Genomic DNA, 41,500 nt, shown 5'->3' with positions numbered 1-41,500 from the left:
CAGACGGTCGTTCCCAAGTTTCGGAGCCCCTCTCCTCCTCCCTGGGGCAACGATGCAGCGGCGGTCTCTCTCCTCCTCCCTGAGACCGCCGCACCTGACATAGGGCCTCCCTCGGGCCTGACCGGATCGGAAGCCCTTCTTCTCCTCCTCCTCGGGCTTTCGTGACACGGAACGGCGGTGCCTCTCCTCCTCCCTGGCACCGCCGTTTTTTGTTTTCCGGCTCCTGAGACGCCGCGCTTTAAACGAAGTGAAACGTCGCGCTACAAGTTCAACTTCAATCGCAGGGTTAAACGGGGCGCGGACATTGGAGAGACATATCGTCATCGCTGGGCAGAGCCGCTCGGGCAGCACGCTGTTCTACAACATGCTGCGCAACACCCTGCAGGGCTTTGGCATGTTTGATACCGAACGTCCCGCGGCGGGCGTCCTGCATCTGCCGGGCAACCAATGCACCAAGCGCCCCTTCGACGTCTTCGACCTCCCGAGGATCATGCAGGCGAACCAGGGCCGGAAACGGATCGACCTCATCTGCATGTTGCGCGATCCCAGAGACATTCTGACCAGCCGCCACAAGGCTGTCCCCGACGACTATTTCGTTGGCGCCGACAAGTGCTACTTCGTGCCCGAGGGACGCACCCCGACATTCACCGCCCCCGGTTTGCTGCCGGTACATGAGGCCAGCATGCGGATCAGCGGTTCCGGTCTCTTTCCGCAGGGCGTTTTCTTTCTGAAATACGAGGATCTCGTGACCGAGCCCGAGGCGGTGCAGCAGATGCTTTCCGAGGGGCTGGGACTGACCTTCAACGGTCGCTTCAGCGATTTTCACAAGGCCAGCATTCCGACCGGCCTGCAGGGCCCGCTCAACGGCATTCGCGCGATCGACGTCTCGCGGCAGCGCAAATGGCAGGCCCCCGAGCACCGGGCCCGCATCATCGAGCAGTTCTCCCGCTTTCCGGTGCTTCACGACATCCTCTACCAGCTCGGCTATGAGGAAGACCGGACCTGGTTCGACGCCCTTCTCCGGTTGGAAACCGAGGCGGCCGACCGGACCGCCGCAGGCTGAAACGGTTCCGCGCCGCGATGCGCCAGCCCTGGGCCCGCGCCTCCATGTTGCCCTACGCGCAAGCGGCGCTTTCCCTTTGCCGAGCCTTTCGGTAGGAGGGTCCGGACAACAGCACAAGCAGGCATGGGAACGCAGCCATGGCGATGGAAAAGACCTTCAACGCGGCCGAGGCCGAGGCGCGCATCTACAAGGCGTGGGAAGACAGCGGAGCCTTCAAGGCCGGGGCCAACGCCTCGCGCGACGAAAGCTTCTGCATCATGATCCCGCCGCCCAACGTGACCGGCTCGCTGCACATGGGCCACGCGTTCAACAACACGCTGCAGGACATCCTCGTGCGCTGGCACCGGATGCGCGGCTTCGACACGCTCTGGCAGCCCGGTCAGGACCACGCGGGCATCGCCACGCAGATGGTCGTCGAGCGCGAGCTGGCCAAGGACAAGAACAACGCCACCCGGCGCGAGATGGGCCGCGAGGCCTTCCTCGAGAAGGTCTGGGAGTGGAAGCAGCAATCCGGCGGCACGATCATCAACCAATTGAAGCGCCTCGGCGCCTCCTGCGACTGGTCGCGCAACGCCTTCACCATGTCGGGGGCCGAGGGCGCGCCGGCGGGCGAGGAAGGCAACTTCCACGACGCGGTGATCAAGGTCTTCGTCGACATGTACGAGAAGGGCCTGATCTACCGCGGCAAGCGGCTGGTGAACTGGGACCCGCATTTCGAGACCGCGATCTCCGACCTCGAGGTCGAGAACATCGAGGTGCCGGGCCACATGTGGCACTTCAAGTACCCGCTCGCGGGCGGCGAGACCTACACCTACGTCGAGAAGGACGAGGACGGCAACGTGCTCTTCTCCGAGGAGCGGGACTACATCTCCATCGCCACCACCCGCCCCGAGACCATGCTCGGCGACGGCGCGGTCGCGGTGCACCCTTCCGATGAGCGTTACGCGCCGATCGTCGGCAAGCTCTGCGAAATCCCCGTGGGCCCGAAAGAGCACCGCCGCCTGATCCCGATCATCACCGACGAATACCCCGATGCAAGCTTCGGCTCGGGCGCGGTGAAGATCACCGGCGCGCATGACTTCAACGACTACGGCGTCGCCAAGCGCGGCGGCATCCCCTGCTACCGCCTGATGGACACCCGCGCGACCATGCGCGAGGACGGCCACCCCTACGCCGAGGCCGCCGAGATCGCCCAGCAGGTTGCCCGCGGCGAGCTGACGCTGGACGAGCACGAGGCAGACAAGCTCAACCTCGTCCCGGATCACCTGCGCGGCCTCGACCGTTTCGCGGCGCGTGAGGCGGTGATCGCCGAGATCACCGCCGAGGGGCTCGCCGTGATGACCGAGCCGACCGATCCGCGTCTCGGCAAGGCCGCGGGCAAGGCCCCGGTCGCGCCCGAGGAAGGCGGCGAGGCGCTGGACGAGCCGGCACAATGGGTGCCGCTGGTCGAGGCCAAGCCGATCATGCAGCCCTTCGGCGACCGCTCGAAGGTGGTGATCGAGCCGATGCTCACCGACCAGTGGTTCGTCGACACCGCGCAGATCGTCGGCCCGGCACTCGATGCCGTGCGCGAGGGGCGCGTGCGGATCATGCCCGAGAGCGGCGAGAAGACCTATTACCACTGGCTCGAGAACATCGAGCCCTGGTGCATCTCGCGCCAGCTCTGGTGGGGCCACCAGATCCCGGTCTGGCACACGCCGGGCATGGGGGACGAGTGGCGCTCGTTCTGTGCCGCCTCGGAAGATGAGGCGATCGAGCAGATGAAGGCGGTCTTCGGCGAGGACGCCGAGTTCCTGATCGTCGAGGATGCCGCCGCCGCCGAGGACCACCTCGCCGCGCTGCTGCAGCAGGGCACCGATTTCACCGGCGTCGACCAGCGCCGCCGCCCGCAGGCGATCCCGGTGTTCCGCGATCCCGACGTGCTCGACACATGGTTCTCGTCCGGCCTCTGGCCGATCGGCACGCTGGGCTGGCCCGAGCAGACGCCGGAGCTGTCAAAGTACTTCCCGACCGACGTGCTGGTCACCGGGCAGGACATCCTGTTCTTCTGGGTCGCCCGGATGATGATGATGCAGCTCGCCGTCGTGGACGAGATCCCATTCAAGGACGTCTACCTCCACGGCCTCGTGCGCGACGCCAAGGGCAAGAAAATGTCGAAGTCGCTCGGCAATGTCGTCGACCCGCTGGAGATCATCGACGAGTACGGCGCCGACGCGCTGCGCTTCACCAATGCCGCCATGGCCTCGCTCGGCGGCGTGCTGAAACTCGACATGCAGCGCATCGCCGGCTACCGCAACTTCGGCACCAAGCTGTGGAACGCCGCCTCCTATGCGCAGATGAACGGCGTGTTCGAGCTGGCGCATGAGGGTAACGTGCCCGAGACCACCCTGCCCCTCAACCGCTGGATCAAGGGCGAGGTCGCCAAGACCCGCGAGGCGGTGGACGCGGCGCTGGCCGACTACCGCTTCAACGACGCGGCGCAGGCGCTCTATGCCTTCGTCTGGGGCACCTTCTGCGACTGGTACCTCGAGTTCACCAAGCCGGTATTCCACGGCGAGGACGAAGCCGCCAAGGCCGAGACCCGCGCCACCTACGCCTGGGCCTTCGACCAGTGCCTGATCCTGCTGCACCCGATCATGCCCTTCGTCACCGAGGAGCTCTGGGCGCAGCGCGCACGGCCGAAGATGCTGATCCACGGCGACTGGCCGGAGTACAGCGCGGCGGAAATGGTCGACGCGCAGGCCGACGCCGAGCTGAACTGGGTGATCCGCATGATCGAGGCGATCCGCTCGGCCCGTGCGCAGATGCACGTGCCCGCCGGCGCCTACGTGCCCTGCGTGGTCAAGGGTCTCAGCCCCGAGGCGCGCGCCGCCTATGCCACCAACGAGGCCTTCGTGAAGCGTTACGCGCGGATCGAGGACCTGACCGAGGTCGAGGAGATGCCGAAGGGCACCGCGGCGCTGGCGCTGAGCGGCGGCACCTTCGGCCTGCCACTGGCCGGGATCATCGACGTCGAGGAAGAAAAGGCCCGCCTCGAGAAGGCGCTGCAGAAACTTGGCAAGGAGCTTGGCGGTCTGCGCGGTCGCCTGAAGAACCCCAAGTTCGCCGAGAGCGCACCGGAAGAGGTCGTTCAGGAAACCAAGGACAACCTCGCCGCGCGTGAGGAAGAAGAGGCGAAGCTGAAAGAGGCGCTCGCACGGCTCGCAGAGCTGGGCTGACACCTCAAGTCACAGCGAGAGAAAGGCCCGCCGGTACGCTCCCGGCGGGCCTTTTTCATGCGCATCGCCATATCCCGACGCGCCGCATCTGGCGGCTGGCAGGATATGCGTATTTGGAAAGAGAAGAAGCGCGCAGAGAAGGCCAGAGCGGGCGCGCCGCGCCTGCCCCTTCTTCTCTTATCAAATACGCGAAATCCCGAGGGCGACGCCCGCGCCTCAGCCGACCAGGAGCGCCCGCGCCGCCGCCCGCGCCTCCGGGGTGACCGTGTCGCCGGCCAGCATGCGCGCGATCTCGTCCTCGCGCTCGCCGTCTCCCAGCGGGGTCACCGACGAGAGGGTGATGTCATTCTCTACCCGTTTGGCCACGCGCCAGTGGTGCGCGCCGAGCGCCGCCACCTGCGGCGAGTGGGTGACAACCAGCACCTGCCCGCCCTCGGCCAGCGCCGCGAGGCGGCGGCCCACCGCGGCAGCGGTCGCCCCGCCAACCCCGCGGTCGATCTCGTCGAAGATCATCGTCACCTCACCGCCCTGCTCTTCCGACAGGCACACCTTGAGGGCCAGCAGGAAACGCGAGAGCTCGCCGCCCGAGGCGATCTTGTTCAGCGGTCCGGAGGGCGCACCGGGGTTTGTGGCGACGGTGAAGGCCACCGCATCGCGCCCTTCGGGGCCCTCGGGGGCCTCGGTGATCTCGGTGCGGAAGACCGCGCGCTCCATCTTCAGCGGTGCCAGCTCACCCGCCACGGCGGCATCGAGCCTGGCGGCGGAGACCCGGCGTGCCTCGGTGAGCGCGGTGGCGGCGGCGTCATAGGCCTTTTCCGTCCGGCGCAGCTCGGCGTTCAGCGCGTCCAGCTCCTCGGCCGAATGATCCAGCGCAGAAAGTCGGGCCGAGAGCGTCTCGCGCAGCTCGGCCAGTTCGTCCGGCAGGACGTTATGCTTGCGCGCGAGGCCGCGGATGGCAAAGAGCCGTTCCTCTGTGTCCTCCAGCGCGCGCGGGTCGAAATCGAGCAGCTCCAGCGTGTCGTCGACCTCGCGCGCGGCCTCGTCGAGCTCGGCCATGGCGCGGGTGAGCGCGGCGATCGCTGCGTCGAGCCGGCCCTCGGCCCCCTCTGCGGCGCCCTCGAGCCAGCGCAGCGCATCCGCCATGGCGCCCTCGGCGCCGTCGTTGCCGAGCGAATGCCCGGCGCGCGCGATGTCGGCGCGGATGCGCTCTGCCGCCTGCATCATGCGGCGCTTCTGATCGAGCTCGGTTTCCTCGCCCGGTTCCGGCGCGAGCTTGTCCAGCTCGGCCACGGCGTGGCGCAGGAAGTCCTCTTCGGCGCGGACCTCCTCGAGCGCGGCCTCGGCTTCGGCCAGGCGCTTGCGCGCACTGCGCTGCTCGGCCCAGGCGCCGCGCGCCGCGGCCAGCTCGGCGGTGAGCGCGGCATAGGCGTCGAGGATGTCGCGATGCCCCGAGGGATTGAGCAGCCCGCGGTCGTCGTGCTGACCGTGCAGCTCGACCAGCGTCTCCGACAGGCGCCGCAGCACCTCGCCGCTGGCGCGGCGGTCGTTGATCCAGGCGGTCTTGCGCCCGTCGGCACTGTTCACCCGACGCAGGATCAGCTCGTCCGAGACCGGCAGGCCGACCTCGTCCAGAACCGCGCGCGCGGCGTGCCCGGGCGACAGCTCGAAGACCGCCGTGACCTCGCCCTGTGCGGCACCGGCCCGCACCAGCTCGGCGCGGCCGCGCCAGCCGAGCACGAAGCCGAGGCTGTCGAGAAGGATGGACTTGCCCGCCCCGGTCTCGCCGGTGAGGACGTTGAGGCCCGGCTGGAAGTTCAGGTCCAGCCGGTCGATGATGAGGAGATCGCGGATTTCAAGCGCTCGGAGCATCCATTCAGACGGTCCAGCCGTCCTCCCTAATGGCCACTGGCCTCAGATCCACTGGCCCTTGACCATCTGCCGGTAGACCTGGGCCAGCCAACTGTCGCCTGCCGCCTCCAGTTCCAGCCCGCGACCGGTGAGCAGCTTGTAGCTGTCCTCGTACCACTGGGTGCCCCGGTAGTTGTAGCCAAGGATCGCGCCGGCGCTCTGCGCCTCCTGCGTCAGCCCCAGAGAAAGATAGGCCTCGACCAGCCGGTGCAGCGCCTCGGCGGTATGCGTGGTGGTCTGGAAATCCTCGACCACGACGCGGAAGCGGCTGATCGCGGCGCCGTAATTCTCGCGCTTGAGATAGTAACGCCCGATCTCCATTTCCTTCGCCGCGAGGTGGTCGAAGGCGAGGTCGAACTTCAGGATCGAGCTGCGCGCGTATTCGCTGTCGGGATACCGCTCGATGACCGTGCGCAGCGCCTGAAGCGCCTGGAAGGTCAGCCCCTGGTCGCGGCCCACTTCCTCGATCTGGTCATAGTACGACAGTGCCAGGAGATACTGCGCGTAAGCGGCATCATCATCGCTGGGATAGAAATCGATATAACGCTGCGCAGACGAACGGGAATTCTCGTAATCCTTCGCCCGGTGGTAGCTGTAAGCCTGCATGATCAGCGCACGCTTGGCCCAGTCCGAGTAGGGATAGAGCCGCTCGACCTCACCGAAGTAATAGGCAGCGCGCTCGGCGTCGCTGCGCTCCATCTCGAATTCACCGCGCTCGAAGATCTGCTCGGCGGAAAAGTTCTCGATCGGAACCCCGCCGGGGCCTGTCCCGGGCTGCTCCTGCGCGGAACACCCCGCCAGGAGAATCGCGGAGAAAGCCGCCCCGATCACTGCATTTCGCGATCTGCCGCCTGCCATGCCCGACTTACCTCACATTCCTTGCCAAGCCCCCTGCGGGGCCTTGGCTCGGTCCTAGCACAGAAATTTCCGGGGCAAAACGTCTTAACGGCGAATTGAGCACCGCATCGCTGTCACGCAACCGCAGGGATCTCATCCCGCTCGACACCGGCGCCCGGCAGCCGTGCGGCCATCTGCGCATCGCAGACCGTGAGGCGATAGGCCCCCTCGGTGGAGAACAGCGCGTGCAGCAGCTTGTTGGTGATCGCATGCCCGGCCTTGAAGCCGGTGTAATGACCGAGAATCGGGGCACCCGCGGTGTAGAGGTCACCCAAGGCATCGAGCATCTTGTGACGCACGGCCTCGTCGGTGTGGCGCAGGCCACCGGGCGAAAGCACCTTCTCGCCATCGACGACGACGGCATTCTCGTAGGTGCCGCCAAGCGCCAGGCCGTTGGCCTGCATCGCGTCAACGTCGGCCTGGCGGCAGAAGGTACGGCTGTCGCAGAGCTCGCGCACGAAGCTGCCGTTGGCGAGATTGATCGCCTTGTCCTGGGTGCCGATGGCGGCGTCGGCGAAATCGATGTGGAACTCCATCGTGGTGCCCTGCCCCGGCGAAAGACGGGCCCAGCCTCCGGCGGTTTCCACCTCGACGGTTTTCAGAACCTCGATGGCGCGGACCGGGGCGCGCAGCTCGCGCACGCCGCGGGCCAGGATCGCGCGAACGAAGGGCGCGGCGGAGCCATCGACGATCGGAACCTCGGGGCCGTCGATCTCGATCAGAGCATTGTGGATGCCGCAGCCCGCAAGCGCGGCCATGACGTGCTCGATGGTCGAGACGGAGACGCCTGCGCGGTTCTTGATGAGAGTGCAGAGCGGCGAGATCTCGACCGCGTCGAAGCGGGCAGGCACGAGGGCGTCGCCGATTTCGATGTCCGTGCGCTTGAACCAGATGCCGTGCTCGGCTGCGGCCGGGCGAATGGTCATCCGGACAGGCGCGCCGGAATGAAGGCCCACGCCCTGGAAGCTCACTGCACTGCGGATCGTCGTTTGCACTTTGGTCACCTTTGTCTGGAACGCCCCTCCCCAACGGCGCGCGCCTCTGCTGCAAAGGGAGATACCCACAGGGAGGCAAGTTCTCAAATCAAGTATTGCAACGAAATGAAACATGCAGGTTTCCTAATGGGCGGATGCATGCCTGAGCCGCGCCAAAACCAGTCAACTCTATGCTTTACAAGAAAAAACACCCTCTCTTGCGAGAGGGTGTTGCGGCGCGCGGAGCGCAGATTGTGCACCCGCGCGAGGCGGCGCGGGTGATATGTGTCAGTTGGCCTGGCGGCGCAGGAAGGCCGGGATCTCGATCCGGTCCTGCTCGGGGGCCTCTTCGGGTGCCGGTGCCGGAGCCGGACGCTGGGCCTGCATCGGCGGCTGGCGACGCGCCTGCGGCTGCGGCGCTGCCGGAGCGGCGGGCTGCGCCTGCTGCTCATGGCCGTGATGGCCGGTCATGCGGTTGATCAGCGAGTTGATCCCGAAGCGCGGTTTCTCGGCTTCCGGCGCGCGCTGCGGCTCGGCCTGCTGCGGGCGGGCGGCTGCGGGCTGGCCCGGGCGGTTGTTGCGCGCGGCCGCGGCGTGCAGGCGCTTCATGGTGTCCGAAGACGGCTGACCCGGCGCCCGCGGTGCGACGAAGGTATCGGGCGCGGCGTCCAGCGGTGCCGGCTCCGCATGGCGCTGGACCGGCTGCGGGCGGTAGGCGGGCGGCGGCAGACCGTCATCCGTCTCGGCAACCTCTTCCTCGTACCCCTGCTGACCACCGGGCATTTCGCCGAAGAGCGACGGCTCGTCATCTTCGTACTGCGGCTGAGCAGCCACCGGTGCCTGCTGCGGCGCGGTCTGCGCGGCCACGGGCTGAGGTGCAACCGGCTGCTGCGGGGCGGCCGGCTCGGCGGCGGCCTGTTCGGCCGGCTGGGCCATCGGCTGCGCCAGCGGGCGGCGCGGCACGGGGATCTCTGCATGCGAGGCCGAAGCGTCGATGCCGGTCGCCACGACCGAAACCCGCATCCGGCCTTCCATCGTGTCATCGAGCGTGCTGCCCACGATGATGTTGGCGTCGGCGTCCACTTCCTCGCGGATGCGGTTGGCCGCCTCGTCGAGTTCGAACAGCGTGAGGTCGTGACCGCCGGTGATGTTGATCAGGACACCCTTGGCGCCCTTGAGGCTGATCTCGTCGAGCAGCGGGTTGGCGATCGCCTTCTCCGCAGCCTGGATGGCGCGGTCTTCGCCGTCGGCCTCGCCGGTGCCCATCATTGCCTTGCCCATCTCGTCCATCACGGCGCGGACGTCGGCAAAGTCGAGGTTGATCAGGCCCGGGCGGACCATCAGATCGGTCACACCCTTGACGCCCTGGTAGAGCACGTCGTCAGCAAGGCTGAAGGCCTCGGTGAAGGTGGTCTTCTCGTTGGCCAGACGGAACAGGTTCTGGTTCGGGATGATGATCAGCGTGTCGACCACCTTCTGCAGGTACTCGACGCCCTCTTCGGCCTGGCGCATGCGCTTGGCGCCTTCGAACTGGAAGGGCTTGGTCACCACGCCGACGGTCAGCACGCCCAGCTCACGCGCGGCCTGCGCGATGATCGGGGCTGCGCCGGTGCCGGTGCCGCCGCCCATGCCGGCGGTGATGAAGCACATGTGCGCCCCCGCCAGGTGGTCGACGATCTGTTCGATGCTCTCTTCGGCGGCAGCCGATCCGACCGACGGGCGGGCGCCTGCGCCCAGACCCTCGGTCACCTTCACGCCAAGCTGGACCTTGGCGGTCGACAGGCTCTGCTGCAGAGCCTGCGCGTCGGTGTTGGCAACCACGAAGTCCACGCCTTCGAGTTGCTTGGTGATCATGTTGTTGACTGCGTTGCCACCGGCTCCGCCGACGCCGAATACGGTGATCCGGGGCTTCAGCTCTTCCTGGCCGGGCATCGAGAGATTGAGTGCCATGTGATGTTCCGCCTGTCGTTTATGACTTGTTCCGCGCCTGTCCTGCGCCTTGGGTCAATTATTACCGGGATCCTAGGGCTGGGTCACGCAAAAAACACAGATCCACCACGAAATATGGCTTTCGGATTGACTATCCGCGCGAGATTTCGCCCGTTTCCACCAAGTCTTGCGTATGCCGCCAGCAACAGCACAACAAGACCCGGGAACGGCCTCTCTCACAGCGGCCGCGTCCGAATCTCTTTACCCATGTCTGGAGATGCCTGCTCGCCTCTCCGTCTCCGTCTCCGCGTCTGACGCGCGGTCTTTGGCGTTCCTTAGCAAATCCGGCGCCGTACGTCACCCCGAACTCTTCGTGAACAGGGCGCAAAACGCGCCGATCGCCAGCGTCTTGCCTGGCACCCCGAGGCGCGGCCATCCGCGCCGCGAGCCACCGCGCCTTCCGACATTCAGCATATCTTAACCCAAGGGCAGCCTGGCTAGAGAGAGCCGTGCTGCGCAGGCCGCGAAGCACACTGTCCGCCGCAGCAGCTTGCCGGACGCGCCTGCCAGAAGGTCAGCTTCAGCCGCGATCAGGTGACCTTCGCGCGCAGCTGCGGCGCGCCGATCACCTACCCCATCCGGCAGGTCAATTCACCAGTTGTCGCGGAACCACTTCATCGCCTTCATGATCGAGCGCGGCGCATAGCGCTCCGCCGGGATCTCGAAGTCCCACCATTCGTCCTGCGGGTGCGCCGCGAAGAGGCACATGCCCACTGCCGAGGCAAAGCCCGGCCCGGTCACCGCCTGCGGCAGCCCGTGCACGCGCATCGGTCGGCCCAGGCGCACCTGGCTGCCGAGGATGCGGCTCGCCAGCCCATCGAGGCCGGGGATCTGGCTTGCTGCGCCGGTCAGCACGATCTGCTGGCTCGGCAGATGCTCGAAGCCCGCGGCATCAAGACAGGCGCGCACTTCTTCGAGGATTTCCTCGACCCGCGGACGCATGATGCCGATCAGCTCGGCGCGGCTCACCTGCCGCCGGTCGTGGTGCCAGTCGCCGGTGTCGCCGGAGATCTCGATCATCTCGCGGTCGTCCATGCCCGTGGCATGCACGCCGCCGTAGAAGGTCTTGATGCGCTCGGCCATCGCCATCGGGATCTGAAGCCCCATGGAGATGTCGCCGGTGACATGATCGCCGCCCATGGGCACCGTGTCGCCATAGATCATGTGCTTCTTCATGAAGATCGAGACGCCCGTGGCGCCGCCGCCCATGTCGATGCAGGCCGCGCCCAGCTCCTGCTCGTCCTCGACCAGCGCCGCCACGCCCGACACATAGGCCGAGCTGGCGATGCCCGCGAGTTCGAGATCGCAGCGCTTGACGCAATGGGCGAGGTTCTGGATCGCCTGGGCGTTCACCGTCAGCATGTGCATGTCGCAGGTGAGCTCGCGGCCGATCTGGCCGCGCGGATCGCTGAGCCCGGACCGGTGATCCAGCGCGAAGTTCACCGGCTGCGCGTGCAGCACCTCGCGGCCATGGCCCACATCCGGAACATCGCAGGCAGAGAGCACCCGCGCCACGTCCTGTTCGGTCACCATGGCGCCATCGATGGACACCTTGCCGTCGAGCCCGTAGCTGCGTGGCTCGGCCCCCGAGAAGCAGGCGATCACGTGATCGACCCGGATGCCGGCCATCTTCTGCGCCGCCTGCACCGCGGTGCGGATCGCGCGCTCGGTCTCACTCATCGCGGCGATCTCGCCGAAGCGCACCCCGCGCGAGCGGGTGGTGGCCGCGCCGATCACCCGGAAGCCCGCCTGCCCCGCCAGCGAACCGACGCCGCTGTCGGCGCCGCGCTCGGTGCCATCGAAGCGCAGCACCAGGCAGGCGATCTTCGAGCTGCCCACATCCAGCACCGCAACGACACCGCGCTGCATCGCCGCCTTGCGCATGTTGCGCATCGCGCGCTGGGACTCGTAAAGCTCGAACATTATCGTTTTTCCCCGGTCTCGAAGGACTTGATCCGCCAGTATTCCTGTGCCGCGTCGTGGTTCAGCCGCAGCGTCGGGCGCTGCGCCAGCCGCAGGTCCACCGCCGCGATGTCGCGTGAAAGCATGTCAACGGCGCCATCCATCGCCATGGCCCGCTCGAGCGCCTGCACGGCGCCCTTCTCGGGAAGCAGGATGCGCTGCCCGCCGTCGAGAACCACGTCCCAGCGGCGGGCGCCGATGCGCTCCAGCCCGCGCAGCTTGCCTTCCAGCGGCGCAGCCGCGGCGAAAAGCTCCAATGCCTCGGGGATCGCGGTCTCGGCTCCGGTTCCGGCGACGATCGGCAGATCCGCATGCTCCGCCCGCTTGCCCGCGGGACCGACAAGAACGCCGGTCTCGTCCAGAAGTTCGAGCCCGCGCACACCGCGCCAGAGCACCACCGGCACCCGCTCGACGATGGACACCTCGAGCACCCCGCCCTGCTTGATCCGCAGGCTCGCCGACTTCACCGCATCGAGGCCGGTCACAATGCCGCGCATCTCGTCGAGGTCGAGATCGAAAGAGCTGAGCGGGAAATCCAGTGAGAGAATCTCGCGCACGTCCGCCGCGACGCCCTCGCTGGCGCCGTCGATCGCCATCAGATCGACGCGGAACTCCGGGCGGCTCTCGATCTGGTCGCGCACCGACATGACCGCGCCGACAAAGGCCTCGCGGTTGCTGTCGACCGAGAAATACCAGCTCGCCCCACCGACACCGATCAGGAAAGGCAGGCCGAAGCGCAGCGTGAAACGGAAGAGCGGCGTCAGCATGAGCCGCTCGAGACGGTACTTCATCCGCGACGGCGCAGGATCCGACCGATAGGCCTGAACGCGGGCGGCCCGACCTGCGGGCGCGCGGTTCGGTGCGGCTCCTACCGATCGCATGTGGCATCCTCCACCATCCAGCGACACAGGGCGCCGAAGCTCATCCCGCAGGCGTGCGCCTGTTCGGGGGCCAGCGAGGTCGGTGTCATGCCAGGCTGGGTATTCGTCTCCAGCAGCACCAGCCCGTCGATCCCGCGGCTTTCGTCCCAGCGGAAGTCAGTGCGGCTGAGACCACGGCAGCCGAGCGCCTTGTGGGCGCGCAGGGCGTAGTCGAGGCAGGCATCGAAGACCTCCTGCGGGATCTCCGCGGGGATCACGTGGCGCGAGCCACCGGTCTTGTACTTGGCGTCGTAGTCGTACCAGCCGTCGGTGAGGATGTCGGTCACCGTCAGCGCGCGGTCGCCGAGCACCGTGGTGGTCAACTCACGGCCCGGCGCATAGGTCTCGACCATCACCGTCTCGGGCATGTCCTCGGAAAGCTGCGGCGGCTGGTTGGCCCCGTCCATCACCAAGTAGACGCCGACCGAGCTGCCCTCGTTGTAGGGCTTCACCACGTAGGGCGGCGGCAGCAGGTGGCTGGCGGCAACCTCTGCCTTGGACGCCAGCACGCTGCCCACAACCGGCAGACCCGCGTCGCGGTAGACCTGCTTGGAGCGATCCTTGTCCATGGCCAGCGCCGAGGACAGCACACCGGAATGGGTGTAGGGGATGCGGGACCATTCGAGCAGCCCCTGCACGCAGCCATCCTCGCCCCAGCGGCCGTGAAGTGCGTTGAAAACCACGTCGGGAGAAAGGTCCGCAAGCCGCGCAGCCAGATCGGGCCCCGCGTCCAGTTCGATCACCTCAAATCCCTCTTCCCGCAAAGCGGCGGCACATTCCCGACCGGAACTCAGCGAGACCTCGCGCTCAGCCGAAGGTCCGCCCATCAATACCGCCACTTTGGGAGCTGCCCTGCTCGACATCCCCAAAACCGCCTCGTTGTGCGGGGCTTCGCCCCGTCATGTGTGCCGCCGGGGTTTACCCCGGTCAGCTGCCCGCGTGCCGCTCAATTCGGCGCGCAAAGCTGATTCACCACGGCGTGCGACCCGGAGTTGTGTCAGGGAAGACTGCCGCCTCGTTCATCGCACCCTGCCTGTAGGTGCGCATTTTATAGTTGGGGCGCGTAACGCCCTCAGTTTTCAAGCGGATCGCCGACCCGCATGATTTCCCACTGTAGCTGCAAACCACTGTGTTGGAAAACCCTTTTTCGGACTTCCTCGCCAAGACCTTCCAGATCGGCGGCACTTGCCTCTCCGGTGTTCACCAGGAAGTTGGAATGCATCGGGCTCATCTGCGCACCACCCCGAGTCGCGCCGCGCATCCCGGCCTCGTCGATCACCTTCCAGGCCTTCAACTCATGCGTGTCATCGTCGCGACCGGTCGAGCTGAACCCCGCCGGGTTGCGGAAGGTGGAGCCCGCGGTGCGATCCTTGGTGGGCTGGGTCTCGTCGCGCTTCTTCAGCTGCGCTTCCATGCGCGCCTCCAGCTCTGCCGGATCGCCCTGCGGCCCCTCGAAGACCGCCTCGACGACCACCGCGCCTTCGGGCAGCTCGGACTGGCGGTATTGCAGGTTCAACTCTGCGGCGGGAATCGTCACCAGCACGCCCTGACGGGTCACCGCGCGAATCTCCACGAGGTGGTCGGCGACATAGGTGCCGTAGCAACCCGCGTTCATCCGCACCGCCCCGCCGATCGAGCCGGGAATGGTGCGCAGGAAGGTGAGATCCACCCCGGCCTGCGCCGCGCGTTTCGCCACATGCGCATCAAGCGCCGCCGCGCCCGCGGTGACGCGGGTGCCCTCGGCCGCGATGCCGTTGAAGCCGCGCCCCATGCGGATCACCACGCCGCGCATGCCGCCGTCGCGCACGATGAGGTTGGACCCGACGCCCATCGGGAAGACCGGCACCTCGGCGGGCAGCGCCGCGAGGAAATCCTGCAGGTCCTGCATGTCGGCGGGCTGGAACAACACCTCGGCGGGTCCGCCGACGCGCAGCCAGGTGAGTTCGGAGAGCGGTCGGCCCTCGGTGAGACGGCCACGGACGGGAGGAAGCTGATCAATCATGCGCAGCGTTCTGCCGCGTTCCGCGGCGCGGGTAAAGGCCCCGCGACCGGCTCAGGAGACGCGGGCCCGCAGCCATCGATATAGGTAGAGCACCGGCCAGCGCAGCACGCTGGCCCCCGCGAGCAGCACCAGCAGCGCCACCCATGGCCCGTTCTGCCACCAGACCCATCCAATCAGCGGCAGCCCGAGCGCGATAAGCGCGTAGGCGCGTGTCCAGTGGTTGTCGCGCGAAGGCAGCATGGCCAGCACATTGGCGAGCACCAGCCAGGCGCAGGCGAGAAAGAGCGAAAGGGTCATGCGGCATCTCCGGCGGCTCGTGCCAGAGTGGCGCAGGTTTGGGCTGGTCGCAAGCCGCCCGTCAGACGCAGCAGCGCCACGCTACGGACCAGCACTCGCCCGGTCCCCGGAGCACTCGCTTCAAACCAGCATCCCGGTCAGGAAGCGCCGCACCGGCCAGGCCATCAGCAGCCCTCCGCCGGTGCTGGCGATGAGCGCCGCGCTGCCCGAGGGATCGTGGTGGACCTGCAGCGCCAGCCCCGCGAAGAAGGCCAGCGCGAAGAAGAAGACGAGGCGGCGCAGGATCCCCAGCACCGCCACCGCCGACAGAAGGACGATCACGCCCGCGATGGCCCAGAGCACGCTCATGGCCGGCCCCGGCTCACTTCTCCAGCCGCGCGGGCAGGTTGTTGGCCCAGGCCGAGATCGTACCGGCGCCGAGGCAGACCACCATGTCGCCCGGACGCGCCTGCTCGCGCACCAGCCGTTCGAGGTCGTCCTCCGAGAGGATCGCGCGGGCGTGGCGATGGCCGTGGCGGATCAGCCCGGCGACCAGATCGTCGCGGCTCGCGCCCTCGATCGGATCTTCGCCGGCGGCGTAGACCTCGGCGATGGCGACCACGTCGGCCTCGTTGAAGCAGGTGCAGAAATCGTCGAACAGCGTATGCAGCCGCGAGTAGCGGTGCGGCTGGTGCACGGCGATGACGCGACCTTCCGACGCCTGCCGCGCCGCCTTCAGCACCGCGGCGATCTCCACCGGGTGGTGGCCGTAGTCGTCGATGATGGTGACGCCGTTCACCTCGCCGACGCGGGTGAAGCGGCGGTTGACGCCACCGAAGCCCGCAAGCGCCGCGCGGATCTCATCTGCGGTCATGCCGAGGTGATGCGCGATGGCGATGGCCGAGAGCGCGTTCGACACGTTGTGATCGCCGGGCATCGGCAGGGTGCAGCCCTCGATCACCGTGCCCTCGGCCTGCAGCGCCACGTCGAAATGCGCCACGCCCTTTTCATAGCGCAGGTTGATCGCGCGGACGTCGGCCTGGGCGTTGAACCCGTAGGTGATCACCCGGCGGTCGGTCACCCGGCCCACCAGCGCCTGCACCTCGGGGTGGTCGGTGCAGCAGACGGCGACGCCGTAGAAGGGGATGTTCGAGACGAACTGGTAGAAGCCGTCGCGCAGCTTCTCGATCGACCCCCAGTGCTCCATGTGCTCGGGGTCGATGTTGGTGACGATGGCGATGGTCGCGGGCAGGCGGTTGAAGGTGCCGTCGCTCTCGTCAGCCTCGACCACCATCCATTCACCGAGACCGACGCGGGCGTTCGAGCCGTAGGCGTGGATGATGCCGCCATTGATCACGGTGGGGTCCAGATCGCCCGCATCGAGCAGCGTCGCCACCATGGTGGTGGTCGTGGTCTTGCCGTGGGTGCCCGCCACCGCGATGTTCGACTTGAGCCGCATCAGCTCGGCCAGCATCTCGGCCCGGCGCACCACCGGCAGGCCGCGCCGCCGCGCCTCGTCGAGCTCGGGGTTGCCCGGCTTGATCGCCGAGGAGATCACCACCACCTGCGCGTTCTCGAGGTTCTCGGCGCGCTGGCCCTCGAAGACCACCGCACCCAGCGAGACCAGCCGCTCGGTGATCTTGGAGCACTTGAGGTCGGAGCCCTGCACCGCATAGCCATGGTTGAGCAGCACTTCGGCGATGCCCGACATGCCGATGCCACCGATGCCGACGAAGTGGATCGGGCCGACATCGCCCGGAAGCTTGGTTGCCGGGCTCATGCGCGCGCCTTCCTCGGTGAATTTCTCATCTTTCATCTCTGCCCCGTCTCCTGCTCATACGCCTGATCTTCTTCGCCGGAATAATAGGCGTCCGGCTCTTCTTCGTATGTATCGTCGGAACCGAACCCTGCCAGTTCCTCGACCATCTGCGCCAGCCCGAGCGCTGCGTCAGGATGCGAGATCGACAGCGCGGCGCGCGACATCTGCGCGGCGCCCTCCGGATTGCAGAGCACGGCCATCATCGCCTCGGTCATCGCCTCGACCGAGAGCTTGCTTTCGGGAATGCGGATCGCCGCCCCGGCGTCCACCAGCCCCTGCGCGTTGACTGTCTGGTGATCCGCCAGCGCCGCGGCGTAGGGGATCAGGATCGACGGACGCCCGATGACCGAGATATCGGCCACAGACGAAGCCCCAGAGCGCGAGATGACCAGTTGCGCCTCGGACATGCGCGCGGGCACGTCGTTGAAGAAGGGCTGCACCTCGGCGTCGATGCCGTGCTCGTAGTAGAACTTCGCCACCCGCTCGCCATCCTCGTCGCGGGCCTGATGGCTGATGCGCAGGTGGCGCAGCAGTTCCATCGGCAGGCGCTCGATCGCCGGCGGCACCACGTCCGACAGGATCCGTGCCCCCTGCGAGCCGCCGATCACCAGCAGCGACATCGGATAATCGCCCGGCGCGATGTAGCCCGCCCCTGCCCGCTCGCGCACCGCGCTGCGCACCGGGTTGCCGACCGGGATACCCTCGACCCCCTCGGGCAGCTTGGTGGGCCAAGTGCCGCAGGCCACGGCGTCGACCTTGCGGGCGAACTTTTCGTTCACCTTGCCCAGCACGCCGTTCTGCTCGTGGATCATCGAGGGCAGCTTCAGCAGCCGCGCCGCGCCGAGCGCCGGGATCGACGGGTAGCCGCCGAAGCCGACCACCACATTCGGCCGATCGCGGCGGAAGCGCCGCGCCATCGACAGCACGCCCTTCGCGACACGCAGCGGCACCATCGCCTTGGCCACCAACCCGCCCCGCGAGAACGTGGCCGAGGAGACTTCCTCGATCTCTGTGGAATGGGGAAAGCCGCCGGTGTAACGCGCGCCGCGCGCGTCGGTCGAGAGCTTCACCCGCCAGCCGCGCCGCAGCATGATCTCGGCCAGCGCCTGCGCCGGGAACATGTGCCCGCCGGTGCCGCCGGCCGCGATGACCAGAAGGGGCTGCCTGCCTTGGTCCGGCCCGCCGTGTTGCGCCATGTGCTCGACCTCGTTCCTGCGCAGGGTCTTGTGCCCCGCTGCCTCAATTCATCACCGCACCGACTCGTCTCGTGACCCGGGCGCGCTGACACGGTTTCGCGCCCGTCTATCGCAGCGGGGCACGGCGCGAAAGCGCCGCATCCCCCACCCCGGATCAGCGCATCCTTGCGCGCAGGATCTCGCCGATCTCGCCCTGCGGGCGGGTTCGGGTGAAGGCCAGCAACATGCCCACGGCGATGCCGCCCGCGATCAGCGAAGAGCCGCCGTAGCTGACGAAGGGCAGCGTCATGCCCTTGGCAGGCAGCAGGCGCACAGCGACCCCCATGTTGATCATTGCCTGAACTCCGAACATGGCGGCAAGGCCGGTCCCGGCGAGCCGGATGAAGGGATCCCGCTCGCGCATCAGCCGCAGCACCGAGCGCACCACCACGGTGGCGTAGAGCGCGATGATCACCATGACCAGAACCAGCCCGTATTCCTCGGCGGCGACGGCGATGATGAAATCGGTATGCGCGTCGGGCAGAGACCATTTCACTTGCCCCTCGCCCACGCCGACCCCGAAGAAGCCGCCCTCGCGGATGGCGTTGGTGGCGTAGCCTAGCTGGGTGGTGGGATCGACATCGGGCGTCAGGAAGCCGTCGATGCGGCGGGCGAAGTGCTCGGAGTTGTTGTAGGCGAAAGTGCCACCCAGCACCACGAGTCCGGCAAGGCCGAGCAACAGGAACATCGGCGCGCCGCCGACGAACCACATGACGCCCCAGCCGAAGAGGACAAGGCAGGCCTGGCCGAAGTCGGGCTGCAGCGCCAGCGTGATCACGATCGCGCAGGTCAGGCCGAAGGACCAGCTCTTGCCCGGCGGGCCGCCGATCTCCTGGCTGGCGGCCATCAGCCAGGCCGCGACCACGGCGAAGACCGGCTTGAGGAACTCCGAGGGCTGCACCGAGGCAAAGCCCAGCGAGTACCAGCGCACCGCGCCCTTGCCGAAGTCGGTGCCCAGCACCGGCAGCGCCAGCAGCGAGGCGAAAGCGAAGGCAAAGCCGATTACCGCCGCGCGGCGCACCATCACCGGGGTCATCATCGAGGTCAGGAACATCGCGGTCAGCGCCAGACCGCCGAAGAAGGCCTGCCGTTGCACGTAATGGAACGGCGCGAAGCCGTTGCGCTCGGCCAGCGGCGGCGAGGCCGCGAGCCCCAGCAGGATGCCGACCCCGAAGAGCATCAGCACGCAGGACAGCGACCACCTGTCCACCGTCCGCCACCACTTGGGCAGGACAGGTTCGCCATCGCGCACGGAGACCGCGCCGTAGACCATTTCCGTCATGGGAATACCGCTCAATTTGCCTGATCGCCCGGGTTTTCCCGGATCTTGCGGCAGAGGCTAGCACCTGCGCTGCCCTTTGGGAAGAGCGCGGGTCCCCGCCACCCCTGCCCCGTGCCACTCTCGCCCACCCTTGCGGCGCGGCGCGATCCGGTGTTTCAGGGCGACATGCAGATCAACACGCTCATCCTCGGTGCCGGCGCGGCCGGCCTCATGTGTGCGGCCCACGCGGGGCCCGGCACGCTGGTCATCGACCACGCCCGCGCCCCGGGCGAGAAGATCCGCATCTCGGGCGGTGGACGCTGCAACTTCACCAACCTCGGCACCGAGCCGTCGCGTTTCCTGTCGCAGAACCCGCATTTCTGCAAATCGGCACTGGCCCGCTACACACAATGGGACTTCATCGAGCTGGTCTCGCGCCACGGCATCGCCTGGCACGAAAAGACCCTCGGCCAGCTCTTCTGCGACGGCAAGGCGACGCAGATCGTCGCCATGCTGCTGCGCGAACTGGAGGCCGCGGGAGCCGAGCTCTGGCTGCAAACCTCGCTGAGCGAGCTGACCCATGCCGACGGCGTCTACACCGCCCGCGTGGAGCGCGACGGGCGCGAGACGGTGATCCGCGCTAAGAACCTCGTGATGGCCACCGGTGGACGCTCGATCCCAAAGATGGGGGCCACGGGCCTCGCCTATGACATCGCCAAGCAGTTCGGTCACGCGCTGGTAACGCCCCGCCCCGGCCTCGTGCCGCTGACCTTCCCCGAGGGGCGCTTCGCCGATCTCGCCGGCGTCTCCCTGCCTGCGCGGGTGACCGCAAATGGCACCAGTTTCGACGAGGCGCTGCTCTTCACCCACCGCGGGCTTTCCGGACCGTCGATCCTGCAGGCCTCGAGCTACTGGCACGAGGGCGAGGAGATTTCCGTCAACCTTTCCCCTGGGCTCGATCCCGCCGACCACCTGCGCGCCGCGCGCAAGGGGGCCGGCAAACGGTCGCTGACCACCGAGTTGCGGCAAATCCTGCCCGAGCGGTTGGTGGGCCACCTTGCCGATCAGCTCGATCTGTCGGGCAACCTCGCCGATCTTTCCGACAAGCGTGCCGAGACGCTGTCGGAGGCCCTGCGCAACTGGGTGCTGCGCCCTTCCGGTTCCGAAGGCTGGCGCACCGCCGAGGTGACGCTCGGCGGGGTCGACACCGACGGGCTGAACAGCAAGACCATGGCCTCCAAGACCGTGCCAGGTCTGCATTTCATCGGCGAGGCAGTGGACGTGACCGGCTGGCTCGGCGGCTACAACTTCCAGTGGGCCTGGGCCTCGGGCGCCGCAGCCGGGCGAAGCCTTGCCGCAGGGTGATCCGCACCTCTTGAATTTGTCACCCGGTCGTTACATTTTGTCATGCGATTGTCACGCGGACTTCCCATGGCCTTTACCGACCACCCGACCCTCTATCCCAGCAACTGGATCCGGGACCTGCACGCGCAGGTGCCGCGCAAGGTCGTGCGCGACCTGTGGAACCGGCTGCGCTACGGGCCGGGCGCGCCGCTCTCGGACGAGCTGATCCGGGTGGATGCGCGCGACGTCAACCACACCTACGCGGGCAAGCCGGCCCTGCGCCGCCAGCAGAGCGGGATGGTGCTGGGCGGCGATTGGGACCTGCCGCGCCGCTCGGTCGAGGAAGGCCGCAAGCTGCTGAGCTGCCGCCTGCATTTCGAGGGCGGCACACCCTGGCGCGACACGCCGCTGTTCCAGAAGCTGCTGACCGAGATCGCCGAGGGCAAGACCCCGGACGACTGCGCCACCGAGGAAGAGCTGGTGACCCGTTACCAGCGGCTCGACGCGGTCTTCGAGGAGACCCGGCGCCGCGGCAGGCTGCTCTCGCGCGCCGAACTGCCCGAGTATTTTCGCCGCGAGCACGGCGGCATCCTGCTGCACGTGGGGCGGGACGGAACGCTGCTGCGCGCCGGCGGCGGCGCGCACCGCTTCGCCATCGCGCGCATCCTCAACCTGCCGAAGATCCCCGCGCAGCTCGGCGTGGTGCATCCGCAGGCCTTCTACGGCGGTCTGCTGAACCGGCTGCGCGAGGCCTGAGGCCCCGCGCCGGGCGGCGCGCTCAGAGCCCCGCCCGCACCTTCTCGGCGAAATCCTCGCCGCGTTTCTCGAAACTGTCGTATTGGTCGAAGCTGGCCGCCGCGGGCGCGAGCAGCACCACGTCCCCCGGCTGCGCCTCTGCGCGCGCCTTGGCGACAGCCGTGGCCATGTCGGTGCAGATCTCGGCCTCGACCCCCGGCAGACCCAGCGCGAATGTCGCCGCCTCGCGGCCGATCACATAGGCCTTGGTGACATTGGGCAGCCCCGGGGCCAGCCCGGAAAGCCCGCCCTCCTTCATCAGCCCGCCGCAGATCCAGCGAATATTCTTGAAGGCCTGCAGCGCCTTCACCGCCGCGTCCACATTGGTCGCCTTGCTGTCGTTCACGAAGGTCACGCCGTCCGCCTCGGCGACGATCTGGCTGCGGTGCGGCAGCCCCTCGAAGCTGAGGAAAGCCGCCTCGATCTGCCGCGGCGCCACGCCGAGCGCCCGGCAGGCGGCATAGGCGGCGCAGGCGTTCTGGTGGTTGTGCGCCCCCGGCAGCCCCTTGATGCTGCGCAGGTCGATGGAGGCCACCTGCCGTCCCTTGCGCCACTCCGTGAGGAACCCCTTGCGCGCATAGACCAGCCAGCCCGGCCCGCCGAGCTTGGTCCCCGAAGAAACGCGGATCACCCGGTCGTCGGTCGCCGCTTCGGAGAGCTGGTTGGCGAGGTAGAGCCCCTCGTCCTCGTCCACGCCGATCACGCAGCGGTCCGGCCCACCCTCGGCAAACAGCCGGCGCTTGGCGGCGAAATAGCCACCCATGCCGCCGTGCCGGTCGAGATGGTCAGGCGAGAGATTGGTGAACACCGCCACGTCGGGGGTCAGCGCCCGCGCAAGGTCGGTCTGGTAGCTCGACAGCTCCAGCACGACGATGCCGCCGTCACCCGGCGGGTCGATGTCGAGCACGCCGCGGCCGATGTTGCCCGCCAATTGGCTGTCGCGACCGGTGCTGTGCAGGATGTGATGGATCAGCGCCGAGGTGGTGGACTTGCCGTTGGAGCCGGTCACCGCGACCACCCTCGGAGGGCTGTCGTACATGTCCCAGTCCGAGCCCGCGCTGGCCAGCGAGCGGAAGAACAGGCCGATGTCGTTGTCCACCGGCACGCCCGCCACCCAAGCGGCGGCGATCACCGGATTCGGCGCGGGATAGAGATGCGGGATGCCCGGCGAGACCACCAGCCAGTCGACCCCCTCGAAGCCGCCCGCCCTGGCCAGCTCGCGACACTCGAAGCCCTCGGCCTCGGCGGTCTCGCGGGCGCCGGCATTGTCATCCCAGACAAGTACCGAGGCCCCGCCCTCGCGCAGCGCGCGCGCCGCCGAAAGGCCCGAGCGGCCAAGTCCCAGCACCGCGACGGTGCGCTCTTCAAAGCCGGAAACCGGAATCATGGCAAAGCCCCCATGCCTGCAAATCGCCTCGCCCCACGGCTAGCGCATCGGCGCGGCGCGCACCAGAGGACGCGGTCGGCGGGCGTCTCCGCCCTTCCATATGTCTCAAATATCCCGGGGGTGCGGGGGCGGCGCCCCCGCTTCGCCCACCGCCTCAGCGCAGCTTCAGCGTGGCGAGCCCGATCAGCGCGAGGATCAGCGAGATGATCCAGAAGCGGATGACGATCTGCGGCTCGGCCCAGCCCTTCTTCTCGTAGTGGTGGTGGATCGGCGCCATCAGGAACACCCGCTTGCCGGTGCGCTTGAAGTAGAGCACCTGGATGATCACCGACAGCGCCTCGACCACAAAGAGACCGCCGACGATGGCCAGCACGATCTCGTGCTTGGTGGCCACGGCGATGGCGCCGAGCGCGCCGCCAAGCGCCAGCGAGCCGGTGTCCCCCATGAAGACCGCCGCAGGCGGCGCGTTGTACCACAGGAAGCCGAGCCCGCCGCCGATCAGCGCGGCGGTGAAGATCAGGATCTCGCCGGTGCCGGGCACATAGTGCACGTCGAGATATTCGGTGAAGTCGGTGCGGCCCACCGCGTAGGCGATGATCCCCAGCGTGCCGCCGGCGATCATCACCGGCATGATGGCGAGCCCGTCGAGCCCGTCGGTCAGGTTCACCGCATTGGCCGCGCCGACGATGACGATCATCGCGAAGGGCACGAAGAACCAACCGAGATCGAGCAGCGCGTTCTTGAACACCGGGAAGGCCAGCTCGCCGGTCAGCTCTGCCGGGTGCAGCCAGGCCGCCCAGGCCGCGGCAATCGCGGCGATGCCAAAGCCGATCAGCAGCCGGACCTTGCCCGAGACGCCGTCGGTGTTCTGCTTCTTGACCTTGGCGTAGTCGTCGGCAAAGCCGATCGCCGCGTAGCCCATGGTGACGAAGAGCACCATCCACACAAAGCCGTTGTCGAGCCGCGCCCAGAGCAGCGTCGCGGTCAGCAGTGCGCCGACGATGAGCAGCCCGCCCATGGTCGGGGTGCCGGCCTTGACGAAATGCCCCTCGGGACCGTCGCTGCGGATCGGCTGGCCCTTGCCTTGCCGCTTGCGCAGCACGTCGATCAGCGGGCGCCCGAAGAGGAAGCCGAAGATCAGCGCGGTCAGAAAGGCTCCACCCGCCCGGAAAGTGATGTAGCGGAAGAGGTTGAAGACATCGCCGCCGTCACTCAATCCAGTCAGCCAGTAGAGCATGAGCCCCGGTCCTTCTTGTCAGATAGTGGCGGGCGCATGACCCATTTTGTGGATCGCGTCAACCACGCGCGCCAGCGCCATGGACAGGGAGCCCTTCACCAGCACGACATCGCCGGCATCCAGATCATGTCGCACCCGCTCGGCCATTGCGGCACTGGTCTCGGCCCAATGCCCGCGCTTGTGCTCCGGAAGCGCCTGCCAGAGGTCACGCATCAGCGGGCCGACACAATGCACGATGTCGATCTTTTCCATCGCGGGAAGCTCCGCCAGCGCCGCATGCAGCGCGTGCTCCTGCGCGCCCAGCTCCTTCATGTCGCCGAGATATGCGATGCGCCGGCCGTGATCCACGCGCCCCATCCCGTCCTTCGGTTTCGCCCCTGCCAGCACCTCGAGCGAGGCCCCCAGCGAGGCCGGGTTGGCGTTATAGGCGTCGTCGATCAGCTCGAGCGATAGCTGCGTCTCCACCGGATCGAGGATGATCACCTCGCGCAGGCCGCGGCCCGCCCCGGCCTCCCATTGCCCAAGCGCGGTGATCGCCATGGCCCGGTCGAGATCGAGCGCATGCACGACCGCGAGCACACCCATGGCGTTGACGGCGAAGTGACGTCCCGGCACCGCGACCTTGTAGAGCACATGCGTGCGCCAGGCCCGTCCCTGAGCGACGGTGGCCGCATCGCAGATGGTGACCTGCTCGACCCGGTGGTGGTTGCCCGCCGCCTCGCCGAAGGTGATGACCTGATCGGCCCTGGCCTCGGCAAGCTCGACGAGCAGCGGCGAGACCTCGAGATCGCCGTTGACCACGGCGATGCCGCCCGGCTCCAGCCCCTCGAAGATCGCCGCCTTCTCGCGCGCGATGCCCTCGAGGCTCTCGAAGGCGGCAAGGTGCGCCGGCGCGACGATGGTGATCATCGCCACATGCGGCCGCGCCATCCGGCTCAGCGGCGCGATCTCGCCGGGGTGGTTCATGCCGATCTCGATGACGGCAAAGTCCACGTCGGCGGGCATCCGCGCCAGCGTCAGCGGCACGCCCCAATGGTTGTTGTAGCTTTTCTCGGCGGCATGGACCGTGCCCTGCGCCCCCAGAACGGTGCGCAGCATCTCTTTGGTAGAGGTTTTGCCCACCGAGCCCGTCACCGCCACCACCTGCGCGCGGGTGCGGGCGCGCGCAGCGCGTCCCAGCGCCTCGAGCCCCGGCAGCACGTCGTCGACCAGCAGGAGCGGCGCATCGTCGGGCAGCCCCTCGGGGATGCGGCTGACGAGAGCCGCCCCCGCCCCCTTCTCGAGCGCCTGCGCCACGAAGTCATGCGCGTCGCGCGCCGCGGTCAGGGCGACGAAAAGGTCGCCCTTCTCAATGGTCCGCGTGTCGATCGATACGCCGGTGACGGTCCAAGTTCCGATGGCGCGCCCGCCGGTGGCGCGCGCCGCGTCTTCAGATGTCCAGAGGGTCACAGGCCTCTCCCGTCCAGTGCTGCCACGGCGACGCTCGCCTGCTCGACGTCGTCGAAGGGATAGATCGTATCCCCCACGATCTGCCCGGTCTCGTGACCCTTGCCGAGGATCATCAGCGCGTCGCCGGGCTGCAGCATGTCGACGCCGCGCAGGATCGCCTCGGCGCGGTCGCCGACCTCAAGCGCGCCTGGCGCACCCTCGAGCACCTGCGCGCGGATCGACGCGGGGTCTTCCGAGCGGGGGTTGTCGTCCGAGACGATCACCATGTCGGCGTGTTCGGTGGCCGCCGCGCCCATCAGCGGGCGCTTGCCCGGGTCACGGTCGCCGCCGGCACCGACAATGGCAATGAGCCGGCCCATGACGTGCGGGCGCAGCGCCTGAAGTGCGGTCGAGACCGCGTCCGGCGTATGCGCGAAATCCACGTAGACCGCCGCACCGTTGTCGCGGGTCGCGGCCAGCTGCATGCGCCCGCGCACTGTCTCGAGACGCTCCAGCGCCGGGAAGACCTGTTCAGGCTCGGCGCCGCAGGCCAGCGCAAGACCCGCGGCCAGCGCCGCGTTCTGGCCCTGGAAGCCTCCGATGAGTCCCAGCCGCAGCTGCTGCACCGCGCCGCGCCAATCGAGCCGCAGGTCCTGACCCGTGGCGTGGAAGCGCTGGCCGAGGATGCGCAGATCGCAGCCGGTGGCCTCGCCGACCGAGATCACCTCCTGCCCACGGGCGCGGGCAATGGCCATCATGTCGACGCCGCGTGCGTCGTCGATGTTGATCACCGCCACGCCTTCGTCCGGCAGGACGCGTGCGAAGAGACCGGCCTTGGCCGCGAAATACTCTTCGAAATCCGCGTGGTAATCGAGGTGGTCCTGGGTGAAATTGGTAAAGCCAGCGGCCTTCAGCTGCACCCCGTCGAGGCGGCGCTGGTCAAGTCCGTGGCTCGACGCCTCCATGGCGCAATGATCGACGCCCGCCTCGGCGGCACCGGCCAGCGCCCGATGCAGAGTGATCGGCTCGGGCGTGGTGTGCTTCAGCGGGGCCTGCCAGTCGCCCTCGACCCCGGTGGTGCCGAGGTTGATGGCGCGAAAGCCCATGTCCTGCCAGATATGACGCAGGAACGTCGCGACCGAGGTCTTGCCGTTGGTGCCGGTGACGGCGACGGTCACCTCGGGCTGCCCGCCGAACCACAGCGCGGCAGCATAGGCCAGCGCCTGGCGCGGATCGGCGGCGATCACCAGCGCGGCCTCGGAGCCGGCCAGCGCCTCGGCGGCAAGCGCCGCACCCTCGGCGTCGGTGAGAACGGCCGCGGCCCCCTGTTCGAGCGCCGTGGGGATGAAGCTCGCCCCATGCACCTTGGTGCCCGGAAGCGCGGCAAAGAGGTGGCCCTGCGTCACCTCGCGGCTGTCGACCGACAGTCCCGTCACCCGTGCCTCGCGACCGCCGCGCGCGGTCAGTCCAAGCTCGCTGAGGCTCTTGCCCTCTCCAATGACGGCGCCCATGACGGCCCTTTCATCTTTGTATTTCGGATCTGCACGGCCCCGAAAAACGGGCCGGAGGCCAGCGCCGGATCAGTTGCGAACCAGCGTGACCTCCTCCTCTTCTGGCACATCGTAGTCCGGACGCAAGCCCAGAAGCGGCGCGATCCGGCCGATCATCTCGGCCCCCACCGGCACAGAGGTCCAGCCGGCGGTGCGGCGCGGACGGCTGCCCGAGGTCTCGACCGGCTCGTCGAGCGTGACGATCAGCACGTAGCGCGGCGCCTCGGCCGGGAACATCGTGGCGAAGGTTGTGATCGTCTTGTCCTTGTAGTAGCCGCCGCCGTTTTCCTTGGGCTTGTCCGCGGTGCCGGTCTTGCCGCCCACGTGGTAGCCCGGCACGTCGCCGAAGCTGGCAGTGCCCTCGGTCACCACCGCGCGCAGCATGTGGCGCGCGCTGGCCGCATTTCGTTCCGACAGCACGCGCGGGCCGTAGTGCGGGCCATCCTGCTTGATCAGCGTCGGCTGGATCTTGTGACCGCCATTGGCGATGGCCGCATAGCCCGCCGCCAGGTGCAGCGGCGACGCCGAGAGGCCGTGGCCATAGGAGATGGTCACAGTGCTCAGGTCTGTCCAGCGCTTCGGCAGCAGCGGCCTGCCGGATTGCGCCTCGGAAATTTCCACACCGGTCGGCTCGAAGAAACCGAGCGACTTCAGGAACTGCTGCTGACGTTCCGGCCCGATGGCCAGAGCGATCTTGCCGGTGCCGCGGTTCGAGCTGTGGATGATGATCCCCTCGACCGTCTGCTTGCCGTAGTTGTGTCCCTCGAATTCGCCGATGCGGAAGCCCGAGACCTTGAAGGGCGGCGAGGTGTCGATCACCGTGTCGGGCTTCACCAGCCCCAGCTCCAGCGCCTGCGCGGCGGCGAAGATCTTGAAGGTCGAGCCCAGTTCGTAGACCCCCTGCACCGCGTGATTGAACAGCGGGCTGTCCGAGGGTCTGCCAGAGACCGGCGGGTTCGGGCGGTCGTTCGGATCGAAGTCAGGCAGCGAAACCATGGAGAGGATCTCGCCGGTATGCACGTCGAGCAGCACCGAGGCCGCGCCCTTGGCGTTCATCAACTTCATGCCCGAGGAAAGCACGCGCTCGCTGGCAGCCTGCACCGACAGGTCAATCGACAACTCCAGCGGTGCGCCGCCGCGGGCCGGATCGCGCAGCTCCTCGTCGAAGTAGCGTTCGATCCCCGCGGTGCCGATCACCTCGGCAGAGGCGACACCCTCGCGACCGAAGCTGGCGCCGCCAAGGATGTGCGAGGCCAGCTTGCCGTTCGGATAGAGCCGCATCTCGCGCGGGCCGAACAGAAGCCCCGGCTCGCCGATGTCATGCACGGCCTGCATCTGCTCGGGGCTGATCTTCTTCTTGACCCACATGAACTTGCGCTTGGGGTTGGTGAAATCCTTCACCAGCCGCTCGTGGTCGAGATCGGGGAAGATCTTCATCAGCTCGTCCGCCGCGCGCACCGGTTCGATCATCTGGTGCGGGTGGGCGTAGAGCGAATGGGTCTCCATGTTGGTGGCGAGCACCCGGCCATGGCGGTCGACGATGTCGGCGCGCGAGGCGATGATCGATGCGCCCGAGGCTGCGGCCCGGGGCTCCTCGGCCTGGGATTGCGCCAACATGCCCATGCGCAGGCCGATCACCACGAAGGCGCAGAAGAACACCAGACCGAGCACCAGCAGCCGGCCCTCGGCCCGCACCCGTGCCTTGTCGCGCATCTGCTCGTGACGGATGCGGAGGTTCTCGCGTTCGATCGCATCCGGGTTCTCGCCGCGGCGCCGAGCGTCCAGGACACGCGCCAGCGGGCGAAGCGGGATGCGGCCGTTCATTGCAGCCCCCCCGCCCCGGCGCTGGTGACATCCACCACGCCGCTGAACACCAGCGCGCGATTGTCGGGGAAGTTCACCTGGTCGATGCCGCCGAACTGCTCGGGACGCATGGGCAGCAGACCCAGCCGCTCGAAGTTCAGCTCGGCGAGGTCACGCAGCCGGTCGGGACGGTTGAGATAGGCCCATTCGGCGCGCAGGATTGCCAGCCGGGCGCGGGCATCGCCGATGTCGCGCTGCAGCTCGCGCACGTGGTCGAGCGAGGCCTGGGTCTTGTAGTTCTCGTGGTACGCCCAGAAGGCCAGCCCGATCACCGCCATGAAAGTGGTCACGTAGAGAAGCGTTCGCATCAGCTCTTTCCTCTCAGCTGGGGCATGGAGAGCACCCCCGACTCGATATCTCCGGCCTCTGCCGCGGTGCGGCGGCCGACGCGCAGACGGGCCGAGCGCGACCGCGGGTTCTGCGCCAGTTCCTCATCGTCCGGCCCCACCGCCTTGCGGGTCACCAGCTCGAAGCGCGGCTGTTCCGCCTCGACCTGCGGCTCGTACCGGCTGACCGTGTTGAGCCGGCCGGCCCGCGCCTGCAGGAAGCGTTTGACCATGCGGTCCTCGACCGAATGGAAGGTGACGACCGCCAGCAGCCCACCCGGCTTCAGCGCCCGCTCGGCGGCCATGAGGCCACGCCAGAGTGCGCCGTACTCGTCATTGACCGCGATGCGCAGCGCCTGGAAGGATCGGGTCGCAGGGTGTGACTGTCCGGGCTTGGGCCGCGGCAGGCAGGCCTCGACGATCGACGACAGACGTGCCGTGGTCTCGATCGGCTCGACCGCGCGCTCGCGCACGATGGCCTTGGCGATGCGGCGCGAGGCGCGCTCTTCGCCGAAGGTGTAGAGGACATCCGCCAGCGTGGTCTCGTCGAGACGCTTCACCAGGTCCGCGGCGGTTTCGCCCGACTGTTCCATGCGCATGTCGAGCGGCCCGTCCTTCTGGAAGGAAAAGCCGCGCTCGGCCCGGTCCAACTGCATCGACGAGACGCCGAGGTCCAGCACCACGCCGTCCACGCCCTCCGCATGGGCATCCATGTTGGCAAAATTGTCTTCGACCAGTTCCAGCCGGCCTTCGTACTGGCCGATCCACTCCGCGGCCATCTGGTGCGCCAGCGGATCGCGGTCGATGCCGATCACCTTGTCGGCACCCGCTTCGAGCAGGCCGCGTGAATAGCCCCCTGCCCCGAAGGTGCCGTCGATCCAGGTGCCGTGCACCGGCGCCACGGCCTGCAGCAGCGGTCGCAGCAGGACGGGAACGTGCGGAGCGGCGTTGGGGTCTCTGGGCGCCGCCATGGCTCAGGCCTCCTCGGTTTCGTCGTCTTCGTCGAGCAGCTGCAGCGGATCGAAATCCTCCGGCATCTCGTCGAGGAACTCTTCGGTTCCGCCCAGCTCGATTTCCTCGAAGGTCTCCGGCTTCCAGATCTGGAAGGTGTCGACGTTGGAGGCGAAATAGGCCCAGTCGTCGAGACCGATCTTATCACGCAGCTTGGCCGGAAGCACGATGCGTCCGGTTTCATCAACGCTGGTGGTGACGGATTGGGTCGAGAAGAGACGCTCCAGAAGGCGGCGCTTCTGCGAGCCGCGCTTCATCGCCGAGATGCGGTCCTCGACGGCCTCCATCTCCTCGATCGTATAGCATTCAAGGTATTTGCGGCGGTGATCGCCGTAGACGATCACGAAGTTCGGGTTATCGCCAGCGGACCAATCTGGATCACCGGCTTCGAGCACACGGCGGAAAGAGGCCGGGATCGACACCCGCCCCTTGCTGTCCACCTTGTTGCGGCTCTCGCCTCTGAACCTAAGCCTGCGGCCCACTGTCCCTACTCTCAAACCCCGTTAAACGAAATACGGCGGGTTGATCTGCTGCCACCGATCAACCCGCCGCCTTTACCCGCTTTGCGGGCTAGTCCAGCTGCGCGTGCCACCTGGGGGGATGTCTGCTCGCTCACGCGCTGGATTCTTCATTTCAACGAAGGGCGGGTGCCTGTATGAACCTGCTCGTTTTATTTTCTGGGATGTTCTGCTGGGGTCGTTTGGTGCCCCGTATCCCGTCCCTTCGTCGTGATTAACGGTATGTCATGGGAATTCATGGGAAGCAATAGAAATTTACGGGAGAATCCCCCTGCATGTTGTTCCGCGACCCCCTGCAGAACAACATATTGAGCCAGTTTTGGCCCTATTTCACGAAGATGTGGGTGGCGGGAACCTGCGCATCACAAGATGTGGTAACGCTGCCGTGACATAAAAAACTTCCACGAAATCCCAAAAAAAAATCGACGACGGGTGGAATCGCGGTTTCGTGAGCATGTCTCATGGCCGACACCCCGCATCAACCCTTGAATCGGGTGAGGTTTACTTGCCGTCGCGACCTGCACCCGCAAGGCCACAGCAGAAGCGCCCAGTCTCATCCCACGAATTCCCATGACGCCCATGACTTCCCATCCCATGGTTTCCCAACCGGTCGCACTTGCATCGCACCGCGCCGAAGGTGCCGCCCCCGCAGGCGCTGACGCGAACGTGTTGGCCCGGCACGGGTCCGGGTCTGGCCCCCGCACGTGCGGCGTGATTTCAGGGCGGCATGGATCGTATTTCGCTCTTTACCCTCGCGCTCGTGCTGGGCGTCGCGGCAATGGTCACCTACTTCACCGTGGGGCCGCGCTTCGTGACCGCGGACAATCTGCTCGACGACAAGCTTCAGCACGCGCTCGGCTTCGGCGCGATCATTGCGCCCGCCGCATTCTTCCGGCCCCGTTGGCTCTGGGTGCTCGCTCCTGCGGCAATCGCCTTTGGCGGGCTGATCGAGGTCGCGCAAGCCTACGTGGGGCGCGACGCAGAGCTGACCGACTGGGCTGCCGACATCATCGGCGTCATCGCCGCCTCGACCCTGGCCGTCGCCCTGCGCGCGCAGCTTGCACGGCGCGGACTGCTCCGCGGGCTCTGAGATCAGCGCGACCCGCATCGGCACGCGTTTCGATCACCGCCCCCATACCGCAGATGACATGCCGCGGGCGGGCGTATATGGACCTCGCCGGCCCGCGCGGCCGTGCCTCGATCCCCTATTGCTTTCATAACAGCACCTCCCGACGAGTTCCGAGGACGGCCCCTGCTCTGCGAGACAGGGTCCACGACGTCAGGCCGCCCCGCCGCCGCCCGAACTGCCCGCGCTTCCGGCATCCGCCCCGCGCGGCCCGGCCATGCGCCGCCCCCTCCTTGACCCTGCCCCGCGCATGTCTGATACCTGCGCGCAAAGGACGTATTCATGACCACTCCCCTGATCACCGACAGCCACTGCCATCTCGACTTCCCCGACTTCGACGATGAGCGCCCCGAGGTCATCGCGCGCGCGCTTGAGGCCGGGGTGCATCGCATGGTCACCATCTGCACGCGGATCGCGAACGAGCCCAAGGTGCGGGCCATCGCCGAGGCAAATGACCCGGTGTTCTACACCTTCGGCGTCCACCCGATGAGCGCCGCAGAAGAACCCGCAACCACGGTGGATGAGATGGTCGCCCTGTCGCAGCACCCGAAGTTCGTCGGCATCGGCGAGACCGGGCTCGACTATCACTACACCGCCGAAAGCGCCGAAGTGCAGAAGGTCTCGCTGGGCATCCACATCGAGGCGGCGCAGGAAACCGGCCTGCCGCTGATCATCCACGCCCGCGCCGCCGATGACGACATGGCCCGCATCCTGAGCGAAGCGTACAAGCGCAAGCCCTACGCTTGCGTCATGCATTGCTTCAGCTCCTCCGCCGAACTGGCGCGCGCCGCGCTCGACTGCGGGTTCTACCTGTCGATGTCCGGCATCGCCGCCTTCCCCAAGTCCAAGGACCTGCGCGAGATCTTCGCGAGCGCCCCGCTCGATCGCATCCTGGTGGAGACCGATAGCCCCTACCTCGCGCCCCCGCCCTACCGCGGCAAGCGCAACGAGCCGGGCTACACGGTGCACACCGCCAAGGTCGGGGCCGAGACCTTCGGGCTCAGCTTCGAGGAATTTGCCGCCGCCACCGAGGCCAACTTCGAGCGCCTCTTCGCCAAGGCCGCCGCATGGTCTCCCGCGAAGGAAAGCGCTGAATGAGCGGCGAGCTGCGTTTCACCATCCTCGGCTGCGGCTCCTCCGGCGGCGTGCCGCGGCTCGGCGGAAAATGGGGCGACTGCGACCCCGCGAACCCGAAGAACACCCGCCGCCGCTGTTCGATGCTGGTCGAGCGCGAGGGTCCGGAGGGCACCACCCGCGTGCTGATCGACACTTCGCCCGACATGCGCGCGCAGCTGCTAGACGCGGGCATCGGCCATCTCGACGCGGCGGTCTGGACCCACGGCCATGCAGACCACACCAACGGTCTCGACGACCTGCGCCAGATCGTCTTCAACCGCGGCTCGCGCCTGCCGGTCTGGGCCGACGGCGACACCCAGAACGACCTGATCTCGCGCTTCGGCTATGCCTTCGTGCAACCCGAGGGCAGCCCCTACCCGCCGATCTTCGACCTGCATTCCATCGCCGGCCCGTTCAGCATCGACGGCGCTGGCGGCGCGATCGAGCTGAGCCCCATCAAGGTCGATCACGGCAGCATCGACGCGCTCGGCTTCCGCATCGGCGGCCTCGTCTACATGCCCGACGTGGTGCGCATCCCCGAAGAGGCCTGGCCACACCTGCAGGAGCTCGACTGCTTCATCGTCGACGCGCTGCGCCGGACGCCGCATCCCACCCATGCGCATCTCGACCTGGCGCTGGAATGGATCGCCCGCGCGCAGCCGCGCCAGGCGGTGCTGACCAACATGCACATCGACCTCGACTACGAGACCCTGGCGGCGGAAACCGCCGAGCACATCCACCCGGCCTACGACGGGATGGTCCTGCGATATGCGCTCTGAGGAGAAGCGCCGCGCAGCCCGTTCCGCCGAAGCCCGGCACCAAAGACCCTTCATCGTTCTGCAAGTATGCCCGCCGGAGGCCGCGCGCCCCCGGAGCGCCCTGTGAAAGCCCACCTCCATGCAAGCCCTCCTCGACGTCATCCTCCCGGTCTTCATCGTCATCGGCGCGGGCTACCTTGCCAGCTGGCGCAAGCTGCTGACCGACAATGCGATCGACGGGCTCATGGGCTTCACCCAGACCATCGCCGTGCCCTGCCTGCTGTTCCGCGCCATGTGGCAGCTCGACCTCGGCGAGTACTTCCGGTTCGACCTGCTGTTCTCCTTCTACGCCGGGGCGATCACCTGCTTCTTCGTTGCCCTGCTCGGCGCCCGCTTTCTCTTCAAACGTGACTGGGAGGACAGCGTCGTCATCGGCTTCTGCGGGCTTTTCTCCAACTCGCTGCTGATCGGCCTGCCGATCACCGAGCAGGCCTATGGCGAGGACGCGCTGAACGGCAACTACGCGATCATCGCGATGCACTCGCCGCTCTGCTACGCCATCGGCATCACCGCCATGGAGATCGCCCGCGCCCGCGGCACCGAGCTGCGCCGCCTGCCGCTGACCATCACCCGCTCGCTGTTCCGCACGCCGATGGTCATCGGCATTTCCATCGGCATCGTGTTCAACCTGCTGAACGTCGAGCTGCCCAGCCCGGTGGTCGACGCCCTGGGGCTGATCACCCGCACTGCCCTGCCCGCGGCGCTCTTCGCGCTCGGCGGCATCCTCTTCCGCTACCGCCCCGAGGGCGATCTGCGCACCATTCTTTTCGTCTGCGCGCTCTCGCTCGGGCTGCACCCGCTGATCACCTACACGCTCGGCACCGCCTTCGCCCTGCCCACCGACGCCTTCCGCTCGGCGGTGGTCACCGCCTCGGTGGCACCGGGCGTCAATGCCTATGTCTTCGCCAATCTCTACGGCCGCGCCAAGCGCGTCGCCGCCTCCTCGGTGCTGCTGGCCACCGGCATGTGCATCGTCACGACCTGGGCCTGGCTGCACCTGCTGCCCTGATCGGCGCGCACAGGTTGCGCCCTCCCGCGGCTTCTTCTCTTTGAAACTACGCCGAGGGTGAATTGGCCAACGGCCAAGAGGGGGCAGCGCCCCCTGCTTTGCCGTTATTTGCAGTCTTCTCCAGCGGCCAGTCGGGAAGTGCATACTTATCCCCCTGAGCCAGTGCTGCAAGGGTCTCAGCACACGAGATGTGCGGGCGGGATACCGTCGAGTTCCGGCGCGAGGAGCGCGGCGAAATCGGTTTCCAGCTTGACCGAGAGGCCATGTTCGGCCTGTGCATCGGGTACCAGAACGATGCGCTGGATGATCTGGTGCAGAAACTGGTTTGCCTGGCCGACGAGATCAGGGTCCCCGAGCAGCAGCTCCATCCGTTCGATCGCGCCCTCAAAGAGAGCGGCCGGCTCCGGCATCGCCGCGGCCGCGGTCTCTGCCTTCGCGCGGAGTCTCCGCAGCGCCTGCTCGAGGTCGGCGATCTCCGCTTCTACTTCCTCGGAGCGTGCCCTGTAGGGCGCGAAGGGAGCTCCGCCCTCGATGGCGTTGAGGATTGCCTTCCGGGCGCTTTCCGCCTTGCCGAGCCGCTGCTGCAACCTGCCAATCTCCCGGCGCGGGTCCGAATCCTCGATTTTGCGGCGCTCCGCTTCGAGTGCTTCCGAGAAGGCCTCGAGCATCTCCGGCGAACGGAAGGCGTCGCGGATGCGTCCGAAGACGCGCCTCTCGATGCGCTTCTGCGAGATGCTGACCCGGTTCTCGCAGGCATGCTTGCGCGCCTCGTTGCAGCGGAAGCTGGTGGCGCTGTCCTTGACGTAGTTGGCACCACAGCAGCCGCAGACCATCAGCCCCGACAGCAAGTATCTATTGCGGCGCGCGGCCTCGGGGTTCGCGCCGCCGGGCTTGCCGGACACGCGCTGCGCGGCGCGAGTGATCTGCGTTCGGCTCCGTTCCCAAAGCTCGTCGGAAATGATGCGCAGACCGGGGATCTCCTGTTCGCGCTTGTCGAGCGGGGTCACCTCGGTGCGCTTCACACCAGTCTTCGGATGGTAATGCCGCGTCGTGGCACAGGTCACTGCGCGCCCGAGATAGAGCGTGTTGTGCAGGATTCCGTTGCCCCGCGCAGCGTGGCCGCGGATGGTCGACGCATCCCAAGTGCCACCCTTCGGCGCGGGCACGCCCTCGGCGTTCAGCGTCCGGGCGATGGTCACGGCGGACAGCCCCTCGGCGGTGTCCTCGAAAATTCGGCGTAATACCACGGCCTCGTCCGGGTTGATGCGACGGTTCGGCTCGCCCGGTGCCGCATCTTCCACGATGTCGTAGCCATAGGCAGAGGAATGCGTCCGGTTGCGGGCCAGCGCGCCCTGCATGCCGCGCTTGGTGTGTACGCCGATCATCTCGGAGAACATCTGCGCGCCGTAGCCCTGGAGCAGGACCGTCACGAAGCTTTGCGGCCCTTCGGTGACGGAATAGAGCTGGATACCCTGGAACTTGAACAGGTCCCAGGCTTCGAGCGTGTGTGTGAGGTTACGGCTGAGCCGATCCACAGCCTCGATCACGATGGTGTCGAAGACCCCGGTTTCCGTATCCGCCAGAAGCTTCAGGAAGCCCGGGCGGTTTTTCTTCCGCCCGGTCATCGCGTGGTCAGTGTAGACCTCAACCACCTCGTAGCCTTCGCCTTCGCAGTGGTCACGCGCCATCCGGAGCTGATCCTCGATCGAGGTGTCTTCCTGCTTGTCGGTGCTGTAGCGCGCATAGATGGCGGCGCGCCGAACGCCTGTGGTGGAACGGATCACGGCTGTGCCTCCTTGCGCGGCGCGGGGTCCGTGTTGGCGGCGGCGCTGGAATGGGCGCGGAGTTCTGCCCGGGCCAAGAGCACTGCGAGCGCCTTCAACGCGATCTGCACGTTGGTCGTGCCGCCGGGGTTGTCGTTGGCCGCGGCGAGGCGGCTGGTATTGGTGGACAAGAGGGGTCTCCTTCCGAGGTTGCGGGATGAGCAACAGCGCTCAGGGAGAAAGGGGGATGATTGCGGTCCGCACGGAAACGCTGGCCCGGCTTTTCGGGGCAGGTTTCCGAGAGGACAGCTTACTCAACTGTAATTTCGAGAAGAAAAGCGGACGCGCCGGTCGGGCAGCAGCAGGAGTCGCCGGCGCGTCCTGACGCGGGTGTTCCTGGCCCGCGTGTTCCGAATTATGACGCCATGCGCATCGCTTCGATTGCGCGCTCGGCGTGCATCAGGTCATGCACGGCGAGAAGCGTCTCCTGCAGGTCGTACAGGAACATCAGCGCGCGACCGAGTTCATCGGCCTCCCGCGTGCGGCGCTGCGCCGTCCAGTACGCTGGTGTGACGTTGCACTCATCGGCATCGACACACTCGACTGTGGTCGTCCCCTCCTGCACCAGGCGCGCAACGCGATCGGTCAGCACATCGATTTCTGTGAGGGTCTCCGCGTCGAAAATGCGCCGGCGTTCGATGCGGTGGAGAAGCCGGTCTGGGCCAGTCCGTTCGAGAGGATTGAGATTGTGAAGTACGTCCTCCCGGATGGCGGTTGCGACATCGCGGGACTTTGCGAAGGCCGAAGCGGCCAGAGCCTCAATGTTGTCGTAGGTGATCGGCAGCAGGTCAGTCATGAGCATGTCCTTTCGTTTTTTTGCTGGCGGCATGAAGGGCGCGGTTCCGCTCGAGGAAATCGCGCTCTTCCTGTTGCCATCGACGCTGTTCCTCCCGGCGCTCCCGTCGCATCTCTCGGGCGATGTCAGCTTCGGCCTGGATGCGGCCGCGGACGGCGTTCATGCGCTCGCTGAGATCAGCATCCAGGAACCCGATGATCGGCGATGCCGCGCCTTCTGCAGGCTCGAAGCCGCTGTGATCGAGCCCGACCGTGATCCGCCGAATGCCGACGAACCGTGTCGGCCGGTCGAGCCCTGCCGTTTCCATGCCCGACTTGCTTGCAGCGATGATGTTGTAGCCTTGGTTCGCGCGCGTTTGAGCAGAGGTGCCATAGGCGATTGTTGCGGTGCGACGGCCGAGACGTTCATGCACATCCAGAACGAGGCAGGGGCGCAGCTTCGGCGTGGTTTCCTCGTCCCCATCACTTGGGGTCTCGGCCAGTGGAAAGCGGAAGAGCACGACGTCGCCGCGATGGAGCTCGGCTTGCCATATGGGGATGCCATCGAAGGCCCTGTACGGGTGAAACATGGATTGTCTCCTGAATGGTTAAGGTAAGACCCGCAGCACCTTGTCCCTTTTGAGAGGCTGATCTTGTTCCGGGCTGCGCGTCACAAAGACCGCGCAGCCCGGAACAAGGTCAGCCTCGGGCCCGCTTTCCCCGATCGGCTAATCTTCGCGCGCATGACACGCAGGAGGGGTTCGGGGCGTGCAGAACGCTGTCTCGAGCCGTCGGAGTCGCCGGAAGAGGCGCAGGGACGGACGGCGAGTGGTCCGTGCCCGGGAGAGTCCAGAGAGGGCGGCGCGCCTCTTTGGCCCAGCGGGAAGCTGCCAGGGGGTGCAGGGGGAGTGGCGAACGACGCCCCTGCGAGCAGGGGGTGTCCAGAGGGGGAGTGCGGAACGATGACCCTCGGTCCGGCTGAAGGCCCCTGGCGGGTGCGGGAGGGCGGAGCGTCTCCCGCGCGGCGCGTCAGCGTCGCCGGGGTCCGGGGCTGTAGCCCCCGGCGAACGACAGCTCGAACGCAGACGATTTATCGTCGGAGTGCGAGCTGATTAGTGAGTAATGTCCTCAACACCTCAGCTCGCGCAGCGGTGCGGAGGATGAACACCATCGCGATGAGCGTAGCGTCTCGGTACGGGAGCAGAAGGTCCAGAGATTTCAAAGGAGCAGGACACCACGCAACCAAGATGATATTCGGTTCCCGCCGGCACCCGACCCTCATGGGGTCCGCGGCTAGCGGCGACTGCAAGCCCTTTGAGTGCGCTGCTGCGCTCTGGCCGTACGGCAGCTCTGCGCAGGGAGCGGACCTTTAGCTACCCAGCTTGGTCAGGCCGCACGGGGCAGTTGGCTGCCGGTTGCGCTGCTGCCTTGGTCAGACAGGACAGCGCATGAAGCCGAGCAGCTCGCCTCAGACTGCGCCCCAATGAGCTACCGACCAAAGTGAATACGGTTGCTAGGTTCTCTTCCCCAATACGTGCACATAGATTCCACTGGATTAAAAGAATTGAAGATGATAAATTTCATTTTTCAGGAAGATTGTGCAAAGGTGACATAGCTTTCAGGATGTAAATTTGAGCCAATATCAATCAATTTCTGATTTCTTCGCAAATGAAATTCCATGGTCATTCGGGGTTTCAGCAGTTTTTTTCGCCACCTCAAGCTTTGCGCTCAATTTACTTTCAGAGGAACGAAAGGGTGAATTATCAGCATGGCTTATGGGTGCAGTTTCAGAGAAGGACTGGTCCATAAGATTTTCGAAATTATTTGACAAAGTCTTTGGGGCTAATCATCTAAGTTTAAGCTGCATATTTAAGTCATCCGTCGCTTCTTTGATCTCTGTTTTTGCGATTTGGTACATGATGAACTTTCTGGGAATAATCTCGGACCGCGCAAGGAAGGAAATATCTCTTACAGAAGCAATAGCGCTAGGTCTGGCGATAAACGTTTTGGCTGACTACATTTCGCTCCTCGAAACTCGATACATTATAGGGAAGCTGCGTCTTTTAAAAAAAATTCGTCATCACGTTCTGGCGCTCATGCTAGATGCGCTTCTAACGGCGGGAATTATAACTTCCTTCATTTTTGTCTTTAGAAGTTACCTAGTTGTCAACCCAGACGGTGGCTCCATTGGAGAACTTCTAGGGGCATTTTCGATATATTCTATTTTCTTCTACTCAACTTTCGTTACTAGCATTTGGACGTGGATGCATGTTCTGTCCATCTTCACGCTAAAAGCTTTTACATCCGGCGGATTGTCGTACTACCTTGATGTGAAGAAAAGACCCGCTGTCATGCTATCGCTTTCCCTGTCAATATGGGTGTTTGCGATCTGCCTTCTATTTGCGCTTTTTTCATCCCCTGGCAAAGACAAGATTTCTTTCTTGGACAGAGCGCTATGCTACCTTACTCCAAGTCAGGTTTGCGGTCACTTATCACGTCTGTCGGCAGAGGCGGCCTCTGACGATTTTCTCTTGAAATCATGCTCATTTGGTCATTCTCTCCCTTGTTTTGAGAGGGGGGTAGAATTGCTAAACGCAGATGAGGTCTTGGCTGTTTCTTTTCTGGAAAGGGCATGCACTAAGGGGGTGAACGATAGCTGCGAGTTACTTATTGAGGTATATCAAAATGGCTTGAAGTCGGTAGAAGAGAATTGGACTAAGGCATACACGCGCGCAAGATTATTATGCGAACGCGGCGTGACATATTACTGCCCTCGGCCGTCTTTGAAGGGAGGGATGGAATTGTTATTATCTCAACTAGACCCCATATACGACCCCAACCTCTCATCGGATCAAGTCGAAAGGGGGTCCAGAGATACAATTGAGATAATTCCCTTCACTGAGGATATGTTGAGCATGCCGTTTTCTTATATTGGGGACATAATTTTAGGGAATGCTTCCGACGAAGAAAATACTCGCAGTAAGGCCTCGCGTTTGTACAATAAATGTCGCGATGGAGATGCTGTTCAGTGCTTTCTGCTCGGCAACTTTTTTGATGAGCGGCTAGACATTGAAAGAAATTACGCTATAGCAGGAGAATTCTACAAATTGTCTTGTGTGCTTGGATTTGCGCCGAGCTGCGAATGGAATTAGTTTTTTAAACTTTAGTCACAGGTTTGTGGTGGATATCAGGTCACGTATTCTCCTTCATGGTTAACTTATTTAATAAGCTGCGGCTTGGGGATTCCTGTGTTTCTTAACATCCTCCACTTCTCTATATCGCGGAAAATCTTCGGCACAAGGCCCGGAACGCAGATATATCTGTAGACCTTGGGGAAGCGCTGCCGTTCCAGTGGCCAGCGACACTGAAGCCTATCTTTTATTGCAAATGGTGCATCGCGCATGTTGCGGGATGCCATCGGCTACTTATCGCACTTGATGCGTGTGGCAGCGCAGTGTTGGAAGTGGTGTCCAGCGCAACATAGTCGACCGGCAGCTTTGGGGCTGGCTCCGGGCCTTAGCCTTGTCCATGGCCAGGGTCCGGAGATCGGTTTCTCAGAGGTCCACAGCCTCGGAAATTGTCAGGGCATCTTCTAACTCCACACCCAGGTAGCGAACTGTACTGTCCATCTTGCAATGCCCGAGCAGTAACTGGACGGCGCGCAAGTTGCCGGTCTTGCGGTAGATTTGGGCCACCTTTGTCCTTCTCATCGAATGCGTGGCATAGGCAGACTGTTCTAGCCCGATGGAGCTCACCCAGCCCTTTACCAATCGGGCATACTGCCGCGTCGAAATGTGCAGACGATCATGAACGCGGCCGGGCCATAGATATTCTCTGCCCCTCATCGTCGG

The 41,500-nt window shown here is 66.1% G+C and carries 35 protein-coding genes; 9 read left to right on the top strand and 26 right to left on the bottom strand.

The features are described from left to right. The first annotated feature begins 304 nt into the window (after positions 1-304). Positions 305-1,063 (top strand): sulfotransferase family protein, encoded by a 759-nt coding sequence (locus BM397_RS27300; protein WP_092431004.1) that lies wholly within the window; start codon positions 305-307, stop codon positions 1,061-1,063. Positions 1,064-1,200: 137 nt separating this feature from the next. Continuing rightward, positions 1,201-4,281, top strand: a complete 3,081-nt coding sequence (locus BM397_RS27295) for a valine--tRNA ligase (RefSeq protein WP_092431003.1) — start codon at positions 1,201-1,203, stop codon at positions 4,279-4,281. Between the two features lie 216 nt (positions 4,282-4,497). Here the strand turns inward: BM397_RS27295 and recN are convergent, their stop codons facing one another. The 13 genes from recN to BM397_RS27230 form a co-directional block, all read right to left on the bottom strand. Continuing rightward, positions 4,498-6,150, bottom strand: a complete 1,653-nt coding sequence (gene recN, locus BM397_RS27290) for a DNA repair protein RecN (RefSeq protein WP_092431001.1) — start codon at positions 6,148-6,150, stop codon at positions 4,498-4,500. Between the two features lie 42 nt (positions 6,151-6,192). After that, positions 6,193-7,047: an outer membrane protein assembly factor BamD gene (locus BM397_RS27285; protein WP_092431000.1), complete on the bottom strand. Its 855-nt coding sequence runs from the start codon at positions 7,045-7,047 to the stop codon at positions 6,193-6,195. Positions 7,048-7,160: 113 nt separating this feature from the next. Continuing rightward, a complete protein-coding gene (gene lpxC, locus BM397_RS27280) occupies positions 7,161-8,081 on the bottom strand; it encodes a UDP-3-O-acyl-N-acetylglucosamine deacetylase (RefSeq protein ID WP_092431017.1) in 921 nt (306 codons plus the stop codon). 267 nt (positions 8,082-8,348) lie between these two features. After that, the gene (gene ftsZ / locus BM397_RS27275) at positions 8,349-10,010 is read right to left on the bottom strand and encodes a cell division protein FtsZ (RefSeq protein ID WP_092430998.1); all 1,662 of its coding nucleotides are present in this window, start codon (positions 10,008-10,010) and stop codon (positions 8,349-8,351) included. Positions 10,011-10,640: 630 nt separating this feature from the next. Next, positions 10,641-11,972: a cell division protein FtsA gene (gene ftsA / locus BM397_RS27270; RefSeq protein ID WP_092430996.1), complete on the bottom strand. Its 1,332-nt coding sequence runs from the start codon at positions 11,970-11,972 to the stop codon at positions 10,641-10,643. Beyond that, complete coding sequence (locus BM397_RS27265; RefSeq protein WP_092430994.1) at positions 11,972-12,892, bottom strand: cell division protein FtsQ/DivIB; 921 nt, start codon at positions 12,890-12,892, stop codon at positions 11,972-11,974. Before BM397_RS27265 ends, ftsA begins: the two co-directional genes overlap by 1 nt. After that, positions 12,880-13,794 (bottom strand): D-alanine--D-alanine ligase, encoded by a 915-nt coding sequence (locus BM397_RS27260; protein WP_425425992.1) that lies wholly within the window; start codon positions 13,792-13,794, stop codon positions 12,880-12,882. The genes BM397_RS27265 and BM397_RS27260 overlap by 13 nt, the downstream gene beginning before the upstream one ends. A gap of 209 nt (positions 13,795-14,003) precedes the next feature. Next, positions 14,004-14,933, bottom strand: coding sequence for a UDP-N-acetylmuramate dehydrogenase (gene murB, locus BM397_RS27255; protein WP_092430989.1), 930 nt, complete (start codon positions 14,931-14,933; stop codon positions 14,004-14,006). A 51-nt stretch (positions 14,934-14,984) separates the two neighbouring features. Beyond that, positions 14,985-15,230 (bottom strand): DUF2484 family protein, encoded by a 246-nt coding sequence (locus BM397_RS27250; protein WP_092430988.1) that lies wholly within the window; start codon positions 15,228-15,230, stop codon positions 14,985-14,987. A 120-nt stretch (positions 15,231-15,350) separates the two neighbouring features. After that, positions 15,351-15,578 carry a hypothetical protein gene (locus BM397_RS27245; RefSeq protein WP_092430986.1) on the bottom strand — a complete coding sequence of 76 codons (228 nt, stop codon included), beginning with the start codon at positions 15,576-15,578 and terminating at the stop codon, positions 15,351-15,353. A gap of 13 nt (positions 15,579-15,591) precedes the next feature. After that, positions 15,592-16,989, bottom strand: a complete 1,398-nt coding sequence (gene murC, locus BM397_RS27240; RefSeq protein WP_092431016.1) for a UDP-N-acetylmuramate--L-alanine ligase — start codon at positions 16,987-16,989, stop codon at positions 15,592-15,594. Between the two features lie 32 nt (positions 16,990-17,021). Further along, positions 17,022-18,224, bottom strand: coding sequence for a UDP-N-acetylglucosamine--N-acetylmuramyl-(pentapeptide) pyrophosphoryl-undecaprenol N-acetylglucosamine transferase (locus tag BM397_RS27235; RefSeq protein ID WP_092430984.1), 1,203 nt, complete (start codon positions 18,222-18,224; stop codon positions 17,022-17,024). Positions 18,225-18,378: 154 nt separating this feature from the next. Then, complete coding sequence (locus BM397_RS27230) at positions 18,379-19,545, bottom strand: peptidoglycan glycosyltransferase FtsW (protein WP_092430981.1); 1,167 nt, start codon at positions 19,543-19,545, stop codon at positions 18,379-18,381. 165 nt (positions 19,546-19,710) lie between these two features. Here BM397_RS27230 and BM397_RS27225 point away from each other — a divergent pair, with 165 nt between their 5' ends. Then, positions 19,711-20,889 (top strand): BaiN/RdsA family NAD(P)/FAD-dependent oxidoreductase, encoded by a 1,179-nt coding sequence (locus BM397_RS27225; RefSeq protein ID WP_092431015.1) that lies wholly within the window; start codon positions 19,711-19,713, stop codon positions 20,887-20,889. A gap of 66 nt (positions 20,890-20,955) precedes the next feature. After that, complete coding sequence (locus BM397_RS27220) at positions 20,956-21,624, top strand: hypothetical protein (RefSeq protein WP_092430979.1); 669 nt, start codon at positions 20,956-20,958, stop codon at positions 21,622-21,624. 22 nt (positions 21,625-21,646) lie between these two features. Here BM397_RS27220 and murD read toward each other — a convergent pair whose 3' ends face one another. The 8 genes from murD to mraZ all read right to left on the bottom strand — a co-directional run bounded on the left by murD (position 21,647) and on the right by mraZ (position 30,947). Then, positions 21,647-23,050, bottom strand: coding sequence for a UDP-N-acetylmuramoyl-L-alanine--D-glutamate ligase (murD, locus tag BM397_RS27215; RefSeq protein WP_092430977.1), 1,404 nt, complete (start codon positions 23,048-23,050; stop codon positions 21,647-21,649). A gap of 154 nt (positions 23,051-23,204) precedes the next feature. Then, the gene (gene mraY / locus BM397_RS27210) at positions 23,205-24,287 is read right to left on the bottom strand and encodes a phospho-N-acetylmuramoyl-pentapeptide-transferase (RefSeq protein ID WP_092430976.1); all 1,083 of its coding nucleotides are present in this window, start codon (positions 24,285-24,287) and stop codon (positions 23,205-23,207) included. Positions 24,288-24,305: 18 nt separating this feature from the next. Further along, positions 24,306-25,736, bottom strand: a complete 1,431-nt coding sequence (locus BM397_RS27205) for a UDP-N-acetylmuramoyl-tripeptide--D-alanyl-D-alanine ligase (RefSeq protein ID WP_092430975.1) — start codon at positions 25,734-25,736, stop codon at positions 24,306-24,308. Then, positions 25,733-27,226 (bottom strand): UDP-N-acetylmuramoyl-L-alanyl-D-glutamate--2,6-diaminopimelate ligase, encoded by a 1,494-nt coding sequence (locus BM397_RS27200; RefSeq protein ID WP_092430973.1) that lies wholly within the window; start codon positions 27,224-27,226, stop codon positions 25,733-25,735. The genes BM397_RS27205 and BM397_RS27200 overlap by 4 nt, the downstream gene beginning before the upstream one ends. A gap of 69 nt (positions 27,227-27,295) precedes the next feature. Further along, complete coding sequence (locus BM397_RS27195) at positions 27,296-29,089, bottom strand: peptidoglycan D,D-transpeptidase FtsI family protein (RefSeq protein ID WP_092430972.1); 1,794 nt, start codon at positions 29,087-29,089, stop codon at positions 27,296-27,298. Further along, on the bottom strand, positions 29,086-29,436 hold the full coding sequence (ftsL, locus tag BM397_RS27190) for a cell division protein FtsL (protein ID WP_092430971.1): 351 nt from the start codon (positions 29,434-29,436) through the stop codon (positions 29,086-29,088). The genes BM397_RS27195 and ftsL overlap by 4 nt, the downstream gene beginning before the upstream one ends. Further along, positions 29,436-30,425: a 16S rRNA (cytosine(1402)-N(4))-methyltransferase RsmH gene (gene rsmH, locus BM397_RS27185; RefSeq protein WP_092430969.1), complete on the bottom strand. Its 990-nt coding sequence runs from the start codon at positions 30,423-30,425 to the stop codon at positions 29,436-29,438. The genes ftsL and rsmH overlap by 1 nt, the downstream gene beginning before the upstream one ends. 3 nt (positions 30,426-30,428) lie before the next feature. After that, positions 30,429-30,947 (bottom strand): division/cell wall cluster transcriptional repressor MraZ, encoded by a 519-nt coding sequence (gene mraZ / locus BM397_RS27180; RefSeq protein ID WP_092430967.1) that lies wholly within the window; start codon positions 30,945-30,947, stop codon positions 30,429-30,431. A 763-nt stretch (positions 30,948-31,710) separates the two neighbouring features. Between mraZ and BM397_RS27175 the strand changes: the two genes are divergently transcribed. The 4 genes from BM397_RS27175 to BM397_RS27160 all read left to right on the top strand — a co-directional run bounded on the left by BM397_RS27175 (position 31,711) and on the right by BM397_RS27160 (position 35,052). After that, a complete protein-coding gene (locus tag BM397_RS27175; RefSeq protein ID WP_092430965.1) occupies positions 31,711-32,073 on the top strand; it encodes a VanZ family protein in 363 nt (120 codons plus the stop codon). Between the two features lie 318 nt (positions 32,074-32,391). Further along, on the top strand, positions 32,392-33,207 hold the full coding sequence (locus BM397_RS27170) for a TatD family hydrolase (RefSeq protein ID WP_092430964.1): 816 nt from the start codon (positions 32,392-32,394) through the stop codon (positions 33,205-33,207). Next, positions 33,204-34,004, top strand: coding sequence for an MBL fold metallo-hydrolase (locus tag BM397_RS27165; protein WP_092430962.1), 801 nt, complete (start codon positions 33,204-33,206; stop codon positions 34,002-34,004). Before BM397_RS27170 ends, BM397_RS27165 begins: the two co-directional genes overlap by 4 nt. A gap of 118 nt (positions 34,005-34,122) precedes the next feature. Beyond that, positions 34,123-35,052: an AEC family transporter gene (locus BM397_RS27160; protein ID WP_092430961.1), complete on the top strand. Its 930-nt coding sequence runs from the start codon at positions 34,123-34,125 to the stop codon at positions 35,050-35,052. A gap of 176 nt (positions 35,053-35,228) precedes the next feature. Here the strand turns inward: BM397_RS27160 and BM397_RS27155 are convergent, their stop codons facing one another. The 4 genes from BM397_RS27155 to BM397_RS27145 form a co-directional block, all read right to left on the bottom strand. Continuing rightward, entirely contained in the window at positions 35,229-36,836 is a 1,608-nt protein-coding gene (locus BM397_RS27155) for a recombinase family protein (protein ID WP_143015455.1), read from the bottom strand. Beyond that, positions 36,833-37,006 carry a hypothetical protein gene (locus tag BM397_RS29455; protein WP_176806958.1) on the bottom strand — a complete coding sequence of 58 codons (174 nt, stop codon included), beginning with the start codon at positions 37,004-37,006 and terminating at the stop codon, positions 36,833-36,835. The genes BM397_RS27155 and BM397_RS29455 overlap by 4 nt, the downstream gene beginning before the upstream one ends. A gap of 224 nt (positions 37,007-37,230) precedes the next feature. Further along, positions 37,231-37,671, bottom strand: coding sequence for a hypothetical protein (locus tag BM397_RS27150; protein WP_092430959.1), 441 nt, complete (start codon positions 37,669-37,671; stop codon positions 37,231-37,233). Beyond that, the gene (locus tag BM397_RS27145) at positions 37,664-38,239 is read right to left on the bottom strand and encodes a hypothetical protein (RefSeq protein WP_092430957.1); all 576 of its coding nucleotides are present in this window, start codon (positions 38,237-38,239) and stop codon (positions 37,664-37,666) included. The genes BM397_RS27150 and BM397_RS27145 overlap by 8 nt, the downstream gene beginning before the upstream one ends. A 1,041-nt stretch (positions 38,240-39,280) precedes the next feature. Between BM397_RS27145 and BM397_RS29150 the strand changes: the two genes are divergently transcribed. Then, complete coding sequence (locus BM397_RS29150; RefSeq protein ID WP_143015454.1) at positions 39,281-40,801, top strand: SEL1-like repeat protein; 1,521 nt, start codon at positions 39,281-39,283, stop codon at positions 40,799-40,801. 402 nt (positions 40,802-41,203) lie between these two features. Here BM397_RS29150 and BM397_RS27140 read toward each other — a convergent pair. Beyond that, positions 41,204-41,500, bottom strand: a 297-nt coding sequence (locus BM397_RS27140; protein ID WP_177239603.1) for a tyrosine-type recombinase/integrase, incomplete at its 5' end; no start/stop codon positions are given.

Origin of the sequence: Alloyangia pacifica, from assembly GCF_900116195.1 — a bacterium.
Classification (GTDB): Bacteria; Pseudomonadota; Alphaproteobacteria; order Rhodobacterales; family Rhodobacteraceae; genus Salipiger; species Salipiger pacificus.
The sequence above is the reverse complement of the archived record's forward strand: the minus strand, read 5'-3'. Positions and strand labels throughout refer to the sequence as shown.

Bases quoted from the DNA above. Each gene is read 5' to 3' on its own strand.
- BM397_RS27295 (WP_092431003.1), top strand. From the start codon at position 1,201: ATGGCGATGGAAAAGACCTTCAACGCGGCCGAGGCCGAGGCGCGCATC.
- recN (WP_092431001.1), bottom strand. From the start codon at position 6,150: ATGCTCCGAGCGCTTGAAATCCGCGATCTCCTCATCATCGACCGGCTG.
- BM397_RS27285 (WP_092431000.1), bottom strand. From the start codon at position 7,047: ATGGCAGGCGGCAGATCGCGAAATGCAGTGATCGGGGCGGCTTTCTCC.
- ftsZ (WP_092430998.1), bottom strand. From the start codon at position 10,010: ATGGCACTCAATCTCTCGATGCCCGGCCAGGAAGAGCTGAAGCCCCGG.
- ftsA (WP_092430996.1), bottom strand. From the start codon at position 11,972: ATGTTCGAGCTTTACGAGTCCCAGCGCGCGATGCGCAACATGCGCAAG.
- BM397_RS27265 (WP_092430994.1), bottom strand. From the start codon at position 12,892: ATGCGATCGGTAGGAGCCGCACCGAACCGCGCGCCCGCAGGTCGGGCC.
- BM397_RS27260 (WP_425425992.1), bottom strand. From the start codon at position 13,794: ATGTCGAGCAGGGCAGCTCCCAAAGTGGCGGTATTGATGGGCGGACCT.
- murB (WP_092430989.1), bottom strand. From the start codon at position 14,933: ATGATTGATCAGCTTCCTCCCGTCCGTGGCCGTCTCACCGAGGGCCGA.
- BM397_RS27250 (WP_092430988.1), bottom strand. From the start codon at position 15,230: ATGACCCTTTCGCTCTTTCTCGCCTGCGCCTGGCTGGTGCTCGCCAAT.
- BM397_RS27245 (WP_092430986.1), bottom strand. From the start codon at position 15,578: ATGAGCGTGCTCTGGGCCATCGCGGGCGTGATCGTCCTTCTGTCGGCG.
- murC (WP_092431016.1), bottom strand. From the start codon at position 16,989: ATGAGCCCGGCAACCAAGCTTCCGGGCGATGTCGGCCCGATCCACTTC.
- BM397_RS27235 (WP_092430984.1), bottom strand. From the start codon at position 18,224: ATGGCGCAACACGGCGGGCCGGACCAAGGCAGGCAGCCCCTTCTGGTC.
- BM397_RS27230 (WP_092430981.1), bottom strand. From the start codon at position 19,545: ATGACGGAAATGGTCTACGGCGCGGTCTCCGTGCGCGATGGCGAACCT.
- BM397_RS27225 (WP_092431015.1), top strand. From the start codon at position 19,711: ATGCAGATCAACACGCTCATCCTCGGTGCCGGCGCGGCCGGCCTCATG.
- BM397_RS27220 (WP_092430979.1), top strand. From the start codon at position 20,956: ATGGCCTTTACCGACCACCCGACCCTCTATCCCAGCAACTGGATCCGG.
- murD (WP_092430977.1), bottom strand. From the start codon at position 23,050: ATGATTCCGGTTTCCGGCTTTGAAGAGCGCACCGTCGCGGTGCTGGGA.
- mraY (WP_092430976.1), bottom strand. From the start codon at position 24,287: ATGCTCTACTGGCTGACTGGATTGAGTGACGGCGGCGATGTCTTCAAC.
- BM397_RS27200 (WP_092430973.1), bottom strand. From the start codon at position 27,226: ATGGGCGCCGTCATTGGAGAGGGCAAGAGCCTCAGCGAGCTTGGACTG.
- BM397_RS27195 (WP_092430972.1), bottom strand. From the start codon at position 29,089: ATGAACGGCCGCATCCCGCTTCGCCCGCTGGCGCGTGTCCTGGACGCT.
- ftsL (WP_092430971.1), bottom strand. From the start codon at position 29,436: ATGCGAACGCTTCTCTACGTGACCACTTTCATGGCGGTGATCGGGCTG.
- rsmH (WP_092430969.1), bottom strand. From the start codon at position 30,425: ATGGCGGCGCCCAGAGACCCCAACGCCGCTCCGCACGTTCCCGTCCTG.
- BM397_RS27175 (WP_092430965.1), top strand. From the start codon at position 31,711: ATGGATCGTATTTCGCTCTTTACCCTCGCGCTCGTGCTGGGCGTCGCG.
- BM397_RS27170 (WP_092430964.1), top strand. From the start codon at position 32,392: ATGACCACTCCCCTGATCACCGACAGCCACTGCCATCTCGACTTCCCC.
- BM397_RS27165 (WP_092430962.1), top strand. From the start codon at position 33,204: ATGAGCGGCGAGCTGCGTTTCACCATCCTCGGCTGCGGCTCCTCCGGC.
- BM397_RS27160 (WP_092430961.1), top strand. From the start codon at position 34,123: ATGCAAGCCCTCCTCGACGTCATCCTCCCGGTCTTCATCGTCATCGGC.
- BM397_RS27150 (WP_092430959.1), bottom strand. From the start codon at position 37,671: ATGACTGACCTGCTGCCGATCACCTACGACAACATTGAGGCTCTGGCC.
- BM397_RS27145 (WP_092430957.1), bottom strand. From the start codon at position 38,239: ATGTTTCACCCGTACAGGGCCTTCGATGGCATCCCCATATGGCAAGCC.